This window comes from Arthrobacter psychrolactophilus (genome assembly GCF_003219795.1).
GTDB classification, from domain to species: Bacteria; Actinomycetota; Actinomycetes; order Actinomycetales; family Micrococcaceae; genus Specibacter; species Specibacter psychrolactophilus.
Map to the genome: position 1 here is coordinate 57,672 of NZ_QJVC01000009.1, position 52,847 is coordinate 110,518.

Below are 52,847 nucleotides of genomic sequence, written 5' to 3' on the forward strand. Positions count from 1 at the left end.
CTCACGCTGCGCCTCCAGCACGGTACCAAGTTCCACGAGGGTGTTGGGGCCCAGCGTGGTGGGGCGGCGGTGGTCCAGGCCATTATCTAGCGTGATGAGCGCAAAGGTGCCAGCGCTGGGCGCACCATCCACCCGGGGCAGTGCAATATCCTGCACGTACGAGTGCGTCACCACTTCGTCGGGGAACAGGGCGGTGAGTTTGCTAAAGTCCTGGGCGCTCATGCTGCGCTCCCTTCGGTGGTTGCGGTAGCCGTTGAAGCGGTGAAGTGGGGGTTTTCCCAGATGACGGTGGCGCCCATGCCGAGGCCAATGCACATGGTGGTGATGCCGTACTGCACGGAGTGATCTTCCTCGAACTGGCGGGCCAGCTGCGTCATGAGGCGCACGCCTGAGGAAGCCAGGGGATGTCCGACGGCGATGGCCCCACCATAGCGGTTGACGCGGGGGTCGGTGTCGGCGATGCCGAAGTGGTCAAGGAAGGACAAGACCTGCACGGCAAACGCCTCGTTGATTTCAAAGAGGCCAATGTCTTCGATCGTGAGTCCGGCCAGGCGCAGCGCCTTTTCCGTGGCCGGTACGGGGCCGATGCCCATGACCTCGGGGGCTACACCGGCAAAGGCGTAGCTGACCAAGCGCATCTTGACGGGTAAACCCAACTCGGCGGCAGCGTCGGAAGAAGCCAAAAGTGCCGCCGTCGCGCCGTCGTTCAATCCAGCCGCATTACCGGCACTCACCCGGCCGTGGGCGCGGAAGGGGGTGCGCAGGGCCGCGAGGTCTTCCATGGTGGTGCCGGGACGGGGCGGCTCATCGACGGAGTTGAGTGTCCAGCCAGCGCCGGGCTTCAGGGTTGCGACGGGAACCAGATCGGCCTGAATCTGATCCTTGGCGTAGGCGGCGGCCAACTTATTCTGGCTGGCCACGGCGTAGGCGTCCGTGCGGTCCTTCGTGATGGCGGGGAAGCGATCGTGGAGGTTCTCGGCGGTGTTGCCCATGTTCAGGGCGGCAGGATCCACAATGCGCTCGGACATGAAGCGCGGGTTCGGGTCGGAGCCGGCTCCCATGGGGTGGTGTCCCATGTGCTCCACGCCTCCTGCGATCACGACGTCGTACGCGCCAACGCCGATACCCGACGCCGTGGTGGTGACCGCCGTCATGGCCCCGGCACACATGCGGTCAATCGCGAAGCCGGGAACCGACTGGGGGAGTCCGGCCAGGAGCGCTGCGGTGCGTCCGATCGTCAGGCCCTGATCGCCGGTCTGCGTGGTTGCCGCAATGGCGACCTCGTCGATGCGCTCCGCGGGCAGGGAGGGGTTTCGGCGCATGAGTTCGCGGATGCATTTGACCACGAGGTCATCGGCGCGGGTATTGGCATAGATGCCTTTTTCCCCGGCGCGGCCAAAGGGGGTACGAATGCCGTCTACGAAGACAACATCTCTGATTTGCCGATTCTGGCGCATGCCTTGCTCCTCGAGTGCAAACAACGGGTATCGATCAGCCCAAAGACCTTGGGGACCACTGTGTCACACATCATGTTACTTGCGAGTAACTTATAGGTCAAAACCCCCACCGACGCTGCATCACTTTATGGGCATTAAAGCCAAACGCTGCATCAGTTCACGGGAAATGATGCAGCGTTTGGGAAAAACCGCCGGAAAGTGGTGCGGCGTTGGGGGAGGTGGCGGAGGGCAGGCTAGACGGCTTGTTTGCTGCCCTTGGCCTCACGCGGCTCCAGCGGGGCTGGATGCAGGAGCGCCTCCGTCAGTAGGCCCGCACAGAGCTCCAGCTGCCAGGCTCTGGCGCCCAGTTCGCGCAACTGTTCCGTGACGCTCTCCAGGGTGATGATGGCCGGCGGGCGCCAGCACAGGCGGCGCAGGAAGTCCGGGGTGAGTATGTTCTCCGCCGGAATGTTCAGCGATTCGGACAGCTCGGCCAGGCTGGCGCGGGCCGTTGCCAAGCGTGCCGCGGCTTCAATGTCGCGCTCAAGCCACAGACGCGGCGCCGGAGGCGTGTTGCTGGAGACCTGCAGGGCAGGCAGATCGTCACTGTTCCTGGCCGTTTGAATCGCGTGCAGCCACTTGGGGGCGTCGCGCTTGGCGGCGCGCCCATGGAAGCCCGACAGGGCCAGCAACGCAGGAACCGTGGTGGGCATGCCCTTGGCTGCTGCGATGATGGCCGAATCCGGAATTAGGCGGGACGGGGCGATGTCGCGGTGCTCGGCGAGTTTCTCGCGGGTGTTCCAGAGTTCCCGAACGGCACCGAGCTGGACGCGTTTGCGCAGCGTATGCGAGCCCGAGGTACGGCGCCACGGATCAACGCGCGGCGCGGGGACGCCAGCATCGATCAGGTGCTGGAACTCTTGGGCCGCAAAGTCGAGCTTGCCGTCTTTCTCCAGAAGTGCCTGCAGCTCCTCCTGGAGATCCACCAGGACCTCAACATCGAGTGCCGCATAGCGCAGCCACGGCTCCGGCAGGGGGCGGGTGGACCAGTCGGCGGCCGAATGTTCCTTGGCCAGGTGGAAGCCCAATAGGGATTCCACGACGGCTCCGAGCCCGACGCGCGGCAATCCCGCCAGTCGGGCGGCGAGCTCTGTGTCAAAGAGTTTGTCCGGCCACATGCCAACTCCGGCCAGGCAGGGGAGATCCTGGCTGGCGGCGTGCAGGATCCACTCGACGCCGCGCAAAGCGTCATCGATGATCTTCAGGTCGTCAAAGGCTTCGGGGTCGATGAGCCACGTGCCAGCACCTTCGCGTCGGATCTGCACCAGCATGGCGCGCTGACCGTAACGGAAGCCCGAGGCGCGTTCGGTGTCGACGGCGGCAGGGCCGGTGCCAGCGGCCAGGGCGGCGGCGCAGCGCTTGAGCGCGGGTTCGCTGTCGACCACGAGAGGGATACCGTCGCGCGGGGTGTTGAGTTCCACAAGGTCGGGCAGTTCCCCCAGTTCTACGCGGACCCCGTCAATGACAACACTGGTCAGGGGTGAGGCGGCCACTTCGGAGCTGGTCGCACCGGACGTCTCGGAGCTTGCCGCCTCGGTGCCAGATGGCGCGCTGGCCTCATGGCGTTGACGCGTGGTAGACAATTTGGTCCTAGCACGGCTATGCGTGCTTGATTCTGGGTTGGTCATGATGCCCTTAGTCTACCGAATGGCCAAGATGCGCCCTAGCGACCGGTGTCGTGGCGTCGTCGGGGAAGGGGAGTCACGCCGTCGGACGCTGGTGGGAGGCCGGCAAACGTACACACAATATTGGCCCAGGCCTCTAAATGCGCATCGACCGAGGCGTCCGCGGGCGTCCAGGAGGCGCGCAATTCGATGTCCACCGTATCAGGGCGGGTAGCAAGAGCCCCGTAACTCTCGGAGAGAATCCGGGTGGCCGTCCCTCCGGAATTAGTGTAGCGAGCTCCCTGAGCCTCCAACGCCTCAACGAAGAGCGCCCACACCACATTGCCCAGCAGCGAGTCGTTGCCGATATCGTCCTCGAGCTGGGCCCGAATATAGCTCACGATGCGAAACTTGCCGCCCCAGAGCGCGGAGCCATGGGGATCGTGCAACAGGATAAAGCGGCCCGTGGCGAGTTCTTCACCGTCGACGGTCACCTCGGCGCCCAGGGCCACGCCATAGGGGGCAAGCTGGGCGGGTGCGGGCACCTCGGAGAGATTGAGCTCGCTTCGGGTGTGGGCGGAGCGCAGCGCGGCCAGGGCGCTTCGGAAGTCAGCCGGTAGCTGAGAGGGGTAGCTCACATTGGCAGATTATGACGCTCCGGCACGGATTCGCGGCAGGCGCGCCGCAATTATCGGTGCCAGGCACTACGGCAGGCATGACAGTCGATCCCCGAGCAGGGATCCGCTAAAGGCACAAAGGACCCCAACCTCGGTGAGGTGGGGCCCATGTGGACTAGCTCAGTTCGGCCTGCAGCGCCGCGACAAACGCCTCAACATCGGCCTCCGAGGTGTCAAAGGAGCACATCCAGCGCACCTCGCGGGCGGCCTCGTCCCAGTCGTAGAAACGGAACTTTTCCCGCAAACGCTCGGCCACACCCTCGGGCAGGATGGCAAAGACGCCGTTGGACTCGGTGGCCTGGGTGCACTGCACCTGTGGCAAAAGTTCGACGGCGGCACGCAACTTCGCTGCCATGGCGTTTGCGTGCCCGGCCGACTTCAGCCACAGATCATCACTGAGCAGCGCCAGAAGCTGGGCGGAGATGAAACGCATCTTCGAAGAAAGCTGCATATTGAGCTTGCGCAGGTAAATGAGCCCGTCGGCGGCCTCGGGGTTCAGGGCCACGATGGCCTCGCCAAAGATGATGCCGTTCTTCGTGCCGCCGAAGGACAGCACATCCACGCCGGCATCGGAGGTGAACTCACGCACGGGCACACCCAGGTGGGCGGCGGCATTGGCCAGGCGGGCGCCGTCCATGTGGACCTTCATGCCGAGGGAATGGGCGTGATCACAGATGGCCCGCACCTCTTCCGGCGTGTAACAGGTGCCCAACTCGGTGGTCTGGGTGATGGACACGGCCAGCGGCTGGGCGCGGTGCTCATCGCCAAAACCCCAGGCTTCCTTGTCGATCAGTTCGGGCGTGAGCTTGCCGTTGACGGTGGGAACCGAGAGCAGCTTCATGCCTCCCACCCGCTCCGGGGCCCCGTTTTCGTCCATGTTGATGTGGGCGGTCGCGGCACACACTACGGCACCCCAACGCGGCAGGAGCGACTGCAACGCCACCACATTCGCCCCTGTGCCATTGAAGACCGGGAATACGTCAACGTCCTTGCCGAACAGCGCGCTCATTTCCTCGCGCAGCCGCGCCGTGTACACATCTTCGCCGTAGGCCACCTGATGGCCGCCATTGGCCGAGGTGAGGGCTGCGAGCACCTCGGGGTGAACGCCTGAATAGTTATCCGAGGCAAAGCTGATGACGCTTGCGTCGTGAAGTTGGGTGGATTCGGTGCTGCCAATGCTCACAATGTGCCTTTGATGGTTGAATCGTCAATCGGGTCAAACTACTTACTACAGAATAATGCGGGAACCGTTGAGGCCGGGTGTCCCAAACAAGCCACTCACGGCCTGTGCCAGCGTGGCCACGTCGGTAAAGCCCGGGAAGGTCCGTTCCGGGGAGCGGGCACGCATCGTGTCGTCCACGAGTGCCTTCACGACAAGGACGACGGCGGCACTCGCCTCCGCGGCCTCCGCCCCCTCGCGCTGGGCTGCTTCTTGCGCAAAACCCTGGGCCACGGATTGGACCCATGTCTCGGCGGCTGCCTTGATGCTGGCGTAGTTGGCATTGCTCGCCGTCGGCGCCGTGACCGAGGTGGAGGAGACAATGGCCAGCCGGCCGCACGGGGAAGCGAGCAAATCCTGGTAGAAGGCGCGGCTCGTATTGCGCAGCGTGGTCAGCACCGAGGCGTGCAGGAAATCCCAGTCAGCATCGTTTTGGCTCGGGATATCTCCTCCGCCGCGCCAGCCACCCACCAGGTGGATGAGGCCATCCACCGGGCCATACTCTGCGTGAATCGCCTCCGTGAGTGCCGTGACGGCAGCCGCGTCCGTGAGGTCGCACACGAGGGGGACGGCACCGCCGGTGAGCTCTGCCGCCGCCCCGATGCGTCCGGCGTCGGACCCTACCGTGAGGACTCGCATACCGGCGCTGACAAGCGAGGTGGCCGTGGCGATGCCGGCGGCGCTGCTGCCGCCGGCAATCACCACGAGGGGCACGTGTGTGGAGGCTGTTGTCATGGTGCCTACAGTACTCACTTAAGCCGCGGTGGTGCCGGTGATGCCGGCTGTGGAGTCGATAACGGTGCGCATCTTCTTCTCGAGGGCTTCGAAGAACATGGAGAGCGGGAATTCGTCGTCCATGACCTGGTCGGTGATCTCGCGCAGGGGTGCCGTGAGCGGCAGCGCCTCGGGACCCTTGGCCCACGTCGAGGCGGGGTTCGGGGTTACGGTGGCCGAGACGAGCTCGTAGGCGGCGAGCCAGTGCGCCAGCTTGGGGCGGTCGATCGAGCGCCAGTACAGCTCCTCGATCTGCGCTCCCAGGGCGATGACGACGTCGGGCACCTGGTCCCAGTCAATCGTCAGCTTGGTGTCAGTCCAGTGCAGGACGTGGTGCTGGTGCAGCCAGGCAAAGAGCAGCTGCCCGCCGAGGCCGTCGTAGTTGCGCACCCGCGGGCCCGTGATGGCGAAGCGGAAGATCCGGTCGAAGATGACCGCGTACTGGACCAGCTTGGCCTGCTTGCGCGCCTCGGGGGAGGCCTTCTCATCATGTTCGACGGCGACCGATTCACGGTAAGCAGTCAGATCGCAGCGCAGTTCCTCGAGCGAATACAGGAAGAACGGCATGCGCTGCTTGATCATGAACGGGTCAAAGGGCAGATCGCCGCGCATGTGGGTGCGGTCGTGGATCAAATCCCACATGACAAAGGTTTCCGTGGTGAGGGCCTGGTTGTCGAGCATTTCCAGGGCGTCGGCCGGCAGTTCGAGGCGCGTGACGGCCATGGCTTCGCGCAGCACGCGACGGAAGCGGGCGGCCTCGCGATCCTGGAAGATGGCGCCCCACGTGAAGGTGGGCGTTTCGCGCACGGAGACGCTTTCCGGGAACAGCACGGCGGAGTTGGTGTCGTAGCCGGCCGTGAAGTCGATGAAGCGCAACGGGACGAAGAGCTTGTTGGAGTAGTCTCCGGCTTCCAGCTCACCGATGAACTCGGGCCAGATGACATCGACCAGGACGGCTTCAACGTGGCGTGAGGTGGAGCCGTTCTGGGTGTACATGGGGAAGACTACGAGGTGGCCCAGGCCGTTGATCCGTTGGTCCTGCGGGTTGAAGGCCATGAGCGAATCAAGGAAGTCGGGAATACCCAATCCGGCATCGACCCAGCGCGTGAAATCACGCACGAGCAGTTCCAGGTAGCGCCCGTCATGCGGGAAGTACGGGGCCAGCTCCGTCACGGAGGCCTTGATGACCTCGATCTGGGCTGCTGCGTGTGCGTGATCGCTGGCCTCAGCCACGGAGCCGTCCTTGGCCTGGACGGCGGCCAGCTCCGTAGCTGCCTGCTTGAGGGAGCACCACGCGGGGTGCTGTGCCAGTGAGCTGTAGTCGAAGTCATGATGGAGAACTGTGTCTTCAAGTGTGTCGTTCATAGCGTCCCGTCCTTGTCGCGTGGCGGACACCCTAAGCTGGCGCCCGTATCGATTTTTTCGAGCGTAGCAAAGGAACAGGAAAACTAATCTCAAATACCGCTGAGCATAAGAGACTGTAATGCTAGGGGGCTTTAAGGTGCCTCGGGCGACAGCTCCACGGGGCCTTCGCGCAGCGTCAAGGCTACCGAGTTAATGCAGAAGCGCTCATCGGTAGGAGTGTCGTAACCCTCGCCCTCAAAGAGGTGACCCAGATGCGAGTCACAGGAGGCGCACCTGACCTCCACGCGCTTCATGCCAAGGCTGTTGTCGTGCAGGTACCGCACCGAATCATCGGCCAGCGGGGCAAAGAAGGACGGCCAGCCGCAATGGGAGGCAAACTTCTCCCGCGAGGTGAACAATTCCGCCCCGCAGGCACGGCAGGCGTAGACGCCTTCCTGGGTGGAGTCCCAGTACTCGCCCGTGAAGGGGCGCTCCGTTCCGGCCTGACGCAGCACCTGATATTCGGCGGGGCTGAGTTCCTCGCGCCATTGGGCATCGCTTTTTGTCACAGGGGTATTTTCATAAGTGCTCATACCTTGCTCAACGCTTAGGAGTCGCCAATAAATCCCGAACCCGAGTACAAATGCAAAACCGGAAGGCCCAGCTTGCGTTGTGCCTGATGCGCCCAGTCCTGTCGGAAGGTGTCGGCGACGGCATGGGGGCGGGTGACGACAACAGCCTGTCGCGCCCCCAGTTCGGTGACCTTCGCAACGAGGGAGGCGACGGCGTCGCCCTCGGCAACGGTTCCCGAGATCTTCCTGCCCGTGGTGGAGAGGGTAGTCAGGGACGCCGCGAGGATCTCGTCTGCCTCGGCCCTGACGGATTCGGCGCTGGGTTTTTCGCGCAGCTCTCGCATCACGCCGGGCAGATCCAGCATGGTCAGCTGATCCACCACGTCCACGAAGAGGTTGCGCTTGGTGTCGGCAGGAACCAGCAACACCAGCTCAATGTCGTCCTCGGGGCTGTAGAGATCGGAGATGTTCTCGACGTCGACAGCGGTCAGTGGTTCTTCGGTCAGGATGATGATCGTCTCACTCATTGCACCAGCATAGGCTCACATTCTTCAGAAGCAAGAGGACGCTCGAGGGTGGGATACGGAAAGTTGCCCGGCCTGCGGTGTGCCGGACTTCGCGGCCGCGCACCGATACGTCAGAATAGGGGCATGGCTACCTCGGAAACGCAGTCAAGTACATGGCTCAAATGGGGTGCCCTGGGCGCCGGAGCGGCAGGGGTTGGTGCGCTCGCGGTCGTGACCGCCACCTCGGGTCTCGCCGCCTACTTTGCCCGGCGCGTGGTGACGCCGGAAAAGCACCGCGCCGACGATCTCTCCATCCTGGCCGTTATCACCGACGGCCCCAAACTTCAGGTGGTGCTCGAGGCAACGCCCGACACCGTCATCGAGGGCACCTACGGGCTCTTCTTCGATGGGAATCGTGGGCATGCCATCATCGGCCCCATTATTTCCTATGTGCCCCGTGAAGGCAGCGTCACCCGTGAGGTCCTCGCCGTCCACAGCGGTGATCTCCGCACGGCCACGGCGGGCTGGTGGTCCGGGAACCTCTACTCGCATCCGGAGCAATTGGCCTTGGACTACGAGGACGTTACCCTCGAGCTGCCCGACGGCCCCGCCCCGGCCTGGTTGCTTCCCGCTCCGGATCCGGGTCATACCTGGGCCATCATGGTCCATGGGCGAGGGGCAACCCGCAGTGAGGGTCTGCGCGCCATGCCCACCGCCCACGCCTTGGGCATGAATGCGCTGCTGATCTCTTATAGGAACGACGGCGAGGCCCCCAAAACTGCCGACGGCAGGTATGGCCTCGGGGTCACCGAGTGGGCCGACGTTGAGGTGGCCATCGACTATGCTCGGTCCCGCGGCGCCAAGGACGTGGTGCTCTTTGGCTATTCCATGGGTGGTGCCATCAGTCTGCAGACGGCCGACCTCGCCCGGAATCGAAAGTATGTTCTAGCGATGATTCTTGATGCCCCCGTCATCAATTGGATCGATGTTCTGGCGCATCAGGCCGCGCTGAACCGTATTCCGAATTACATTGGGCGCTATGCCCAGCTCATGCTCAGCCACCCCTTGGGCCGGCGTATCACGGGGTTGGCCGCTCCGGTGAACCTCAAGAGTATGGACTGGGTGAGCAGGGCCATTGAGCTCCGGACGCCGTCGCTCATTTTGCACAGCATCGACGATGACTTTGTCCCCTTTGAGCCCACAGCCGAGCTGGCCAAGCGCAATCCGGAGATGGTGACCTTCATTCCCTTCAGTAAGGCTCGGCACACGAAGGAATGGAATGTGGAGCCGGCCCGGTGGGAGAACTCCATTGAGGAGTGGCTCCGTCCACGCCTGGGTCGGTACGGTCTTCCTCGAGACTAAGGCTCGCCCCTCAGTCTCCGCTTCCAGACGTTGACCCGCCAGATCACGCCCTTCACCGGGCGGAGAGGGCGTGATGTGGCGACTCAACACGGAGGGTGGCACGTTCGACGCCGAGAATGACCCTGGTGCGCCCGCCTCACCTCGTGACGCATCGTCTAAGACTCGCCCCGCACAAGGTTAGTGCTTCGCGGTGCCGATGGCCGCCGTCGTCCCTTTGGTCAAAGTCAGAAGATCGGCAGGGGAGAGCTCCACATCAAAGCCGCGCCGCCCGCCCGAGACAAATATCGTCTCGCACATCAGGGCAGACTCATCCAGCACCGTGGGGGAGAGCTGGCGCTGACCCAGGGGCGAGATACCGCCGAGGACATAACCCGTGCGGCGCTGAGCGGCCGCGGGATCGGCCATGGCGGCCTTCTTCTGCCCACGCGCGGAGGCCAATGCCTTTAGATCCAGGGTGCCGTTGACAGGAACGATCGCCACCGTCAACGTTCCGGCGACGTCGGCCATGAGGGTCTTGAAGACCCGCTCCGGGGAGACACCAAGAACCGTGGCGGCCTCCATACCGTAATTCGTGGTGGCGGGATCGTGCTCATAACTATGCGGGGTGAAGGCAATGCCCGCGGCCGTCAGCGCCACAGTTGCCGGAGTGCCTGTTCCTGAAGTCTTTTTCGCCATAGAACAATTATGGCAGTGACGCGATGACGGCTCCGGCCAGCACAATGCCCCACCGTCTGAGTCGTACTGGCTCTCAGGGGCGGGGCACTGTGGTGAAGCAAACTTAGACGGCCGGGCGGACGCCGCCAGCAATCTTACGCTTGACGCGTCCGAGCATGGCGGACATGCCGCGCATCCGCAGGGGAGAGATGGCCCGGGTCAATCCCAATTGCTCGGGCATATCGTCGGGAACAGCCAAGATCTCCTCAGCGGTCAAGCCGTCGAGACCCTCGAACAACACCGAGGCAAAGCCACGGGTTGTCGGAGCCTCCGGGGGAGCCTGGAAGAACAAGCGAATAACCTCGCCCGTCTCTGTCTTCTCGGCCTCAACGGTCAAGAAGAGCGGCGACTGACATTCAACAACCTGCTCCAACAATTCCGGATGATTCGCCAATCGCTCCGGTAAGGGAGGGAGAGAGCGTGAGAATTCCAGAAGCAGCGTCAAACGATCGCGTTCTTCGAGTTCCTTGAAATCATTAACGATTTCGGCCAATGCTGTCGGGAGTGCTGGTGAAGTGGTCATCGGCTAAAGCGTACTTTTCTTTCGTAGGAGATGGGAAACCGGCGCCTTAGGAGGTGGGGAGCTCGCCACGGTCAGCGCCAACAGCGATCGGCACACGCACGGCATTGCCCCACTCGGTCCAAGAACCATCGTAGTTCCGCACGTTCTCGAAGCCCAGCAAGTACTTCAGGGCAAACCACGTGTGGCTCGAGCGCTCGCCGATACGGCAGTAAGCAATGACCTCATCCCCTGCAACCAGGCCGGCTTCATCCAGGTAGAGGGCTTCGAGTTCTTCACGCGAGCGGTACGTTCCGTCGCTGTCTGCAGCGCGAGCCCAAGGGATAGAGGCTGCCGTAGGGATGTGACCGCCACGGAGGGTTCCTTCCTGAGGGTAAGCAGGCATGTGAGTGCGCTCGCCGGTGTACTCCTCGGTGGAACGCACGTCGATCAACGGCTTGCCTAGGTGGGCGAGCACATCGTCCTTGTAGGCGCGGATGGGGGCGTCATCGCGCTCCACGACCGGGTAGTCGGCTGCCGGGGTGACGGCGGTGGCGTCGGTGGTGAATTCACGACCCTCGGCAATCCACTTGTCACGGCCGCCGTCGAGCAGGCGAACATCTTCGTGGCCGAACAAGGTGAAGACCCAGAGCGCGTAGGCGGCCCACCAGTTGGACTTGTCGCCGTAAACCACCACGGTGGTATCGCGAGAGATGCCTTTCGCTGCGGCGAGCAGAGCGAAAGCCTTGCCGTCGATGTAGTCGCGCGTGACGTCGTCGTTCAGGTCAGTGTGCCAGTCAATCTTGACCGCACCGGGGATGTGGCCGGTTTCGTACAGGAGGACGTCTTCGTCGGACTCAACCACGACGAGGTTGCCGTTGGAAGCCGCGCCGTCGGCGAGGGCTGCGGCGAGCCATTCGGTGGAGACGAGACGCTCGGGATGGGCGTAAGCGGCAAATTTTTCATTAGTTTCAACTGCTACAGGCATGATGCCCCTTCTACATAGATCGCTGGTGCCAGACTATCCCGGCCGGTGGTGCTCCTTACAGTAACCAGCGGTCAAGTCAGAAACTTCCTTCGCGTTAACGAAACGCAATATGCGATGGGTATTCTTGTATCCGTGAGTCGTGAGGGTATTTTCCCGAGGCTCGGCTAAAAATTCTTCACGATCGGAACATTCCTTGGTACAAGTTGAGCAACTTTCCACGCGCCGCCCTGCAGTCTCGGTGGAAGAACTGTTGAAGGGGTTTGTTCCGTCCCCGCGATTTGGCGAGGTTTCCTTCAATACCTACCGCCCCGATCCGAGCCAGCCGTCGCAGTCTGAGGCGGTCACGCTGCTGCAGGAGTTCGCTGCCGGAACGAAGGCTAGGCCTGTCAGTGGCTTGCGAAAACTCTTTGGTGGCAAGTCCAAGGCGGCCGATTCACGCGCAGGGATTTACCTTGACGGTGGCTTCGGTGTGGGTAAGACGCACCTGCTGTCCTCGCTGTGGCACCAGGTTGAGGGCCCCAAGGCCATCGGAACGTTCGTTGAATACACCAACCTTGTGGGTGCGTTGTCGTTCCGGAAGACCGTTGAGGCCTTGAGCACCTACAAGCTGGTGTGCATCGACGAGTTCGAGCTCGACGATCCCGGAGACACCGTGCTGATGTCTCGTTTGATGCGTGAACTGGCCGACGCCGGAGTTAAGTTAGCGGCAACGTCCAACACCCTGCCTGGTTCCTTGGGCGACGGACGCTTTGCGGCGGTGGACTTCAAGCGTGAAATCCAGGTGCTTGCGGATCAGTTCGAGATTTTGCATATCGACGGGGAGGACTTCCGCCACCGCGGCCTTCCGACGCCTCCGGAGCCCGTTGCCAATAGTGACCTCGACTCTCGCATGCGCCATGACTTCGCCGGCCGCACGGTGGCAGTTGATGATTTCGCAACCTTGGTGGATCACCTCGCAGGAGTTCACCCCTCGCGTTACCGTCAGCTGCTCTCCGACATCGATGCTGTGGTGTGGCGCAATGTGCACACCATCACGGAGCAGTCGGTGGCGCTGCGATTTGTGGTGCTCGCGGACCGTTTGTACGACAAGGACGTGCCGATCCTGGCCAGTGGAGTGCCGTTGGATCAGCTCTTTACCCCGGAAATGATGGCCGGTGGCTACCAGAAGAAGTACTTCCGTGCCGTGTCGCGTTTGACGGCTCTGGCCCGTGAAGCTCAGGAAGCAAGCACGGCAGTTCCTGTTGGCTAAGAGTTTGTTAGCTTAAAGCGAGAAAGCGTCGGTGCCGTCTCTCGACGGGGCCGACGCTCTCTTTTGACGCCTTGATTAGGGGCGAAGGGTTGAGCCGCTCTTAGGCTTGCTGCTGGCCATCTACGAAATCACTAGCGGCCTTCTGCACACCATCAACCTGATCAGCGAACTTGCCGCCGGTCTTGTCGTCAACAAAATCGCCGGCCTTTTCGATGCCGTCCTTGACCTGATCGCCGTGGCTTCCGAGCAACTCTTCGGCCTTGCCCTTAATATCGTCAAAAATAGACAAGTGGCACCTCCCTTCGTTCCTGGGGCTCTTGGCGCCCCAACTTTTTCCAGCTTAGTGCGCTGCCTCACGATGTCAACGTTTTGCGCTCAAAGCGATAAGTGAATTTTGAATGTTGGCGGAATTCCGTGGAAGATTTCTTTCTACCGACTCGTTCGAGTGTGCCATTATGGAACTTGCCACAAGGCACCCGGACGAGGTGCGCCGTACCCGGTCAGCGACAAGACGGCGTCGAGGAGTGTTTTCTATGGCATGGCTAGTTTTAGTCATCTCGGGAATGTTAGAAGCGGTCTGGGCGACCGCACTGGGCAAGAGTGAAGGTTTCTCCAAGCTTGCCCCAAGCATTGTTTTTGTCGTCTCCCTCTTGGCTAGCATGGCCGGTCTGGCGTGGGCTATGCGGACGCTGCCCGTCGGGACCTCATACGCTGTCTGGGTGGGCATTGGCGCAACGCTCACCGTTGCCTACGCCATGGCCACCGGATCGGAAGCCATCTCGGTCATTAAAGTCCTACTCTTGCTGGGCCTGATTGGCTGCATCATCGGGCTCAAACTCGCTCACTAGGACTGTTTCACGTTCCTTGCTGAACCACAGGCGGATTCTCTGGGAGAAACAGTCCCAAGGAATCCGCCTTTGCGTTGTCCACCTTGGTGCGATGACGGTCAAGACCTCAGCCACGAAAGTTACCGATCCATGCCGCTTGCAATCAATGTGCTGGCCCCATCGGCGCAAGCTGGCCGACATTGAAGGCTTCGCCCGCGCCCTCTGGGGGCGTCCGATGAGATGCCGGGAGATATTCTGACGAGCGAGGCAGCCCACTCGATTGGTGCCGAACTCATTCGGATTTTCAAGGGTGGCTCATTTGAGGGCGCCTCCACGGGATGCTAACCGCAACTGCACCCCATGCCCTGTGGGTTCTTTTCTGCGTTCTCGTGGCAGGCGTTGCGGTACGTTTGCGGTACGCCGCCTGATTTGCTCCCAGATTTAGGGCACGAAAAAGCCCCTCTGATCAGCGTTTGCGCTGGTCAGAGGGGCTTTTCTCTTGGTGGGCGATACTGGGTTCGAACCAGCGACCTCTCCGGTGTGAACGGAACGCGCTACCACTGCGCCAATCGCCCAAGAATCACACACGCGTGTGTGCCTAAATGTGCCTCAAACATTAGCTCAAAGGTTCGCGTGGTCATAATTTCTATTTTCGAATCATACGAAAGTTTCGCCTGAGGATTGCCGCCAGCGGCAGGGGAGGGTCCGACGTCGTGCCTTTGAGGCTGTTTCAGAGGAAACTATTCCATAATGTGACGAGGGCCTCACAAAGAGTTTTTGCCAAAAACACCAAAATCGGCCTTGAAATGACATGGATGTAATTCGAATGATGTGGCCAAAAACCCCGCCAATTCAAGGAACTTGGGGGCAGGGGAGTGGGGGTCGATGCGACAGGGAACCCTCGATTTGGTGTTTGGGATTGTGCTCGGGTAATGTTTTCACCGCAGCAACACGGACTGCCGAAGCGGAAACGCTGAAGCGAGAAAATGAAGCTCAAGTGGTCGTAGCTCAGCTGGTAGAGCACCACCTTGCCAAGGTGGATGTCGCGAGTTCGAATCTCGTCGACCACTCGTATGACACCGTTCAGTTCTCACGGTGGGGTGGCCGAGAGGCGAGGCAACGGACTGCAAATCCGTGCACACGGGTTCGAATCCCGTTCCCACCTCCATTTGGCTGAATCAAGGTATTTTGCTGTATAGTTCAGCGGGATGCATTGGGCGATTGGCGCAGCGGTAGCGCGCTTCCCTGACACGGAAGAGGTCACTGGTTCGATCCCAGTATCGCCCACGAATGAACTGCCAGGTTCATTTGAAGTTGTAACACATGTGGTCGTAGCTCAGCTGGTAGAGCACCACCTTGCCAAGGTGGATGTCGCGAGTTCGAATCTCGTCGACCACTCGGAGAAAGCGGTGAAATGCCGGGATCTTATGGATTCCGGCATTTTCCTGCGGCTCTTTATAAAAGTAAATATGGGCGATTGGCGCAGTGGTAGCGCGCTTCCCTGACACGGAAGAGGTCGCTGGTTCGAACCCAGTATCGCCCACGAATGAGCTACCAGGTTCATTTGAAAATAGTTATACATGTGGTCGTAGCTCAGCTGGTAGAGCACCACCTTGCCAAGGTGGATGTCGCGAGTTCGAATCTCGTCGACCACTCCAAGTAAACAAAAAGCCGGAGCCCTCACGGGTTCCGGCTTTTTGTTTTCCAGCACCTTTTTGGCTCTACGGCCGAGGAGCTGGAACAAACTTATCCACAGTGCGTGGCCCGGCTGCTGCGTACTGTCACACGGGAGTGGAATAGTAGAAGCATGACAGCACCAGCATTGGCACACAGCACAGAATTGGGGCGTATGTACGCCCGTTCCCTGCAGGAACCGCCCAAGGTTCCCTCCATCACCACCGTGATCGGCCAACAGTCGGCTTCTCTTGATGGCTGGATTGGTTACATGGCCGCAACGGCCGTGGCAAAGCACCCCGATCTGGGCTCGGCCGTAGGCAACCCTGGCCAATTGCGGACCGTGGTTCGAGACAGCTCCAACGCCGCCGAACAGTTCCGTGATGCCGCGGCCGCGCGTGGCGACCGCGTCCACAACTATTGCGAGCAGGTGGCGCTGCGCGCTCTGGACCGCCCACACCAGATCGCTGAGGCGCTGGATGCGCTCTCTGAGAACGGCGAGGGAAACTTCGCCCTGCGTTTTGATGCGTGGTGGGAGGAATTCCAGGTCAAGCCGCTCGCTCCCGAGGTCACCGTGTGGAATGAAAGCGTCGGTTACGCGGGAACGCTTGACCTTGTAGCCACCATTGGTGGAAAACTCTGCATCATCGATTACAAGACCAAGGGCACCGACCGCAACGGCCAGGTCAAGAGCCTGGACGCCAAGGTTGTTATGCAACTTGTCGCCGGCATGAAGGCGGAGGAAGCCATCGTCGATGAAGTGGCAGGACTCTGGGAGCCCTGGAAGTACGGTCAGGACCCGGTTTTGCTCGGAGTGGCTATCGGTGAAACCGAGGTTCGCACGCTCCGTGCCAACCCTGAAGTCCTCAAGGCTCACTGGTTTAAGTTCGCCTCGTTGCGCCGTGTGTGGCAAACGTCATTAGATGCCGCCTCCGCTGGGACCCCTTTGCTCGATATTGCGCCGCCCGGGCGTTAGCAGCCAACTAGACTGGACGAGCTAGCAGTTTGCGATCACATTCGGGTCGCGTCAATACCAAAGTGAGGTGCCCCATCATGGCTATCCTGAGCATTCGCATCATCGGCGACCCTGTCCTGAGAACCGTCTCCGAAGAGGTGACAGAATTCGGGCCCGAACTGGCCAAGCTCATCGATGATATGCACCAGACCATGGTGGACGTCCGCGGAGCTGGCTTGGCGGCACCGCAGATTGGCGTGAACAAACGTATTTTTACGTATTCCGTTGACGGCCACGAAGGTCACGTCATCAACCCCGTCCTAGTCGCCAGCGACGACATTGGCGTGGGGGAGCCGGAAGGCTGCCTGTCCGTCCCCGGACTGGGATTCACGGTTGAGCGTCACCGCTGGGTGCGTATCACGGGCGTAGACAAAAACGGCAAGCCCCTCGATATGGAAGCCACCGGCATGCTGGCCAAGTGCTTCCAACACGAGACCGACCATCTGGATGGAAAATTGTACGTAGATCGACTCGACGGCGAAGACCGCAAGGACGCCTTCCGCGCCATTCGCCAGGCTAACTACCAGGACGTCACGGCAGAGACCGTGGCCAAGCGCGCCCGCACGGTTGGCTCCGCATTTGGTGCAGGCGCCGCCCAATGAGAGTACTTTTCGCCGGAACACCAGCAGTTGCATTGCCTTCATTGGAGGCCCTGCGCGCCGCAGGACACGAGATCGTCGCCGTCCTCACCCGCCCCGACGCGCCGCTAGGACGCAAGCGGGTCATGACGCCGTCGCCCGTGGCCGCCCGCGCCGTCGAACTTGGCCTGCCCATCATTAAGGCTGACAAGATCGACTCCGAAGCTGCCGCCGCCATCACCGCGGCCGCCCCCGAGGTTGCCGCGATCGTGGCGTACGGTGCCTTGATTCCGCCCGTCGCCCTCGCTATCCCGGCGCACGGCTGGATTAATCTCCACTTCTCGCTCCTGCCGGCCTGGCGTGGCGCCGCACCCGTGCAGCACTCCGTCATTAACGGTGACGAAGTCACGGGCGCCTCCACCTTCTTGCTCGAGAAGGGGCTCGACACGGGCCCCGTTTACGGGACCATGACCGAGGTCATTCAGCCCACCGATACCAGCGCAGTACTGTTGGAACGGCTTTCACACAGTGGCGCGGTCCTTCTGGCACAGACCATCGACGGCATCGGTGCCGGGATGGTCAGCGGCGTGGAGCAGCAAGGGGTCATTTCCTTGGCGCCGAAATTGACGCTGGAAGACGGGCATGTGGCCTGGAGCGATCCCGCGCTGGCCATCAACCGCAGGATTCGTGGCGTGACCACGGAACCTGGGGCTTGGACCACCTTGGCCGGTCAGCGCTTCAAATTGGGTCCCGTGCGTTTGCGCCCCGAGGTCACCGATCTCGCCCCCGCACAGCTGCGGATTGAGGCGAAATCCGTGATGGTGGGCACCGGGTCCCACGCCGTGGAACTTATTGATGTACAGCCTTCTGGCAAGAAACTTATGAAAGCAACGGACTGGGCACGAGGCCTAGCCAACAAGGAAGATGTGGTGTTTGAATGACCAGCGAGCAAGGCGGACGTTCGAGCCACCGCAACAACCAGCAAGGCGCAGGCCAGGGCGGCGTTCGACGTCGTGATGAGGCAGGGCGCGAGCGTAACCGCAGCACCTCCCGCAACCGCACCGAAACCGCTCCGGGCCAGCGCACCAGGATCGCCGATCCGGCACGCCTGGTAGCGTTCGAAGTGCTGCGTGCCGTCTCGGCCGATGACGCTTACGCCAACCTGGTTCTGCCGACGCGTATCCGCCGCCATGGTCTCGACCGCCGTGATGCTGGCTTCGCCACGGAATTGACCTACGGTGCCCTGCGTGCTCAGGGAACCTACGACGCGATCCTGGCCAAGTGCGTTGATCGCCCGCTCAGCGAGCTCGACCCGGCCATCCTTGACGCCCTGCGCATTGGTGCTCACCAGCTCATGGCCATGCGTGTGCCGACCCACGCCGCCCTGGATCAGACCGTTGGTTTGGCTCGCGCCGTCATCGGTGCCGGCCCCTCTGGCCTGGTCAACGCCGTGCTGCGCAAGGTGGCCGCCAAGGACTTGCCCGAATGGCTCGCGGAACTCACCGACGGGCTCAGCGACGACGTCAAGATCGCCTCGATCGAGCACTCCCACCCGGAGTGGATTGTGCGGGCGCTGCGCCAGGCACTCGTGGCTCATGGTCGCGATGTCTCCGAGATTACGGCCCTGTTGGAGGCCGACAATGCCGCCCCCGTGGTGAACCTCGTGGCCCTTCCGGGGCTGGGTGACCTTTCCGAGGCGTTCGACGCCGGATTTACCCCGGGCGAACTCGTCGCCGACTCGGCACTGTCCTCCGGTGGCGACCTCAGCCGCCTCGACAGTGTTCGTGATGGCTCGGTGCGTGTTCAGGACGCGGGGTCACAGCTCGTGGCCCGGGCCCTGGCCGCCGTCGAGATTAGCTCTGAACTGGCCGACGGCGAAGAGCGCTGGCTGGACATGTGTGCCGGCCCCGGCGGTAAGGCCGCTCTGCTGGCTGCCCTGGCTGCCGAAAAGGGCGCCTGGATTCTGGCCAATGAACCCTCGGCTCACCGCGCGAAGCTGGTTTCTCAGGCCCTCGTGGCTGTTCCGGAAGACACCTGGACCGTCCGCACCGGCGACGGTCGCGACATTGGTGCCGAGCACCCGGGAGCCTTCGATCGTATTCTTGTCGACGCTCCCTGCACGGGCCTGGGCGCACTCCGTCGTCGTCCCGAGTCCCGCTGGCGCCGTAAGCTCTCGGATGTCTCCGAGCTCGGCCCGCTGCAGCGCGAGCTGCTCACCTCGGCGCTTGATGCCGTCAAGCCCGGCGGCGTCGTGGCCTATGTGACATGCTCACCACATGTGGCCGAGACGGTTGCCGTGGTGGAGGACGCCATGCGCAAGCGCACCGACCTTGAACTGCTTGACGCCGGAGCCGCCCTTGACGCCGTGAGCCTCAATGGAAACTTGGGCGCCGGCAACCCGGACTCACCCATTCCGGCACACCAGAAAATGGCACAGCTATGGCCTCACCTCCACAGCAGCGACGCCATGTTCTTGGCCCTGATTCGTAAGAACTAATCCACAGTAACTGATGTGATCCGCCAGGCTGGGCACACCCCCACGGGTGCGTCCAGCCTGACCCGCAACCAGAGAGGTTCCTTCATGACCAACCCCACGTGCTGCATCAACCCCAGCATTCTGTCTGCCGACTTCGTCAACCTTGAAGCGGAACTGGCGAAGATCGCCAATGCCGATGCCGTTCACGTTGACGTCATGGACAACCATTTCGTCCCTAATCTGACTCTGGGTTTCCCCGTGGTGGAACGTATTCAGCAGGTCAGCCCCGTGCCGCTAGACGCGCACCTGATGATTTCCGACGTCGACCGCTGGGCGCCGCAGTATGCCGATGCCGGCTTGGCTTCGGTGACCTTCCATGTTGAGGCGTCCAACGCTCCCATCAAGCTGGCCAGGGAATTGCGCGCCAGGGGTTCTAAGGCCGGCATGGCCCTGCGCCCCGCAACGCCCATCGAGCCCTACCTGGATCTGTTGCCGGAACTGGACATGCTGTTGATCATGACCGTGGAACCCGGCTTTGGTGGCCAGGCTTTCTTGGACGTCATGCTGCCCAAGATCCGGCGCGCCCGCCAGGCCGTGGACGGCAGTGGCGTCAATGTGGCCATTCAGGTCGACGGCGGCATCACGGAGGAAACCATCACCCGTGCGGCAGAAGCTGGAGCGAACATTTTCGTTGCCGGGTCCGCTGTCTACGGCATGCCCTCACCCGAGGAAGCCATCAACGCCCTGCGCGCCAAGGGTCAGCTCGCCTTCGGCTAACCCGCCACATTTTCATCTGTGTGGCAGCAGATACCGTGGAAAGCGGTTTCTGAGCGCATTTTCGGCAATAACTGCAACACAGATTGATAGGTGGGGAATGAATTGACCAGTCCCCGCCTTACACAATATGTAAAGAATAACTACGTCGCCCTCAGGGTGTCGTACTATTGAAATCGCTCGCACCTGCGGGCAAAGAACTTATGTAGTATCACGTGCTCCGGGGTCGGTGTAATTCCGAACCGGCGGTTATAGTCCGCGACCCGAGCGCTGCACGCTGGCAACAGCGGGTGGCGCGCGGTTGATCTGGTGAAATTCCGGAACCGACAGTTAAAGTCTGGATGGGAGAAGCACGAACAGTCTTGGCCGTCAGGTCAGGGGCGCAGCAGCGGATCATCCGCCTGCCATGTGACCCTGCCCGAGCCCTGCTGTACGTTACCCCCGGAGCCATCGCGGTCTCGAAAGGTAAGGTACACAATGGACTTTCTGCGATGGCTCTTTGACGCCAAACTTGAATTCGCCGGTGGCGGATTCCTTCTTTGGCGTGAAGTCATAGGCAATTTATTTGGGCTCGCCAGCGCCCTCGGCGGTATGCGCCGTAAAATTTGGGCATGGCCCGTCGGCATCATCGGCAACGCGTTACTCTTCACCGTCTTCATGGGCTCGGTCTTCGGCTCGGCCGACCATGTGAATCTCCTAGGCCAGGCTGGCCGCCAAATCATGTTCATCGCCGTCTCCATCTTCGGGTGGTACCGCTGGAATCAAAGCCGTCACCAGAAGAACGACGGCGGAACTCACGTCGGCGAGGCCGTCGAGCCCCGCTGGGCTGGAGCCCGCGTACGCTGGCTCCTGGTTGCTGCCATGGTTGGCGGAACTGCCATCCTCACCCCGATCTTCCGTGCCTTGGGTTCCTATGAACCAGTCTGGGCCGATGCCTGGATCTTCATGGGTTCATTGCTCGCCACCTATGGCATGGCCAAGGGCTGGGTTGAGTTCTGGTTGATCTGGGTTGCCGTTGACCTGGTGGGTGTTCCCCTGCTGCTGAGCGCAGGATATTTCGCCTCGGCCTTCATGTATATCTTCTACGGTGCCTTTACTCTGGTCGGATTCTTCGTATGGTGGAGGGTGCGGCGCACCTCCGATGCTCAGGCCCGCCAAGTATCGGTAGACTCCACGTTCCCTGACATCACTGTGAGCAATAGAAAGGCCAACTCATGAATTTCGGCAATTTGAACCATGGATCCTTCACCCACGATCCCTACAATTCTGAGTCTGAGCACTTCACAGCCGCCGAAATTTTGGGGATGGAAACGGCCCTGTCCGCAGCACGCCAGGGTGTTCGCGGCTCGAATCCGTTGGTGGGGGCGGCCATCATCGACGCCGATGGAACCTTCCTCGCGATTGGTTATCACCGCGGTGCTGGAACCCCGCACGCCGAGGCCGACGTCATCAATCGTCTTCTGGGGACCGGCGTTAAGCGAGACCTTTCGGCTGCAACTCTCATTGTGACGTTGGAACCCTGCAGTCACACGGGCCGCACCGGTCCGTGTACCCAGGCGATTCTGGATGCCGGCATTGGCAATGTGGTGTTCGCTGTCCGCGATCCGCATCTGCCAGCCGCCGGTGGTGCCGAGATCTTGCACAATGAGGGCATCAACGTCCGCATGGGCCTCTTGGCTGCCGAGGCGGAGGACCTCAACCGGCAGTGGTTCGTTGCCGTTCGGGAACAACGCCCCTTCATCACTGCCCGGCTCGCACAGACCGTCGACGGCAGGATTGCCGCGGTCGATGGAACCAGCCAGTGGATCACCTCGGAGGAATCCCGCCAGGATTCCCACGAACTCCGCGCCCGCGTTGACGCCATCGTGGTAGGCACAGGGACCGTCATGGCCGATAACCCGCGCCTGACGGCTCGTGCGGCCGATGGCAGCGACGCGGCCCAGCAGCCCATCCGCGTCGTCATGGGATTGCGTGAGATTCCCCAGGACGCCGCCGTTCGTGGTGTTGCGGGAACCCCCAACATCCCCGAGCGATTGGGCCAGGATGACTTCCTCGCGCTGCACACCCACGATCCGGCCGACGTTGTCCGGGAACTGCACCAACGCGGTGTTGGCCACCTCATGATCGAGGGCGGCGCGAAGATCAACGCGGCCTTCCTCGCCCAGGGACTTGTCGACGAACTCGTGGTCTACCTTGCACCGATGCTCCTAGGCGCCGGAATCCCCGCCCTGACCGACCTTGGCATTGGCACACTCGCCGATGCGCAGCGCTGGGAATGGGACGCCACCACAACCGGCCCTGTTGAATTGCTGGGCCCCGATCTGAAATTGACGCTGATGCCGGCTAAAGCCTCCAGTGTAGAGAGTAGCTAGAGATGTTTACAGGAATTATTGAGGGTCGCGGCACGGTTGTGCGGATCGATCAGCAACCGGAAACCGACAGTGCGGTTCTTGTTGTTGCCGCTGGTTCCGTCCTTGACGGGATGGATCTGGGCGGCTCGCTTGCCATCAACGGGGTCTGCCTCACGGCCATTTCCCTCGGCGAGGGCAATATCGAGGTCGACGTCATGGGCGAAACCCTGCTGCGCACCACCACCGGTGCCTTGCGCGCTGGCGATGCCGTGAACCTGGAACGCTGCGTTGTGGCTGGTGGTCGCCTGGACGGTCACGTGGTCCAGGGGCATGTTGACGGCGTTGGCGCCCTGTTGGAGCGCGAAAACCAAGGAAAATGGGATCGGCTGCGCTTCTCCGTTCCCCGCGAGCTCTCCCCCTACATCGCCGAAAAGGGCTCCATCGCCATCGACGGCGTGTCCCTCACGGTGACGGCCGTCAGCCCGGCTAGCGAGGACGAGCAGTGGTTTGAGGTGGGATTGATCCCCGTGACCTTGGCCAAGACCGGCCTCGGCGACAAAACGGTCGGCGGCGCCGTCAACCTCGAGGTCGACGTGCTCGCCAAGTACGCCCAGCGTCTGCTCGAATTCAGCACCCTGGCTCAGGGTGGCCAGGCATGAGCGGGGAAGGGTCCCTCCTGGACCCGGTAGCCCTCGCCATTGCCGCCATCGCCCGCGGAGAGGCCGTACTGGTGGTCGACGATGAGGATCGCGAAAACGAAGGTGACATCATCTTCGCGGCCCAACACAGCACCCCCGCGCTGATGGGCTGGACCATCCGCCACAGCTCCGGCGTCATCTGCGTTCCTCTGGGCGACGCCGACGCCGATCGCCTGGCCCTGCCGCACATGGTCACCGACAACCAGGACGCCAAGGGCACCGCCTACACCGTGAGCTGCGATGCTGCCGTGGGTGTCAGCACCGGAATTAGCGCCACGGACAGGTCCTTGACGGTCAACGTCCTGGCAGATCCACAGTCCATGCCCGACGCCGTCACCCGGCCCGGGCATATTTTCCCCCTTCGCGCTGTGGCTGGGGGAGTGCGCCAGCGCCCCGGCCATACGGAAGCGGCCGTTGAGCTGTGCGCCCTCGCCGGGTGCGCCCCCGTGGGTGTCATTGCCGAGGTAGTGGACGACAGCGGTGAAATGGTCCGGCTGCACGGCCTGCGGGAATTTGCCAATCTCCACGGCGTGCCGTTGATTTCCATCGCCGATCTCGTCGAGTACGTTTCATCCGGTGCGGGAGCCTCGCAATGAGCACCCTCGGGGGTCCCGTCACCGGCGGTCCCGTGGTGCAACTGCCCACCCGCTTCGGCACCTTTCAGGCACAAGCCTGGATCGATGAGGACTCTGGCGCCGAACATCTCACTCTCACCGCCGTTGCCGAGGCGAGCACCATCACCGGGGGAGATGCGACGCTCACTGATGAATCCGCCGCCGCACCTCTGGTCCGGCTGCACTCGGAATGTCTCACGGGCGACGTCTTTGGCTCCTATCGTTGCGACTGCGGAGAACAGCTGGACTATGCTCTGGAGATGATCCATCGTCGGGGCGGAACCCTGGTGTATCTGCGAGGCCAGGAAGGTCGCGGGATCGGGTTGGCCAACAAGATGCGTGCCTACAGCCTGCAGGAGGCCGGGGCCGACACCGTCGAAGCCAACGAGCAGCTGGGTCTTCCCGTGGACGCCCGCGACTATTCGGCGGCGGCCGGAATCCTGCATTCCATGGGACTGAACCGCATCGCCCTGTTGAGCAACAATCCGCTCAAGCAAGAGGAACTCTCCCGGCACGGCATCGAGGTAGCGCGTATTGTCGCGACCGAGGTCCCGGCCCGCAGCGAGAATCTGCGGTACCTGAAAACCAAGCGGGACCGCATGCGTCACGCACTATCCATTTCTAACCCCACCACCTCACACCTCACGGAAGGACCCACCTCATGAGCGGTCACGGAGCACCAGTTATCGGATTCAACGCGGAAGAAAAGTCACAGACCGGCGCCCTGAAGCTGGCTATTGTCGCGGCCAGCTGGCACACGGAGATCATGGACGGACTGCTAGATGGTGCCCTGCGGGGAGCCGCCGACGCCGGGATTGAAAACCCCACCGTGGTGCGCGTGCCAGGAAGTTTTGAACTGCCCGTCGCCGCGGCACGCCTTGCCGCCAGCTATGACGCCGTCGTGGCTCTTGGCGTGGTCATCCGCGGTGGCACACCGCACTTTGACTACGTGTGCCAGGCCGCCACGATGGGGTTGACCGATGTCAGTGTTCGTACCGGTGTGCCCGTGGGCTTTGGCGTCCTGACCTGCGACACCGAACAGCAGGGCCTGGATCGTGCCGGATTGCCGGGCTCCAGCGAGGACAAAGGCCACGAAGCCGTGACGGCCGCGCTGGCCACCGCTGTGACCCTCGCCGCGCTGGGCGTTTAATTCTCGGCGCGTGTTCACATCGTGGACACGCGCCGTCTCAAAATCCGCGTTCGTCGCGTGAAGCAAGTAAGGTGGAACCCGTGAAGACCTTCGAATCCCTTTTTGACGAGCTCAGTGAGAAAGCCGCAGCCCGGCCCGCTGGCTCCCGTACCGTCGCCGAAATTGAATCCGGTGTCCACGGTATTGGCAAGAAAGTGGTTGAGGAAGCCGCCGAGGTGTGGATGGCCGCCGAGTATGAATCGGATGAAGCCTGCGCCGAGGAGATTTCCCAGCTGTTCTACCACCTGCAGGTCATGATGATCGCTAAAGGTTTGACCCTTCAGGACGTTTACAAGCATCTGTAGCCACATGCCGTGGCTGTTTGAACCAACCCTGAAATGGCACTGCCAACCAGTGCCGAAACCTTTAGTTTGACCAATCTGAAAGACTTTTATCATGTTGCGTGTAGCCGTCCCTAACAAGGGTGCCCTGTCCGAAGCAGCCTCAGCGATGTTGGCGGAGGCTGGTTACCGCCAGCGCCGCGATTCACGCGAGCTTGTCATGGTTGACCCGGAGAACAACGTTGAGTTCTTCTTCCTGCGTCCCCGTGACATCGCCGTTTACGTTGGTGCCGGAACCCTGGACGTGGGCATCACCGGCCGCGACCTTCTCATGGATGCCCAGGTTGACGCCGAGGAGCTCCTGCCCTTGGGCTTCGCCAAGTCCACCTTCCGCTTTGCCGGTCCCATCGGTGACTTCAGCAGCGCCGCCCAGCTTGAGGGCAAGCGTCTGGCCACCAGCTATGACGGCCTGTTGCGTGAATACCTGGCCGAACTGGGCATCAACGCCCAGGTGGTTCGCCTTGACGGTGCCGTCGAATCCTCCGTACGTCTGGGAGTCGCCGACGCGATTGCCGACGTCGTGGAAACCGGCAGCACCCTCAAGGCCGCCGGCATGGAGATCTTCGGTGAGCCCATCCTGAGCTCGGAAGCGTTGTTGATTGGTCGCCGCGGCGTCACGCCTCCTCCCGGTGTTGAGGTTTTGATCCGCCGCCTCCATAGCGTTCTTGTGGCTCGTCAGTACGTTCTCTTGGACTACGACGTGCCTAAGACGCTCATGGAAAAGGCCACGGCCCTGACCCCCGGGCTCGAGTCCCCCACGGTGTCCCCGTTGCGCGACACCGACTGGGTTGCTGTCCGTTCCATGGTTGAAGCCAAGGACACGAACCGCATTATGGATGAGCTGTACGACCTCGGCGCCCGCGCCATCCTGGTCAGCAGCATCCACGCCTGCCGCATCTAATTTTCCGTCAGCGCCGCTAACTTAAACCAGAAGGTAGATGCCATGAGTGTTGCCATCAGAGTTATCCCCTGCCTGGACGTAGACGCTGGACGAGTCGTCAAGGGCGTTAAGTTCCAAAACCTTCGCGACGCCGGAGATCCCGTGGAACTGGCCAAGCGCTACGACCTCGCCGGAGCCGACGAGCTGACGTTCCTGGATGTCACGGCGTCCTCGGGTAACCGTGAGACGACCTTTGACGTGGTCTCCCGCGCCGCCGAGCAAATCTTCATCCCACTGACCGTTGGTGGGGGAGTCCGCGAGGTGTCCGACGTCGACAAGCTGCTGCGCTATGGGGCCGATAAGGCCTCCATTAATACGGCAGCCATTGCCCGTCCTGGTGTTATTGACGAGATCACGCACCGCTTTGGTTCGCAGGTCTTGGTCCTGAGCGTTGACGCGCGCCGCACACAGGGTGGCAGCACGCCGTCGGGCTTTGAGGTCACGACGCATGGGGGCCGCAAGGGCACCGGGATGGATGCCATCGAATGGGCCAAGGAGGCTGCCGATCGTGGTGTGGGCGAAATCCTGCTCAACTCGATCGACGCCGACGGCACGAAGGAAGGCTTCGACCTCGAACTGATCCGCCTGGTGCGGGCGGCCGTCCACATCCCGATCATCGCCTCGGGCGGGGCCGGCAAGCCCGAGCACTTCCCGCCCGCGGTTGCCGCTGGCGCAAATGCCGTGCTGGCCGCTTCAGTGTTCCACTTTGGTCCGGACAGTGCCATCGCGGACGTCAAGAAGGCTATTCGCGACGCCGGTTACGAAGTCCGCTAGCGACCAGCAAGTCAGTTTAATTTCATACAGTAGGTGCCTGAACCCGATAGTGCGTGGGGTTCAGGCACCTACGACGTTAACGGGTGAGAGTGGCGAGCGGGAGGTCGCCGCCCACACCGCAGGGCTGTGGCGCTCTCGGTTCTTCAAAGACTTAGCGAGAGCATGCGAAAAGCGCTGAGCTTAGAGTCCAACTTCTGCGGTTTGGAGCAGCGCGACGGCGTCCGGCTGGCCCTCGAAGGAGACGAGCGCATGGCTTGTGCGGCCGTTGGCGTGCATGAGCAGTTCCCCGGGGTCGCCCACGATGGCGACGGAAACAGGTGCGCGCTTAGCCACATGGCGGGGTCCGGCGGGGTTGACCAGGACAATGCCAAGATCCACGCCGCGGTACAAAATTGCCGCGCGCTTGACCAGATCGTTCCAGAGAACCTCGGAGTACGCAGCGTCCAGGGTGCGCGGTGCCCAGCGGTCGGAGGCGCGGCGAATGTCCTCGGTATGGATGAAAAATTCAATGAGGTTTGCGCTGTGGTCGATGGCCTTCAGCGCAAAGGGTGACAACTTGGGCGGGCCGGCCCGGAATTTCTCGACCAGGGCGGCGTAGCTCTCGGGTGTGCTGGACTCGGCGGCCAGTTTCGCGGTGGCCTTTTCGGTGGCTTTCTTCCATGGTTTGAGCACCATGCCGAGGCCCGCGCGCGGGTTGTGTTCGCGCAGGAATAAATGTGCGGCTAGTTCTTGGGTTCGCCACCCGTCGCACAAGGTGTCAGCGCCGGGACCGGCTGCCAGCAGGGTCTCGGCGAGGACTTCACGGGAAGGTTCTACAAATCGCATCACTTGTGAAATTAGCATGTATTCGCCATCAAGGCACCTAGAACCGCCGCAGGAGAATTGACACCTTAGTCACTGTGTTGCGAAAGGACTCGAGATTTCCTCTCGGCACATGGACCGGATGGCAATTGAGTACTCATCTGGCACTAGAATTGGTGGCGATGCCACAAAGCCTAGAACCCCAGTCAACTCCGGCCGAAGCCGCCGGTCAGTCGCCCCTTGCCTTGCCTGCCGAGATTGCAACGAAGCTCAAGCATGATGGTGCGGGCCTCGTTGCAGCCATCATCCAGCAGTTCGACAGTAAAGAAGTCTTGATGCTTGGCTGGATGGATGATGAGGCCCTGAACCGGACCCTCTCCACGGGCCGTGTGACCTTTTACTCACGCTCACGCCAGGAATATTGGTGCAAGGGCGATACCTCCGGTCATTTCCAGTTCGTGAAGTCTGTTGCCCTTGACTGCGACGGAGACGCCCTGTTGATCACCGTCGATCAGGTTGGCGCAGCCTGCCACACCGGAACCACCACCTGCTTTGACGGCCGCGCACTGCCCGCCGTCGTGGGTCACCGGGACGCGTAGCCCGGTTCGACCCCTCTCTTCATTCACCGTCTGACTCAAGAAAGCCTTCATTCCATGCAAGATTTAGGTGTCATCAGCCCCTCGTTGACGGAATTTCGGGAATTGGCCCGGACACGTCGGGTCGTCCCGGTTCATCTGAAAGTCCTCGCCGACGCGCAGACCCCCATCGGCCTGTACCGCTCCTTGGCCGCCGGCGCACCCGGCACGTTCTTGATGGAATCGGCGGCCGCAGGCGGCGTCTGGTCGCGCTACTCCTTCATCGGGGTGCGCTCCAGTGCCACCTTGACCTCGGACGACGGCGGGACCTTCTGGCAGGGTGAACCTCCCGCAGGCGTCCCCCTCGACGGCAACCCCGTGGCCGCCATGGAGGCCACCCTGAAGTTACTGGCGACCGAGCGCCTGCCCGGCCTGCCGCCGTTCACCTCGGGCCTGGTGGGTTTTGTCGGTTGGGAAGCTGTCCGCCATTGGGAGAAGCTGCCCACGCCTCCGCTGGATGATCTTCAGCTGCCCGAGGTCGCCTTGAACCTCGTGGCCGATATGGCTGTCCACGACAACAACGAAGGCACCGTGCTGCTGATCGCCAACGCCATCAATGCCAATGGCACAGATGAGAACGTTGACGATGCCTGGCACGACGCGGTGGCTCGCGTGCGCGCCATGGTGGATCAATTGCGTCTTCCGGTAGCCCAGCCCATGTCTGTCCTTGATGTCCCGGCGGCCAGCTTTGCCGAAAGCGTCCAGGAACGCTGGGATCGTCAGGAATACCTCAAGGCCCTGGATCGGGCCAAGGTCGCCATCGTCGACGGCGAAGTGTTCCAGGTTGTGGTCTCGCGCCGTTTCGAAATGGTCTGCGAAGCCTCCGCGCTGGATGTTTACCGCGTGCTGCGCAACACCAACCCCAGCCCGTACATGTACCTGTACAGCTTCGAGGACGCACAGGGTCAGCCCTACTCCATCGTGGGCTCCTCACCCGAGGCCCTCGTCAGCCTGCTGGGCAACGAGGTCATCACCCACCCCATCGCCGGTTCCCGTCCGCGCGGCGGCACCACGGAGGAAGACATTTGGCTTGCCAAGGATCTTCTGGCCGATGAGAAGGAACGCTCCGAGCACCTCATGCTCGTTGACCTCTCTCGCAACGACCTCTCCAAGGTCTGCCAGCCTGGCACGGTCGACGTCACCCAGTTCATGGAGGTGGAGCGCTTTAGCCACATCATGCACCTCGTCTCCACTGTGGTGGGAACGCTGAGCCCCGACAAGAGCGCCTACGACGTCTTGGCCGCGACCTTCCCGGCGGGAACTCTCTCGGGTGCGCCCAAGCCGCGTGCCCTGAGCCTGCTGGACGAACTTGAACCACACCGCCGCGGCATTTACGGGGGAGTCGTGGGCTACATGGACTTCGCCGGCGACATGGACATGGCCATCGCCATCCGTTCGGCACTTCTGCGCAACGGCAAAGCCTACGTGCAAGCCGGTGGCGGCATCGTGGCCGATTCGGTCAACGAGACTGAAGCCGAAGAAACTGTCAACAAGGCTGCCGCACCCCTGCGGGCAGTTTACGCGGCCGCCTCGCTGAGGGACCTCGAGGAAAGCGCAGCACCAACAGCATGAGTGAAGCATTGCCCCACACCACCGCCAAGCGCGTGCCGTTCTGGCAGCGCAAGGCCTCTCTAATTCTGCTCATGATCCTGGCCGCCTTAGCCGTCTTTGGTACCACCACACAGACCTGGATTCATGTCGGCATCGCCCAGGGTGAGGTGGCTCAGTCCGATCTCAATATCCCGGGCAACAAGGCCGCCGTCGCCGTCTCAGCCCTGGCCCTGGTGGCCCTGGCGGGATCCTTGGCAACCACCATCGCCGGGAAAATTGCGCGGATCGTCACCGGCTGCATCGTCTTCGCTAGCGCGGTCGGAATTATCGCCGTCGTGCTGGGAATTGTGCTGGATCCGTCGGCGGCGGCCATGACCGAGGTTGGTGCGGCCACCGGCGTCGAGGGTGTGCCTTCCGATGCCACGACCACCATTTTCCCCATCCTGGCCATTGTGGCCGCCATCGTGCTGGCCCTCGTCACGCTCTTGGCTCTGTGGGCCGGGCGAGGATGGAGCGTCCGCACCAAGTACGACGCGGCGAAGGCATCAGGGGCGAAGGAATCGGAGGGTCCGATCGACGAGATTGACCACTGGGACCGCCTCAGTCGGGGCGAAGACCCCACAGAGTAGTTCCGGCACGCGTCCACAGAGTGCGCACCTTTGCGCTTCACGGGGCAAGTGATGGCAGAATGTATTTTTAGTATCCGCATTAAATAGGGAGATTTACCAATGAGCAACAAGTCGGCTGCATCAGTATCCGTACAGGAACCCGTTGACCACAGCGTTGAGATCGGTCACGGCAACAGCCCGGCAGCGTGGGCCTTGGTAGGAACCACGCTCATCGGCGCGCTCATTAGCTGCATCGCCTTCGTCATGGGCTCGGAGGCCACCGTGCTGTTCATCGTCGGTGTTGGCGTCATGGTCGTCGGCCTGATCCTTGGCCCCGTACTGCGTGCAGCAGGTTACGGCGTTGGCGGAAGCAAGCTGAAGAACACCGGCCACTAGCAGTGAGTGTTTTGATGGAGATCATCGACGGCGTCCGGGAGGACATGCAGGCGCGTCAGGCGCGTGTGAGCCTCGCCGAGCTGCAGGAGCAGGTCAAGCAGGTGCCCCCCGCTCTTGATGCCTGGGCTGCCCTGGGTGGCCCCTCGGCCGAGCGTCCCGATCTGAAGGTCATCTCCGAGGTCAAGCGCAAGAGCCCCTCCAAGGGTGATCTTGCTGGTATCAGCGACCCCGCAGCGTTGGCAGTTCTTTACCGCGACGGCGGAGCCTCCATCATCAGTGTCCTCACCGAGGAACGCCGCTTTGGCGGTTCTTTGGCTGACTTGGACGCCGTGAAGGCTGCCGTGGACATTCCTGTATTGCGTAAGGATTTCACCTGCGATGAATACATGATCTGGGAAGCCCGTGCCCATGGCGCTGACCTGGTGCTGTTGATCGTGGCCGCACTCAGCGACGAGGAACTGCGCAGCTATCTGGCGCTGACCCACGAGCTGGGGATGAACGCCGTCGTGGAGACCCACACCGCCGAAGAAATCGAACGGGCTGTGGCCGTCGACGCCAAGATCATTGGCATCAACGTCCGTAACCTGAAGACCCTCGACGTGGACCGCAGCGTCTTTGCCGCCTTGGCTGGCAAGATTCCGGCGGGTGCCATCGTGGTGGCCGAATCCGGTGTTCGCGACGCGAGCGATGTGACGCACTACAGCGAGAACGGCGCCCACGCCATCCTGGTGGGCGAGGCACTCGTGAAGGATTCCACACCGAGCGAGCGAATCGCCGAATTCAAGGCTGCGGGAGCACTGGCCATTAGCGCACGCTGACCAGGCCTTCTCGCTTAGAAGATGTTTTATCAGGGAGGGCTTGTCCGGCATCGGGCAGGCCTTTCCGTCCATTATTTTCAAGAAAAGATTTTTACTGTTACACCGCGACGTAGGGGCAGATCCCTGCCGGTCGCGATCGCCATTTGCTCAATAAGCGCATGATTATTCTTAGAACAGGACGGTGGAACTGATGGCTCACGTGCCAGCAGCTTCGTCTCAGGATCCCGCCGATATGGTGGATCCGGCAACAGCATTCCTGCAGGGCTCAACCCCGGCAGACGCTTCCCAGGGGCCGTCCTTGCGGCATGCTCCCGGGCCGTACTTTGGCAGCTACGGCGGCCGTTGGATGCCTGAATCTCTCATCGCAGCCTTGGATGAGATCGAGGAAACTTTTGAAAAAGCAAAGGTTGACCCTGAATTCTTGGCAGAAATCGCCGATCTCAATAAGAACTACTCCGGCCGGCCCTCCCTGCTGACCGAGGCCAAGCGCTTCAGCGCCCACGCCGGAGGAGCACGGGTGTTCCTCAAGCGCGAAGACCTCAACCACACGGGTTCGCACAAAATCAACAACGTTCTGGGCCAGGCCTTGTTGGCCAAGCGCATGGGCAAGACACGCATCATCGCCGAAACCGGCGCCGGTCAGCACGGCGTGGCCAGTGCCACCGCGGCCGCCCTGCTGGGCCTGGAATGTGTCGTGTACATGGGTGCCGAGGACTGCCGCCGTCAGGCGTTGAACGTTGCCCGCATGCAGCTGCTCGGCGCTACGGTCGTTCCGGTCACGAACGGTTCGCAGACGCTCAAGGACGCCATCAATGACGCCTTGCGTGACTGGGTCGCCAATGTGGAGAATACCCACTACGTCCTTGGCACGGTCTCGGGTGCCCACCCGTTCCCGGCGATGGTCCGCTTCTTCCACGAGGTCATCGGCGAGGAGGCTCGCGGTCAGATCATTGACCAGATCGGTCGCCTGCCCGATGCCGTGTGTGCCTGTATCGGTGGCGGCTCCAACGCTATCGGCCTGTTCCACGGCTTCCTCGACGATGCCGCCGTCAAGATCTACGGCTTTGAGGCAGCCGGCGACGGTGTTGACACCGGACGCCACGCAGCCACCATCACGCTGGGTCGCCCCGGCGTTTTGCACGGCGCTCGCTCCTACCTGATGCAGGACGAAGATGGCCAGACCATCGAGTCACACTCCATCTCGGCCGGTCTGGATTACCCCGGCGTTGGCCCCGAGCATGCTTACCTGGCCGATCTGGGCCGAGTCAGCTACGAGGCCATCACCGACGTTGAAGCCATGGATGCCTTCAAGTTGCTGTGCCGCACGGAAGGCATCATTCCCGCGATTGAGTCCTCACATGCTCTTGCCGGTGCCTTGAAGGTCGGCCAGCGACTCACCGCCGACGCCGTAAACCCGGAAGATGTGGTTGTCATTGTCAACCTCTCCGGCCGTGGCGATAAGGACGTTCAGACGGCGGCCGATTGGTTCGGTTTGCTCGATGAAGACGGCAACGTCAAGGGCACCATGCTCTCCACCCGCAGCGCCAAGGGTGCAGCTCACGGCGCTGGTGCGGCAACAGCAGACACCATGGATATGAATGCAGAGGATGCTAGCAATGAGTGAGACCAACTTCAGCAACGACGCGTCCGAGGCCATCGTGAGCAAGTCCGCCGCCGCCGTCGAGCGGGCACGCAAGGCAGGCCGTAAGGCCCTCATCGCCTACCTGCCCGCCAGCTTCCCGGACAAGCAGACCTCGATCGACGCGGCCATCGCTTTGGCGCGCAACGGTGCCGATATCATCGAGATCGGTATCCCGTACTCCGACCCGGTCATGGATGGCTCCGTCATTCAGGCCGCCACCACCCAGGCCCTGGAAAATGGCTTCCACGTTGCAGACGTCTTCGACGTTGTCGCTGCCATTACAGCCGAAACCGACGCCGCCGTCCTAGTCATGACGTACTGGAACCCCGTCATGCGCATGGGCGTCGACGAATTTTCCCGACGCCTCGCCGAAGCCGGAGGAGCAGGGCTCATTACCCCCGACCTCGTCCCGGATGAGGCCGCCGAATGGATGTCCGCATCGGATAAGTACGGACTGGACCGCGTGTTCCTCGTCGCTCCGTCCTCGACGCCGGAACGTGTGGCCATGACGGTCAAGGCAACCCGTGGTTTCGTGTACGCCGTCTCCATCATGGGTGTCACGGGCGCTCGTACCGAAGTTTCCAGCGCCGCCGAGGCCGTGGTTGCAGCAGCCCATGCTGCAGGAGCCGAACGTGCCTGTGTTGGTCTGGGTGTATCCAAGGCCTCCCATGTGCGTGAAATCGCCGCCTACGCCGATGGTGTCATCGTAGGCACCGCCCTCGTGGCAGCCCTGCGCGACGGTGGAGTACCCGCCGTGGCCGCCCTGGCAAAGGAACTCAGCACGGGTTTTGACCTCCCCACCGCCGAGACGGTTTCTGCATGATCGCCGCCTTGGCGCCCGCGACCCTCGCCACCGCCATCCCCGCACCCGTGTGGTCGGGCGTTGACCTGGGCCCCTTGCGCATTCACGCCTATGCCTTGTGCATCCTGGCCGGTATCGTCGCTGCCCTGTGGCTGACGGATCGTCGCTGGAAGAAGCGTGGCGGCCCCGAAGGCTCGCTGTGGGATATCGCCATCTGGGCCATCCCCTTCGGCATCATCGGCGGCCGGCTCTACCATGTGGTCTCCTCACCGGATGCCTACTTCGGCCCCGGCTTTGACGGCACGGGCGACCTCTCGCTCATCCCGCAGATCTGGTTGGGCGGCCTGGGTATTTGGGGTGCCGTGGTTCTCGGCGTGATCGGTGCCTGGATCGGTTGCCGCCGCGCGAACGTGAAGATCTCTGCGTTCATCGACGCTGCGGCCCCGGGCATCCTCTTGGCTCAAGCCTTGGGTCGTTGGGGCAATTACTTCAACCAGGAACTCTTCGGTGGACCCACCACCTTGCCGTGGGGCTTGAGCGTTTCACCCGAGTTTGTCCCGGCCGGTTACAGCCCCGACACACTCTTCCACCCCACGTTCTTGTACGAGTGCTTGTGGAACCTTGCCGGTGTCGCGGTCTTGTTGCTTGTGGATCGAAAGTTCCGCCTGCGCAGCGGCCGGCTGTTCCTGCTCTACGCCATGATTTACACGGCCGGACGCGTATGGATTGAAATGCTCCGCATCGATTCCGCCGAGCAGGTCACGATCCTGGGCATCTCGGCACGACTGAACGTCTGGACCAGCATCGTGGTCTTCCTGGCCGCCTTGATCTTGTTCCTGATCTTGACCGTGGTGCGCCGCGGGAAGGATCAGGAATCGGTCTTCCTCGCCGGTCGAGAGCCCGCTGTGGCCGTCAACCCTGTCAAGAACGACGGCGGGACCGACTCCTCGGCCCCCGCCACCAACACGGTGGAAACGTCACGAGACGACGAATCGGGCGAGAACAGCTAGCCATCAAGAACTAGCTGCCGGCGCTGAGCCGTCAGCCATTCGCTCAAGGGCGGTCCGGGATTTCCTGGGCCGCCCTTTTTGCTGCCCAAAGTTAATCATCCAAAGTGCTCCTTGCGGCCACATTACGCGCGATCCCGCACGTTTCCGAAAATGCCCAGCAGCCAAATAGTACTGATCGTGCAGAAAGTGTCAGATACTAAGATCTGCATATTTCCTGCGTGCACACGGCTATATAGTAAAAACGCCGCACGGGAAGTTGTGACCCAAGGATCACCGTGCAATTGTGCAACTGCCCTACGCTTCACCAGCGGCCGGCAGGGCACCAAGTAACAGCAAGACATCACTACCGTTGAGGAAGATCCGCTTTCCCAACGCATCGGGCCAGCGTCGTCCCCACGAATCGCTCTAACAAGGGGAAGGACTTACACGTCGTGACACAGACTCAAGCACGTGACTCCCATCAGCCATCGGCAGTATCGCCGTTCACCCGCTTTGCCGGCATGCCGGAGCAGGCGGGGCTTTACCGCCCGGAGTCCGAAAAGGACGCCTGTGGTTTGGCTATCGTCGCCACCATGCGCGGCATTCCGGAACACGACATTGTGCAGAAGGCTCTCATCGCCCTGCGCAACCTCGAACACCGCGGCGCCGTCGGAGCTGACGAAGGCACCGGCGATGGCGCCGGTATTTTGATTCAGGTCCCTGACGAGTTCTTCCGCGCCGTCGTTGGCTTTGAACTGCCCGCGCAGGGGAACTACGCAGTAGGAACCGCCTTCTTGCCGGTGGAAGCGCATGAGCGCGCTGCCGCCGTCGCCGGTATGGAAGAGCTTGCCGAGCGCGAAGGACTGCGCGTTTTGGGATGGCGTGAAGTTCCCGTCGTCAGCGACTCGGTCGGTGCCGCTTCTGTGGCCTGCATGCCGTACTTCAGCCAGCTCTTTCTCGCCCTGGCACAGGAACCCGCACAGCCCTTGGATGCCCGCAGCGCCAACGTGCTGGACGGCAAGGCCTTCCGCCTGCGCAAGCTGGCACAGCAGAAGTTCGGCGTGTACTTCCCGTCGTTCTCCTCCAAGACCATTGTTTACAAGGGCATGCTCACCACGGCCCAGCTCGAGCCGTTCTACCCGGACCTCTCCGACGCGCGCTTCGCCACGAAGCTTGCCATTGTGCATTCTCGCTTCTCCACGAACACCTTCCCGTCCTGGCCGCTGGCCCAGCCGTTCCGCACGATTGCTCACAACGGTGAAATCAACACCGTCAAGGGCAACCGGAACTGGATGCGCGCCCGCCAGTCCACCATGGCTCACCCCTTGCTGGGTGAGACCCCGGAGGAACTGTTCCCGATCTGCACCCCCGGTGCATCAGACTCCGCCTCCTTCGATGAGGTTGCCGAGTTGCTCTGGCTCTCCGGCCGTCCCATCACCGAAGCCGTCATGATGATGATCCCCGAGGCCTGGGAAAACCACGCCACGATGGATCCGGCCCGCAAGGCCTTCTACGAATACCACTCACTCATGATGGAACCGTGGGACGGCCCCGCGGCCGTCTCCTTCACCGACGGCAACCTGGTCGGTGCCACCTTGGACCGTAATGGTCTGCGCCCGGCCCGCTTCTGGGTCACCGACGATGGTCTGGTTGTCCTCGCCTCCGAGGTTGGCGTGCTGGAATTAGATCCGGCAACCATCGTACAAAAGGGCCGAGTTTCTCCCGGCACCATGTTCCTGGTCGACACCGACAAGGGCGAGCTCATCAGCGATGAGACCGTCAAGGCTGAGGTTGCCGCGGCTCACCCGTACGAGACCTGGGCCAAGGAAAACACCATCCAGCTGGCTGATCTGCCTGAGCGGGAACACGTCGTTCACACGAGTTCCTCGGTGCTGCATCGTCAGCGCACCTTCGGCTACACCACCGAAGAACTTAAGATCATGCTGGGCCCCATGGCGAAGACCGGTGCCGAGCCTCTGGGCGCCATGGGAACCGACACTCCTGTCGCCGTGCTCTCCGAGCGCCCGCGCCTGCTCTTTGACTACTTTGTGCAGCAGTTCGCTCAGGTGACCAACCCGCCGCTGGATGCTATCCGCGAAGAGCTCGTCACCTCGCTACACACCACGATTGGCCCCCAGGGCAATCTGCTCTCCCGTAACAAGGTCACGGCGCCGCAGCTGGCGCTGACCTTCCCCGTGATCAACAACGACGATCTGGCCAAGATCGCCAACATGGAATCACCCCTGGCAGCCGATGGCTCCGGTGGCGAGCGAATCTCCATGAAGGTTCGCGGCCTCTACAAGGTCGACGGCGGTGAGGTGGCCCTGCGTGCCCGACTCTCCGAGATCGGTGAGCAGGTTTCCGGTGCTATCAACCGCGGCGTGCAGTACATTGTGCTCTCCGATAGGGATTCCTCGGCGGTATGGGCTCCCATCCCGTCGCTGCTGCTCCTGAGCGCCGTGCACCACCACCTGCTGCGCAGCGCCAATCGCACCAAGGTTTCCCTCGTGGTTGAGGCCGGCGACGTCCGCGAAGTTCACCACGTGGCAGTCCTCGTCGGTTACGGCGCAGCCGCCGTCAACCCGTACCTGGCCATGGAATCCGTTGAGGAACTCATCCGCAACGAAGACGTCGTCGGGGTTACCCCCGAAGAAGGTGTCCATAACCTGATCAAGGGTCTGGGCAAGGGCGTCTTGAAGATCATGTCCAAGATGGGCATCTCCACGGTAGCTTCCTACTGTGGCGCACAGACCTTCGAAGCACTTGGACTGTCCGAGGAACTCATCGGCGAGTACTTCACGGGCACCGTGACTCAGCTCGGTGGTGTCGGCCTTGATGTAATCGCCAAGGAAGTTTCGGCACGCCATATCCTGGCTTACCCCGTTGACGGCGTGGATGTTCCGCACCGCCCGCTTCTGGGTGGCGGCGAATACCAGTGGCGTCGCGATGGCGAGCCGCACCTGTTCAACCCGGACACGGTCTTCCGTCTGCAGCACGCAACACGGGAACGCCGCTACGACATCTTCAAGAAGTACACGCAGGGCGTCGATGAGCAGGCTAACAAGCTCATGACCTTCCGCGGCCTGCTCACCTTCAAGGATGGCCAGCGTCCGCCCGTGCCACTGGACGAGGTCGAGTCGGTCAGCAGTATCGTCAAGCGCTTCTCCACCGGTGCCATGAGCTACGGCTCCATCTCGCAGGAGGCGCACCAGACGCTCGCGATCGCCATGAACCGTTTGGGCGCCAAGTCCAATACGGGTGAAGGTGGCGAGGACGTTGACCGTCTCCTGGATCCGGAGCGTCGCAGTGCCATCAAGCAGGTGGCCTCGGGCCGCTTCGGTGTCACGAGCCTCTACCTGACGAACGCCCAAGACATCCAGATCAAGATGGCGCAGGGTGCTAAGCCCGGCGAGGGTGGCCAGCTCATGGCTAAGAAGGTGTACCCGTGGATCGCGGAAACGCGTCACTCCACTCCTGGCGTCGGACTGATTTCCCCGCCGCCGCACCACGATATTTACTCGATCGAGGACCTGGCGCAGCTGATTTACGATTGCAAGCGCGCCAACCCGAGCGCCCGCGTGCACGTCAAGCTGGTCTCCGAGATGGGGATTGGCACCGTGGCCTCCGGCGTGACCAAGGCCAAGGCCGACGTCGTGCTGGTATCCGGTCATGACGGCGGCACCGGCGCTAGCCCGCTGAACTCGCTCAAGCATGCTGGCATGCCGTGGGAATTGGGTCTTGCTGAAACGCAGCAGACGCTGCGCCTGAACGGCCTGCGCGAACGTGTGGTGGTGCAGGTTGACGGTCAGCTCAAGACGGGCCGCGACGTCATCATCGCAGCCCTCCTGGGTGCCGAGGAATACGGCTTTGCGACGGCACCTCTGGTGGTTTCCGGCTGTGTCATGATGCGCGTCTGCCACCTTGATACCTGCCCCGTCGGTGTCGCTACACAGAACCCCGAGCTGCGCCAGCGCTTCACCGGCAAGCCCGAATTCGTGGTCAACTTCTTCGAATTCCTCGCTGAGGAAGTCCGCGAACTCTTGGCTGAACTTGGTTTCCGTAGCCTCGAAGAAGCCATTGGGCAGTCCAATGTGCTCGACATCAAGGCTGCGCTGAACCACTGGAAGACCGAGGGCCTAGACCTCAGCCCCATCCTCTCCGACGCCGGTGTGCCCGCAAGCGCCCCCGTCCGTCACCTCAAGGACCAGAACCACGAGCTGGAAAAGCACTTTGACCAGCAGCTGATCACCATGAGCGCCGAGGCACTCACCGATCGTGCTCCGGTCAAGATCAGCGTGCCCGTCATCAACACGGACCGTTCGGTGGGAACCCTGCTGGGCCACCACGTCACCAAGACCTTCGGCATTGACGTGCTGGGCCCGGACACGATCGATGTGACCCTGACCGGTCAGGCCGGTCAGTCGCTCGGTGCCTTCCTGCCGGCCGGTGTGACGCTGCGTTTGCTCGGCGACGCCAACGACTATGTTGGCAAGGGCCTGTCCGGCGGACGCATTACGGTCCGCCCGGATCGCAGCAGCCCCTTCGTGGCCGCTGAGAACGTCATTGCCGGTAACGTCATTGGGTACGGTGCCACAAGCGGTGAAATGTTCCTGCGCGGTACGGTAGGGGAGCGCTTCCTGGTCCGTAACTCCGGCGCAACGGCCGTGGTTGAAGGCATTGGCGATCACGGTTGCGAGTACATGACCGGTGGCCGCACCTTGATCCTGGGTGCCACGGGACGTAACTTCGGCGCCGGCATGTCTGGCGGTACGGCGTACGTTTTGGACCTGGATCCCAACCGTGTCAACAAGGTGTCGCTGGATTCAGGTGAGCTGCAGTTGCTCGAGCTCAACGACGCAGATCAGGATCTGGTCCGCACGCTCCTGCAGCGCCATATGGATGAAACCGAATCCGAGACGGCAGCCGCTTTGCTCGTCGACTTCCCCGCAACCGTAGCCCGCATCACCAAGGTGCTCCCGCGCGATTACGCAGCAGTATTGGAAACCCGTTCGGCAGCAGCCGAGCGGGGCGAAGACCCGGATGGCGCAACTGTCTGGCAGAAAATTTTGGAGGTCACCGGTGGCTGATCCGCACGGTTTCTTGAACAATCGGGAACGCATCACTCAGACCCGTCGCCCCGTCCCGGTCCGCATCATGGACTGGAAGGAAGTGTATGAGGCGCAGGAAAAAGGCGTCCTGAAGTCACAGGCTGGACGCTGCATGGACTGCGGTGTGCCGTTCTGCCACCAGGGTTGCCCGCTCGGTAACCTCATTCCGGAATGGAACGATCTGACCTGGCGCGGTAAGGGCCAGGAAGCCATCGAGCGCCTCCACTCCACGAACAACTTCCCCGAATGGACCGGACGGCTCTGCCCGGCTCCCTGCGAGTCCGCCTGTGTTTTGGGCATCAACCAGCCGGCCGTGACCATCAAGCAGGTGGAGGTCTCGATCATCGATGAGGCCTTCGACCAGGACTGGGTACACCCGCTGCCCCCGGCCCGGCTCACAGGTAAGACGGTCGCCGTCGTGGGTTCTGGTCCGGCAGGGCTGGCAGCTGCCCAGCAGCTGACGCGAACCGGCCACACGGTTGCTGTGTACGAGCGTGATGATCGGATCGGTGGCCTCTTGCGCTATGGCATCCCGGACTTCAAGCTCGAAAAGGAAAGTGTTGACCGCCGCGTCGAGCAGATGACCGCCGAGGGCACCCGATTCCGTACCGGCATCGAGGTTGGCAAGGACATCGGATGGGATGAGCTGCGCCGTCGCTACGATGCTGTTGTGGTCTGCACGGGAGCAACTGTTCCGCGCGATCTGCCGATCCCGGGCCGTGCCCTCACTGGCGTGCATTTCGCCATGGACTACCTGGTGCAGGGCAACAAGGCAGTGGCCGGCGATGTGCTCGAGGGCCAGATCGATGCCCGCGGCAAGCACGTGGTGATCCTCGGTGGTGGTGACACGGGTGCTGACTGCCTCGGCACGGCACACCGTCAGCAGGCTGCTTCGGTGACGACTCTGGCGATTGGTAACCAGCCGCCGGCAGAGCGTTCCGCTGAGCAGCCGTGGCCGACCTTCCCGAACTTGTTCGAGGTTGCCAGCGCCCATGAGGAAGGCGGGGAGCGCAGTTACCTGGCGTCCACCGTTGAATTCTTGGGTGAAAATGGTGTCCTGACCGGGCTCAAGATTGCCGAAACCGATTTTGTGGGTGGCCGTCGTGTGCCGAAGGAAGGCACCGAACGCATCATCGCCGCCGACCTCGTGTTCCTAGCGTTGGGCTTCACCGGTCCCGAAACGGCCGAATTGACACACCAGCTGCCTGTGAACCTCGACTCGCGTTCGAACGTCAAGCGCGATGGCTACTACATGTCCAGCCGCGAAGGCGTCTTCGTTGCCGGTGATGCCGGACGCGGACAGTCCTTGATTGTTTGGGCAATTGCAGAGGGTCGCGCCGCCGCCGCAGCCGTCGATAAGCACCTGATGGGGGAGACCTTCCTGCCCGCTCCCGTCTCACCCAGTGATTCGGCTATCCGCGTCTAGGTACAAAAGCGATAGGCTGTCATTAGGCACCATAGATTTCTGCTGAAACCACACACAAGGTAGGTACATTGAGACGCGCAAAAATTGTTGCGACTTTCGGGCCGGCAATCGCCAGCTATGAAAACACACTTGCGGTACTGGAGGCGGGCGTAAACGTAGCCCGCATGAACATGAGCCACGGCGATTACTCCGTGCACCAGAACACGTACGACAACGTACGTAAGGCAGCCGAGGCACTCGGCAAGCCTGTTGCCATCATGGCTGACCTGCAGGGCCCCAAGATCCGTTTGGGTCGCTTTGCTAACGGTGAGGGCTACGCCCTGGCCGTTGGTGATGTCTTCACGATCACCACCGAAGATGTCCCCGGCACCAAGGATATTTGCTCCACCACGTTGAAGTCCCTCACCGAGGACGTCAGTGTTGGCGACATCATGCTCATCGACGATGGCAAGGTGTCCGTTCGGGCTACTGCCGTCGACGAGGTCAAGGTTGTCACCGAAGTTATCGTTCCGGGCAAGGTTTCCAACAACAAGGGCATCAACCTGCCTGGCGTTGCTGTGAATGTTCCTGCCTTGAGCGAAAAGGATGAGGACGATCTGCGCTGGGCCCTGGCCTGCGGCGTAGACCTCGTGGCCCTCTCGTTCGTGCGTGACGCCGCTGACATCAGCCGCGTTCACGAGATCATGGACGAAGAAGGCCGACGCGTTCCCGTCATCGCCAAGATCGAGAAGCCCCAGGCAGTTGCCAACCTCGAAGCCATCGTTGACGCCTTTGACGCCATCATGGTTGCCCGTGGCGACTTGGGTGTTGAGCTTCCGCTGGAAGACGTCCCGTTGGTTCAGAAGCAGTGTGTTGAAATGGCACGCCGCTGGGCCAAGCCCGTCATCGTGGCCACTCAGGTTCTGGAATCCATGATTGAGAACCCGCGCCCCACCCGCGCAGAGGCTTCTGACTGTGCAAACGCAGTGCTCGACGGCGCGGATGCAGTCATGCTCTCCGGCGAGACCAGCGTTGGTGCGTTCCCGATCGAGACCGTCAAGGTCATGGCCCGCATCATCGAGGCTGCTGAAGCAGAAGCCGGCATGAAGCTGATCCCGAAGCTCGGTTCCGAGCCGAAGACCCGTGGCGGCGTCATCACGGCAGCTGCTGTGCAGATCGCTAAGCAGCTCGATGCTAAGTACATCGCGACGTTCACGCAGTCCGGTGACTCGGCCTACCGCCTGTCCCGCCTGCGCCCGTCCAAGCCGGTTCTGGCGTTCACGCCCGTTGAGAGCGTTCGTAACCAGCTGGCTCTGGCCTGGGGCATCGAGCCCGTTTTGGTTCCCATGGTTTCCCACACGGACGCCATGACCGAACAGGTCGACACCACGCTGTTGGAGAAGGGCCTTGTCAACGAAGGGGACCTGGTTGTTATCGCAGCCGGTTCCCCTCCCGGACAGGCTGGTTCCACGAACTTGGTCAAGGTCCACAAGGTCGGCGACCTCGCCGACCTGGGCAAGGCCGCCAATGGCGACCGCACCACGCGTGAAAAGATCGGCCCCTGGCCGGTTGGCTAGCCTTGGCTAGTTGAGCTTTACTGGCCCGTAGGAGTGGACATCCACTCCTACGGGTCAGTTGTTTAACCACAGGTTTCCTTGGCGCAAGATGATAAAAGCCCGACGGCGGCACCCACCTAAGGTGAGTGCCGCCGTCGAGCTTTAACTGGCTCGAGGTGAGCCAAGGTCTGATGGAGAGTTAGTTGACCTGGTTGATGATGGTCTCGGCGACCTCGCGCATGCTCAGTCGACGGTCCATAGAGGTCTTCTGGATCCATCGGAAGGCCTCGGGCTCGGTGAGGCCCATCTTGGTGGTCAGGAGGCTCTTAGCGCGCTCTACAAGCTTGCGCGTGGCGAACTGCTCCTGGAGGTCGGACACCTCGTTCTCGAGCGCCTTGATTTCCTCGTGGCGGGAGAGGGCGATCTCCAGAGCCGGGATGAGGTCGGCGGGGGTGAAGGGCTTGACGACGTAAGCCATGGCGCCGGCGTCACGTGCGCGCTCGACGAGTTCCTTCTGGCTGAAGGCGGTCAAGAGCACCACGGGGGCGATGCGGGCCTTGACGATGATCTCAGCGGCCGTGATGCCGTCCATGACGGGCATCTTGACGTCCATGAGGACCAGATCAGGCTTGAGCTCCTTGGCGAGCTCCACGGCCTTCTCACCGTTGTCGGCTTCGCCCACGACGTCATAGCCTTCGCCGCGCAGGATTTCCATGATGTCCAAGCGGATCAGGGTCTCATCCTCGGCAACGATGACACGGCGTGCGGGGGTAGTTGACTCCGTTTGTTCTGACACAAGAAACTCCTAAGTAGAGGTGATTTACACCACAATTTGCCAATATTTGCCCCTAAGAGGGCTTTTGTTTCACAAAACAGCCTATCTCCATGTAGAGTAGTTGCGCGCACTGGTTCGGAAGTGATTCTGAAACAGAGACGTGATCTTCGTGACAGTGATCATTTGAACACTTTCATAAAGGCCCAAGTGGCGGAACGGCAGACGCGCTGCACTCAAAATGCAGTATCGAAAGGTGTGTGGGTTCGAATCCCACCTTGGGCACGCTAAACCCCCTGTTTACAGGGGGTTTTCGTGTTTAAGTGTTGACACGATGTTGACAAAAGGTCTTCCTCGGTTACAAACGCCCCGAAATTATTTAACAAACAATTAACATTCAATTTGGCCGATTGTTGCCCTGAGGGTCCCGTTATGCGGCGACATGATACTTCGACGCCGATTCAGCTGTTTGTTATTGGCAGCTTCCTTCTAGATATTCGAGGATTTTCCCTTACACCTAGTTCATGGTGCGCCGAAGAGTCAGCGACGTGAGTTGGGGCGGCAAACCAGTCCAGAACGCGAAGATTTCTTCCGCGTGCAGCTGTGCCGGTAATCAATGCTGGCGCCTGCGATTCCACCCTGCGCCACCAGGCCCAGAAAGAGCATGAGTGTCGTATTCAGCTCATGAACCAGGCTGCTGATCAGGCCACGCGAATGATACGTCCCTTGATTCCCAGGGCCTTGGTGGGAAGGCATGCATGGTTCTCGCCAGGTGAGAGGTGCGTCAAGGATCTGACGAATTGATCTTGGAGGGCCCGCTCAAACAGTCAGCTAGACGTTGGGTGGACTCATGTGCATGCGATGGCGACTACCTACGGCCGTCCAGTCTGAAGTGTTGGGACATTGAACAATGGCGTCTGGCGATCCCTCATCGGACTGGGCACGGCGGTTGGGGGAGGGCAAGTTTTTTCTTGGAAGGACAGAGTGTTAGGGAAACTCATCCCCTAACACTCTGCAGAGGCCTTCTTAGTCCCAGAAGATGTCTTCGGCTTGGCCGTCTTCGGAGAAGAGGTGCACTTCGATGATTTTGCCATCGCGGATAGTGAGTAGATCGATGCCACTCATGTCCATTGAGCCTCGAGTGTGCGTGCCGGTAAATTGAACCGGCACGGCAACAAGTTCGCCGTTGACCATCGGCGCTCCGGTGACGGTGAGCTGGAAACTACCTTCGCTGACTTCCATCATTCCGCCCAGCAACGCGCCAACACCTTCGATGCCCGTGTGCTCACCGGAAAACCTGTTGGCGCCGGGTTGGTGCCAAACCACCTTAGAATCCAGTAGGCCCATGGCAGCGGCTACATCACCGCGTCCAAGGGCGTCAAAGTACGTGGTGGCTATGGCCGCCGGGGTTAGTTCCATCATTGTTTTCTCCCTCGTTTATTTGCGAACATTCTCATGATTACATTTGGTAACCTGTTACCTCAACGTAACTAAAGGAGATTGTCAATGACACGTCCAGAATGGAACGTTATGGTTGCGACTTGTCCGTCAAGGACGTCGTTGGCGCGGATCGCGAATAAGTGGACAGCGATGATTGTCATCGCTCTGAGCGGTGGCCCGCTTCGTTTTGGATATATTCGACAAGCAGCTCAGGGGATTAGCGGCAAGGTCTTGACAGACACTTTGCGTGACCTTGAACGTGATGGCATTGTGTCGCGAACGGCCTTTGATGAAATGCCCCCGAGGGTGGAATATGCGCTGACTGAACTTGGGCAGACTCTGCAGGAGCCACTGACCGCGCTGGGGAGATGGGCCGAGGCTCATATTGAGGAGGTTGAGTGTTCTCGCGACTCCTATGATGCCAGCCGACAACTGCCGAATTCGCCTCTTTGAGATGAATAGCTAGGAGCTACTAGAAAGGTGGGCAGGGGATTCCCGCTCACCAGCGATTGCTGTCAGCGCCGTGACCTGTGAGCGGGATCATCCATTTGGGGCAATCACCATTCGCTCACCATAGACCAACCTTGAGCGGGATAGTGAGTCACCTCAAACCCAGGCAGTCTGCAATCAGGCGTGTGCCATGAGGGCGGACTGCGTTGAAAGCTCCGCTCGCGTAGTGTTGACGGATGCGATCTAAACACGGAATGTTCAGCTGGAAAATGACGCGCTTCCTCTTCTCCATCGGTAGTTTTGTTGCCATGGCTGGAATTGTCCGAATCGCGACAGCGGTCTCGTGGGGGTACATCTGGGTTGTACTGCTCGGGCTTGCTCTCGTGGCACTGTCCACCCGTGGTCCATGGGATAGCGAAGGAAGCGGCCGTAATCGGTCAGTTTTGGGTTTTCGGGTTCGCCCGTAGCAAGTCCGTAGCGACGCACTGACTTCCAATCAAGGGGTTAGCATCGATAGCCCGCGGGGGAACCTGCCACGGGCGGGGCAGTGGATGGCAACAAAAGCATGTTGAGGCCGGATCCTCATAACGTAATATCAGCACCGGCGGGGGCGGGCGCCAGCTGGTAGGTTCGATCAATGAAGTTGTTCCGGTACGTATATGTGGCCACTTTCCTTTTTGCTGTGGCGATCGTGTTCATCGTGGACCTGCCTATGTGGGTGAAGCTTGCTGTTCTTACCTGGACTGCGGTCCCAGCTCTAGTTCACGAGTACCAGTTAAGGAAGCGATCCGCTGCTGCTGCGGAGCGGGCTAATCACTCCTCGAATGCCCTGCCGGATCAGATGCTGCACGCTTACAAAGAAAGTTCCTAGGCAGCGGCCACCAGTCAGAAAAGGAACGGCTACCGGGACAACACCGGACGGATGATGGCGTAGATTGGGCTGGCTACTATTTTGTGACAGCAACAGCAGCATCTCCGCTGAGTATTCTCTAATTCGTTATGTGGGATGAAGGCCGGACGCCATTAGCCCAACATCGCTTCACCCGTAAGCCGAACGGTATGTGGGACGCTGTTCTCTGTTCCAGGGCTAGAGTGAGATCGCCTGCGTCCAGCGTTCGGCAGCCGGACAAACTTAAGGCCTTGAAGAATAAGGGTGTTGTACATGTTGGTAGTGATTCGTGGAAATTCAGGCTCAGGAAAAAGCACGATCGCGCGCCTGTTGCAGTCCAAGCTCGGCAAGCTTACAGCGGTGCTTCAACAAGACCACTTCCGCAAAGTCATTTACCATGAGCGAGAGCAGGAAAGCCTGGCTCACGCAGACCTCCTCGAAATTGCGGCAACACATTGTCTAAACCGTGGTCACAACGTAATTCTGGAGGGGATCTTTAACGCCTCCAGATACGGTGGGATGTTAGAGCGCGTGGCAGCGCATTCTGATGACGCCCGATTTTATTCTTTCGCTCTCTCTTTTGAAGAGACTGTGAATCGACATTCAACGAGGCCTCAAGCCACTGAATTCAGTGCCAAAGATATGCGCGGTTGGTACCATGGCTGGCAACCTCTACCGTTCGTATCAGAGATGCGAATTGTTGCTGATGAGACCCCTGAGCAAATAGTCGAACGCATATTTCAGCATTCCACCCGCTAAAAGAGGTCTTAATCTACAGGCGCCCGTAGGCGCAACCTCCTGCGGGACAGTCGGCTCCACTGTGTGGCTAGGTGAACGAGCCGTTTCAAGATGCGGAATTCATTCCACGTTGTTGGCTCGGGCGTATGCTTCCACTTCGGCGAAAACTCGTTCGTCCTGGATACCGATCGTAAGAGCGCTGCGGCTGTCATTCCAGATGACATCAATGTCGATACCGTTGACGTTCCACATCTTCCGCAAGCCTTTCTGGCCGTGCCAGGGAATGGTGGGCTCGCCGTGGAGGTCTGTCAGTTGACTGAGAATGGCGTCGAAGCACGGGGTTGCTTGGGGGTCTGGCGGTGCTGAATCAGCGCGACAACGTCGAGACGAAACCCGTCCTCGTTCGCGGTGGCGTGCCCCGGCTCGTAGATGCCGTCGTAGACGCAGCGCCCGAGGTGCTCGACGAACGAACCGAAGATCCGACGGTCAAGCGGAGCAACCACAGCGGAGCGGTCAATGGCGATTCTGGCGGTGTTCATACGGTTGTGTTTCCTATCCTGTGCAACGTTTTTGATGTGATTTGGAGTGCGGGTGAATATGCTGCCCGTCTAGTAGCGCGTTGAGCGGCTCAGTAGATCGCCAAACACACGGTTTGCCCGGTCGACACAATCTCGTTGCCTCACAACTCATACTTGACGAATAGTACATCGATGTACATACTAATTTTGTACATCGATGAACAAAATTTACTCGTTGCTCGAAAATTGCTGATCGAAGACAGCCCCAACCTACGGATTCACCGAAGAGCCGCATGGAACGATGCCACGAAAATGACGGGGATGCAGTGGCAGTGGCGGAACGGATTCGCAATCAGGAATGTGGTTGTCCCTGCGGCTCTGTCATCGGGGCTTTCTTTAGGGAACGTCAGGCAAGAAAGGAAAACGAGTGTCGGTAACAATGGGAGATGTTGCACGGTTGGCGGGGGTCTCGACCAAGAGCGTCTCAAACTACTACAACGGCTATCGATATATGCGGGAGGATACCCGACAGCGCATCGAAGCTGCCATCAGCGAGCTGGACTACCGAATGAACCTATCCGCAAGAAACCTGCGATCAGGGAAGACGGGAATGATCATGCTCGCAATCCCCGAACTCGACCAGTCATATTTGGCCGAGCTTGCCCAGGCTGTCGTCCATAAGGCTGAAGAGCTAGGACTGGGCGTGCTGATCGAGACCACAGGTGGTCGTCGAGAACGCGAAATTGAGGTCCTCGAAGGTTCGCGGGGGAGAAACGTAGATGGCGTCATTTACGAGCCCGTAGCCCTTGGAGAAGAGGACATAAGAAAGCATCATGGAGGATTTCCTATCGTGCTTATGGGAGAGAAAGTACTCGACGGACCTTTCGATCACGTGACTATGCCTGATGAGGCTGGAACGCGCACCGCCGTATCGCACCTCGTTGATATTGGATGCCGAAATATAGCTCTGATCGGGCTTAGCACGACGGAGGAAAGCCCGGGGCAGGCCCTGCGCCGAAAGGGATACATCGACGCACTCACGGCCAGCGGGCTCGAAGTGCGGGAACAGATCATGATGGAGACCAAACGATGGCACCGAGCGGATGGTGCTGCCGCCATGAACCGGCTCCTCGAATCTAAAGAACATGTCGACGCCGTTTTCGCAATGAACGACTCCCTTGCATTGGGAGCGATGTGGGCCGCCGACCAGCGCGGCGTACTCATTCCCCAGGAGATTGCGTTCGTGGGTTTCGACGACACCGAGGACGCCACATACTCGATCCCTTCCCTGACCACCGTGTCGCCTGGAAGAGACGCCCTTGCCCGGGCCGCCGTCACCGCCCTCCATCGTCGAATATCCGATCCGGATTACGTACCAGGTCAAGCTCCAATCGTTACGGACTATGAATTGATCAAGCGCAGGTCCACCACCCGGTGACGTCCCTATGACCACTTATTTGACTGAGCACCCCCCCCAGTAATCACAGCAATCACAGCAGGAGAACCAATGCCATCCATCGAGCCCATCAACCTAAAGCACGTCCGTCTGCTCGAAGGCATGTTCAGCCACTCACAGAACGCGAATATTACCTACTTGCTACGACTTAACCCAGACCGCCTACTCGCACCATACCGGCGTGAGGCTGGCCTGCCGGAGCTGTCGCCAAGCTATGGAAACTGGGAAAACAGTGGACTGGACGGGCATACAGCTGGCCATTATCTGTCGGCTGCGGCGATGCTTTACGCGGCCACAGGTGAGCCTCGGCTGCTGGATCGGCTGACATACATGATCGACGGTCTCTCCGATTGCCAACGCACCATCGGATCGGGCTACCTCGGCGGCATTCCTGATGGCCACACATTCTGGGAAGATGTGAAAAACGGCGTAGTTGGATCGGATTCCTTCTCTCTCGGCGGCCGATGGGTGCCCTGGTATAACCTACACAAGCTCTTCGTAGGGCTGCTCGACGCTTCCCGGTACGCCGGCAACAATCGAGCGATGGAGACCCTCGTTGCACTTGCCGACTGGTGGCTCGATGCTGCCCAATTGATCGACGACGGCCACTTCGAGAGGATGCTCGACACCGAGTTCGGTGGCATGAACGAGGTGTTCGCCGACCTTGCCGTGGAAACAGGGCGCTCAGAGTACCTCTCTATGGCGAAGCGATTCACCCATCATGCTTTAGCCGATCCGCTTACCCGACACGAGGACCGTCTCACCGGGCTGCATGCCAACACTCAGATTCCTAAGGTCATTGGCTACGAGGCAGTGGCAGCGCTCACAGGCGATGAACACCTCGCGAACGCCGCCGACGAATTCTGGCGCATCGTTGTGGATACAAGAAGCGTGGTCATCGGCGGTAACAGCGTGCGGGAGCACTTCCATAGCACATCAGATTTCACACCAATGATCATCGAACGTGAAGGACCCGAGACCTGTAACAGCTACAACATGTTACGACTCAGCGCCCGGCTCTACTCACGGAGCGGGGACAACAAATATCTCGACTACTACGAGCGCACTCTCTTCAACCACATTCTCGCGTCCCAACACCCCGAACATGGTGGGTTTGTCTATTTCACCCCTCTCCGCCCCGGTCATTACCGTGTCTATTCCGATGCGGAGGAAAACTTCTGGTGCTGCGTTGGTACAGGAATGGAAAGTCACTCCAAACTCGGCGACATGATCTTCGCTCGGAACGGGGAAGACCTCGAGGTGAACCTATTCATCGCTTCTGAGATCCGCTTGCCCGAACGCAATATCACGGTGCGACAAGAGACTAACTTTCCGTTCGACGACACGACCAGGATCACGTTCACGGGTATGGACCAGGCACAGACCTTCACGCTGAGCATCCGCGTACCGGGTTGGACAACGGGTCCTGTGAGCGTGAGCCTCAATGGTGTCACAGAATCGGTCGAGGAGCGGGGGGGACGGCTGCACCTAAACCGTACTTGGTCGGAGGGGGACACCGTAGAGGTGCGCTTTTCGATGGCAGCCCGTCTCGAGCATTTGCCCGGCCGGACGGACTGGGGCGCCATACTCTACGGGCCAGTTGTGCTCGCGGCGCGCTCCGGAACGGAGCACCTTGTGGGGCTCGTAGCCGACGGCAGCAGGATGGGGCATGTCTCATCCGGTCCTCTTGTGCCTCTGGCCGCAACGCCGGTACTCCCCACTCATGACTCAGAAGATTTGACTGTCAATCTACGGGTGATGGACCGGAACACACTGCGGTTCGCCGTGTCTGACTCCGAGGGGCAAGAGCTGGAGCTCGAGCCGTTCTTTACCTTGCACGATTCCCGATATGTCGTCTATTGGCCCCTGACCTCCGGCGTTTCCGTCGCGGAGCGTCGGCGCGAACTGCTCGAGCTCGATGAGGAGTTACTGGGCGTCGACTCCCGCACTCTCGACCAGGTGATTCTCGGTGAGCAGCAACCAGAGTCAGATCATGGCTTCACCGGTACCGCAACGAGAGCGGGCCTGTCCGACGGAATTCACTGGCGTGAGACGAGCAGCGAGTTCACGCTGACCATGAGGAACCGCGATGGATTGGGACGGCTTCTACGCGTTTCCCGGCTCGACTCCAGCCCTTCGCACGGGTTCGATCTATTAGTGGACGGTGCCCTCATTTTATCCGTCACGAAGCCCGACGGAGCCGGAGCGGTGGGAGTATTGATCGACGAAGACTACGAAATACCGGCTGCATTGTCCGTCGGGAAAGATGAACTTATTGTGCGGATAGTGGCCCCAGAAGGTGTGAGATCCGGGCGCATCCACGCCCTTCGACTGCTGGCCGCCGAAAACGAGGGCTAGAACGTCTATTTGTCATTAGCTGAATGCAACGGATGAGGTAGTGGGTTCCCGCAAAGGCTTTCACCCACGGGCGATGGACCGCCGTGCAGACGGGGACTGACGTTACACTCTTTCCTCGGAGTCCGTTCGGGACTTCCTCTGCGGTTCGTCGCTCGACGTAGGGTTTGTTTTTCTCATCGAATCTCGTATTTGGTTCTATGCTGAGGACCATGTTGTCTATCTGGTGCAGGTCGATACGAGTCACCTCAACGTGACCAAATAACCTGGCCGGCAAACTGAACCAGACCTAGATATGTGTTTTCTGCCGTGGTCGGTAAGTTTACTTCCGGAAGGAATCGAACCAAATTCAATCCCTAAATCGGTTCGTTGACAGTGTCAACACATTTCCTTCCGGATTGGCTCCTACTGGGCCGTACTGGCGCGGTGATTTGCGATTTCACTTTTGTTTCCGGGGGTGAAAGTCTGTTTCGAATCCCACCTTGGGCACGATCTAAAGAAGACCTCTTGGAAATTGAACTGATCCTCAAAAGTTGGACTGGCTAATTTAGTTCGTTACTTTCGGGGGAGCAGTTCAATTCGGGGATGTCAAGGGCCATGAGTTTCTGCCCACCAGCGGTCAGGTTATCTGCCCACTGGTGGCCAGCAAAAATGCCCGGATAT

The 52,847-nt window shown here is 60.9% G+C and carries 49 protein-coding genes, 8 tRNA genes, 1 pseudogene and 2 riboswitches (1 of these 60 only partly in view); of the genes and pseudogenes, 39 read left to right on the forward strand and 19 right to left on the reverse strand.

What is annotated here, in order from left to right; all coding sequences use genetic code 11:
- From CVS30_RS10580 to CVS30_RS10620, 9 genes are all read right to left on the reverse strand, one after another.
- Nucleotides 1-222, reverse strand: partial view of a 3-hydroxyacyl-CoA dehydrogenase NAD-binding domain-containing protein gene (locus tag CVS30_RS10580; RefSeq protein WP_110485307.1) — the 5' end (the start) only. It extends 1,923 nt beyond the left edge of the window; 222 of the gene's 2,145 nt are visible here — the first part of the coding sequence; its start codon is at nucleotides 220-222; its stop codon lies off the left edge, out of view.
- On the reverse strand, nucleotides 219-1,457 hold the full coding sequence (locus CVS30_RS10585; protein ID WP_110485308.1) for a thiolase family protein: 1,239 nt from the start codon (nucleotides 1,455-1,457) through the stop codon (nucleotides 219-221). Before CVS30_RS10585 ends, CVS30_RS10580 begins: the two co-directional genes overlap by 4 nt.
- A gap of 233 nt (nucleotides 1,458-1,690) precedes the next feature.
- The gene (locus CVS30_RS10590) at nucleotides 1,691-3,079 is read right to left on the reverse strand and encodes an HRDC domain-containing protein (RefSeq protein WP_370800830.1); all 1,389 of its coding nucleotides are present in this window, start codon (nucleotides 3,077-3,079) and stop codon (nucleotides 1,691-1,693) included.
- Between the two features lie 80 nt (nucleotides 3,080-3,159).
- Nucleotides 3,160-3,738 carry a DUF3000 domain-containing protein gene (locus CVS30_RS10595; RefSeq protein ID WP_110485310.1) on the reverse strand — a complete coding sequence of 193 codons (579 nt, stop codon included), beginning with the start codon at nucleotides 3,736-3,738 and terminating at the stop codon, nucleotides 3,160-3,162.
- Nucleotides 3,739-3,892: 154 nt separating this feature from the next.
- A complete protein-coding gene (locus tag CVS30_RS10600; protein ID WP_370800833.1) occupies nucleotides 3,893-4,960 on the reverse strand; it encodes a threonine aldolase family protein in 1,068 nt (355 codons plus the stop codon).
- 45 nt (nucleotides 4,961-5,005) lie between these two features.
- Nucleotides 5,006-5,731 (reverse strand): SDR family oxidoreductase, encoded by a 726-nt coding sequence (locus CVS30_RS10605; protein ID WP_110485312.1) that lies wholly within the window; start codon nucleotides 5,729-5,731, stop codon nucleotides 5,006-5,008.
- Between the two features lie 18 nt (nucleotides 5,732-5,749).
- Nucleotides 5,750-7,135, reverse strand: coding sequence for a DUF6421 family protein (locus CVS30_RS10610; protein WP_220033909.1), 1,386 nt, complete (start codon nucleotides 7,133-7,135; stop codon nucleotides 5,750-5,752).
- A 131-nt stretch (nucleotides 7,136-7,266) separates the two neighbouring features.
- Nucleotides 7,267-7,707, reverse strand: a complete 441-nt coding sequence (gene msrB / locus CVS30_RS10615) for a peptide-methionine (R)-S-oxide reductase MsrB (RefSeq protein WP_110485313.1) — start codon at nucleotides 7,705-7,707, stop codon at nucleotides 7,267-7,269.
- Nucleotides 7,708-7,721: 14 nt separating this feature from the next.
- Nucleotides 7,722-8,213: a hypothetical protein gene (locus tag CVS30_RS10620; protein WP_110485314.1), complete on the reverse strand. Its 492-nt coding sequence runs from the start codon at nucleotides 8,211-8,213 to the stop codon at nucleotides 7,722-7,724.
- 123 nt (nucleotides 8,214-8,336) lie between these two features.
- On the opposite strand from CVS30_RS10620, the gene CVS30_RS10625 reads away from it, so the two are divergent.
- A complete protein-coding gene (locus tag CVS30_RS10625) occupies nucleotides 8,337-9,554 on the forward strand; it encodes an alpha/beta fold hydrolase (protein ID WP_110485315.1) in 1,218 nt (405 codons plus the stop codon).
- 177 nt (nucleotides 9,555-9,731) lie between these two features.
- Here CVS30_RS10625 and ybaK read toward each other — a convergent pair whose 3' ends face one another.
- The 3 genes from ybaK to CVS30_RS10640 all read right to left on the reverse strand — a co-directional run bounded on the left by ybaK (nucleotide 9,732) and on the right by CVS30_RS10640 (nucleotide 11,755).
- Complete coding sequence (ybaK, locus tag CVS30_RS10630; RefSeq protein ID WP_110485316.1) at nucleotides 9,732-10,229, reverse strand: Cys-tRNA(Pro) deacylase; 498 nt, start codon at nucleotides 10,227-10,229, stop codon at nucleotides 9,732-9,734.
- Between the two features lie 103 nt (nucleotides 10,230-10,332).
- On the reverse strand, nucleotides 10,333-10,791 hold the full coding sequence (locus CVS30_RS10635; protein WP_110485317.1) for a SufE family protein: 459 nt from the start codon (nucleotides 10,789-10,791) through the stop codon (nucleotides 10,333-10,335).
- Nucleotides 10,792-10,837: 46 nt separating this feature from the next.
- Nucleotides 10,838-11,755, reverse strand: a complete 918-nt coding sequence (locus CVS30_RS10640; RefSeq protein ID WP_110485318.1) for a sulfurtransferase — start codon at nucleotides 11,753-11,755, stop codon at nucleotides 10,838-10,840.
- Between the two features lie 193 nt (nucleotides 11,756-11,948).
- Here CVS30_RS10640 and zapE point away from each other — a divergent pair, with 193 nt between their 5' ends.
- Entirely contained in the window at nucleotides 11,949-13,004 is a 1,056-nt protein-coding gene (gene zapE / locus CVS30_RS10645) for a cell division protein ZapE (RefSeq protein ID WP_110485319.1), read from the forward strand.
- 100 nt (nucleotides 13,005-13,104) lie between these two features.
- On the opposite strand, the gene CVS30_RS10650 is transcribed toward zapE, so the two are convergent.
- Complete coding sequence (locus CVS30_RS10650) at nucleotides 13,105-13,293, reverse strand: antitoxin (RefSeq protein WP_110485320.1); 189 nt, start codon at nucleotides 13,291-13,293, stop codon at nucleotides 13,105-13,107.
- A 170-nt stretch (nucleotides 13,294-13,463) separates the two neighbouring features.
- Nucleotides 13,464-13,525, forward strand: a riboswitch (guanidine-III (ykkC-III) riboswitch).
- Between the two features lie 12 nt (nucleotides 13,526-13,537).
- Here CVS30_RS10650 and CVS30_RS10655 point away from each other — a divergent pair.
- A complete protein-coding gene (locus tag CVS30_RS10655) occupies nucleotides 13,538-13,852 on the forward strand; it encodes a DMT family transporter (protein WP_110485321.1) in 315 nt (104 codons plus the stop codon).
- 479 nt (nucleotides 13,853-14,331) lie between these two features.
- Here CVS30_RS10655 and CVS30_RS10660 read toward each other — a convergent pair.
- Nucleotides 14,332-14,406, reverse strand: a tRNA-Val gene (locus CVS30_RS10660).
- A gap of 422 nt (nucleotides 14,407-14,828) precedes the next feature.
- Here CVS30_RS10660 and CVS30_RS10665 point away from each other — a divergent pair.
- The 20 genes from CVS30_RS10665 (at nucleotide 14,829) to hisF (ending at nucleotide 27,255) form a co-directional block, all read left to right on the forward strand.
- Nucleotides 14,829-14,901: transfer RNA gene (locus tag CVS30_RS10665), tRNA-Gly, on the forward strand.
- Nucleotides 14,902-14,925: 24 nt separating this feature from the next.
- Nucleotides 14,926-14,999: transfer RNA gene (locus CVS30_RS10670), tRNA-Cys, on the forward strand.
- 47 nt (nucleotides 15,000-15,046) lie between these two features.
- Nucleotides 15,047-15,118: transfer RNA gene (locus tag CVS30_RS10675), tRNA-Val, on the forward strand.
- 38 nt (nucleotides 15,119-15,156) lie between these two features.
- Nucleotides 15,157-15,229, forward strand: a tRNA-Gly gene (locus tag CVS30_RS10680).
- A 73-nt stretch (nucleotides 15,230-15,302) separates the two neighbouring features.
- Nucleotides 15,303-15,374 (forward strand) — tRNA-Val (locus tag CVS30_RS10685).
- A gap of 39 nt (nucleotides 15,375-15,413) precedes the next feature.
- Nucleotides 15,414-15,489 (forward strand) — tRNA-Gly (locus CVS30_RS10690).
- A 149-nt stretch (nucleotides 15,490-15,638) separates the two neighbouring features.
- Nucleotides 15,639-16,481: a PD-(D/E)XK nuclease family protein gene (locus CVS30_RS10695; RefSeq protein WP_110485322.1), complete on the forward strand. Its 843-nt coding sequence runs from the start codon at nucleotides 15,639-15,641 to the stop codon at nucleotides 16,479-16,481.
- Nucleotides 16,482-16,558: 77 nt separating this feature from the next.
- On the forward strand, nucleotides 16,559-17,122 hold the full coding sequence (def, locus tag CVS30_RS10700) for a peptide deformylase (RefSeq protein WP_110485323.1): 564 nt from the start codon (nucleotides 16,559-16,561) through the stop codon (nucleotides 17,120-17,122).
- Nucleotides 17,119-18,039 (forward strand): methionyl-tRNA formyltransferase, encoded by a 921-nt coding sequence (locus CVS30_RS10705; protein WP_110485324.1) that lies wholly within the window; start codon nucleotides 17,119-17,121, stop codon nucleotides 18,037-18,039. The genes def and CVS30_RS10705 overlap by 4 nt, the downstream gene beginning before the upstream one ends.
- Nucleotides 18,036-19,595: an RsmB/NOP family class I SAM-dependent RNA methyltransferase gene (locus tag CVS30_RS10710; RefSeq protein WP_110485325.1), complete on the forward strand. Its 1,560-nt coding sequence runs from the start codon at nucleotides 18,036-18,038 to the stop codon at nucleotides 19,593-19,595. The genes CVS30_RS10705 and CVS30_RS10710 overlap by 4 nt, the downstream gene beginning before the upstream one ends.
- A gap of 84 nt (nucleotides 19,596-19,679) precedes the next feature.
- The gene (gene rpe / locus CVS30_RS10715; protein ID WP_110485361.1) at nucleotides 19,680-20,351 is read left to right on the forward strand and encodes a ribulose-phosphate 3-epimerase; all 672 of its coding nucleotides are present in this window, start codon (nucleotides 19,680-19,682) and stop codon (nucleotides 20,349-20,351) included.
- Nucleotides 20,352-20,560: 209 nt separating this feature from the next.
- Nucleotides 20,561-20,705: riboswitch (FMN riboswitch) on the forward strand.
- A gap of 120 nt (nucleotides 20,706-20,825) precedes the next feature.
- Complete coding sequence (gene pnuC, locus CVS30_RS10720; RefSeq protein ID WP_110485326.1) at nucleotides 20,826-21,566, forward strand: nicotinamide riboside transporter PnuC; 741 nt, start codon at nucleotides 20,826-20,828, stop codon at nucleotides 21,564-21,566.
- Nucleotides 21,563-22,720: a bifunctional diaminohydroxyphosphoribosylaminopyrimidine deaminase/5-amino-6-(5-phosphoribosylamino)uracil reductase RibD gene (ribD, locus tag CVS30_RS10725; protein WP_110485327.1), complete on the forward strand. Its 1,158-nt coding sequence runs from the start codon at nucleotides 21,563-21,565 to the stop codon at nucleotides 22,718-22,720. The genes pnuC and ribD overlap by 4 nt, the downstream gene beginning before the upstream one ends.
- A 2-nt stretch (nucleotides 22,721-22,722) precedes the next feature.
- Complete coding sequence (locus CVS30_RS10730; protein WP_110485328.1) at nucleotides 22,723-23,358, forward strand: riboflavin synthase; 636 nt, start codon at nucleotides 22,723-22,725, stop codon at nucleotides 23,356-23,358.
- Complete coding sequence (ribB, locus tag CVS30_RS10735) at nucleotides 23,355-23,993, forward strand: 3,4-dihydroxy-2-butanone-4-phosphate synthase (RefSeq protein WP_110485329.1); 639 nt, start codon at nucleotides 23,355-23,357, stop codon at nucleotides 23,991-23,993. Before CVS30_RS10730 ends, ribB begins: the two co-directional genes overlap by 4 nt.
- On the forward strand, nucleotides 23,990-24,676 hold the full coding sequence (locus tag CVS30_RS10740) for a GTP cyclohydrolase II (RefSeq protein ID WP_110485330.1): 687 nt from the start codon (nucleotides 23,990-23,992) through the stop codon (nucleotides 24,674-24,676). The genes ribB and CVS30_RS10740 overlap by 4 nt, the downstream gene beginning before the upstream one ends.
- Nucleotides 24,673-25,161 carry a 6,7-dimethyl-8-ribityllumazine synthase gene (ribH, locus tag CVS30_RS10745; RefSeq protein WP_110485331.1) on the forward strand — a complete coding sequence of 163 codons (489 nt, stop codon included), beginning with the start codon at nucleotides 24,673-24,675 and terminating at the stop codon, nucleotides 25,159-25,161. Before CVS30_RS10740 ends, ribH begins: the two co-directional genes overlap by 4 nt.
- Before the next feature lie 80 nt (nucleotides 25,162-25,241).
- Nucleotides 25,242-25,505, forward strand: a complete 264-nt coding sequence (locus CVS30_RS10750; protein ID WP_110485332.1) for a phosphoribosyl-ATP diphosphatase — start codon at nucleotides 25,242-25,244, stop codon at nucleotides 25,503-25,505.
- 91 nt (nucleotides 25,506-25,596) lie between these two features.
- On the forward strand, nucleotides 25,597-26,442 hold the full coding sequence (hisG, locus tag CVS30_RS10755; protein ID WP_110485333.1) for an ATP phosphoribosyltransferase: 846 nt from the start codon (nucleotides 25,597-25,599) through the stop codon (nucleotides 26,440-26,442).
- Nucleotides 26,443-26,484: 42 nt separating this feature from the next.
- Nucleotides 26,485-27,255 (forward strand): imidazole glycerol phosphate synthase subunit HisF, encoded by a 771-nt coding sequence (hisF, locus tag CVS30_RS10760; RefSeq protein WP_110485334.1) that lies wholly within the window; start codon nucleotides 26,485-26,487, stop codon nucleotides 27,253-27,255.
- Between the two features lie 180 nt (nucleotides 27,256-27,435).
- Here hisF and CVS30_RS10765 read toward each other — a convergent pair whose 3' ends face one another.
- Nucleotides 27,436-28,080, reverse strand: a complete 645-nt coding sequence (locus CVS30_RS10765; RefSeq protein ID WP_110485335.1) for a TIGR03085 family metal-binding protein — start codon at nucleotides 28,078-28,080, stop codon at nucleotides 27,436-27,438.
- Between the two features lie 158 nt (nucleotides 28,081-28,238).
- Between CVS30_RS10765 and hisI the strand changes: the two genes are divergently transcribed.
- From hisI to pyk, 11 genes are all read left to right on the forward strand, one after another.
- Nucleotides 28,239-28,655: a phosphoribosyl-AMP cyclohydrolase gene (gene hisI, locus CVS30_RS10770; protein ID WP_110485336.1), complete on the forward strand. Its 417-nt coding sequence runs from the start codon at nucleotides 28,239-28,241 to the stop codon at nucleotides 28,653-28,655.
- A gap of 54 nt (nucleotides 28,656-28,709) precedes the next feature.
- A complete protein-coding gene (locus CVS30_RS10775) occupies nucleotides 28,710-30,263 on the forward strand; it encodes an anthranilate synthase component I (protein WP_110485337.1) in 1,554 nt (517 codons plus the stop codon).
- Entirely contained in the window at nucleotides 30,260-30,871 is a 612-nt protein-coding gene (locus CVS30_RS10780; protein WP_110485338.1) for a Trp biosynthesis-associated membrane protein, read from the forward strand. The genes CVS30_RS10775 and CVS30_RS10780 overlap by 4 nt, the downstream gene beginning before the upstream one ends.
- Nucleotides 30,872-30,970: 99 nt before the next feature.
- Complete coding sequence (locus CVS30_RS10785; RefSeq protein ID WP_110485339.1) at nucleotides 30,971-31,246, forward strand: HGxxPAAW family protein; 276 nt, start codon at nucleotides 30,971-30,973, stop codon at nucleotides 31,244-31,246.
- A 2-nt stretch (nucleotides 31,247-31,248) separates the two neighbouring features.
- Nucleotides 31,249-32,064 carry an indole-3-glycerol phosphate synthase TrpC gene (gene trpC, locus CVS30_RS10790; protein WP_181419771.1) on the forward strand — a complete coding sequence of 272 codons (816 nt, stop codon included), beginning with the start codon at nucleotides 31,249-31,251 and terminating at the stop codon, nucleotides 32,062-32,064.
- 232 nt (nucleotides 32,065-32,296) lie between these two features.
- Entirely contained in the window at nucleotides 32,297-33,688 is a 1,392-nt protein-coding gene (gene trpB, locus CVS30_RS10795) for a tryptophan synthase subunit beta (RefSeq protein ID WP_110485363.1), read from the forward strand.
- Nucleotides 33,681-34,529, forward strand: a complete 849-nt coding sequence (gene trpA, locus CVS30_RS10800; RefSeq protein WP_110485340.1) for a tryptophan synthase subunit alpha — start codon at nucleotides 33,681-33,683, stop codon at nucleotides 34,527-34,529. The genes trpB and trpA overlap by 8 nt, the downstream gene beginning before the upstream one ends.
- Entirely contained in the window at nucleotides 34,526-35,518 is a 993-nt protein-coding gene (gene lgt / locus CVS30_RS10805; protein WP_110485341.1) for a prolipoprotein diacylglyceryl transferase, read from the forward strand. Before trpA ends, lgt begins: the two co-directional genes overlap by 4 nt.
- 500 nt (nucleotides 35,519-36,018) lie before the next feature.
- Complete coding sequence (gene gltB / locus CVS30_RS10810) at nucleotides 36,019-40,584, forward strand: glutamate synthase large subunit (protein ID WP_110485364.1); 4,566 nt, start codon at nucleotides 36,019-36,021, stop codon at nucleotides 40,582-40,584.
- On the forward strand, nucleotides 40,577-42,031 hold the full coding sequence (locus tag CVS30_RS10815) for a glutamate synthase subunit beta (protein WP_110485342.1): 1,455 nt from the start codon (nucleotides 40,577-40,579) through the stop codon (nucleotides 42,029-42,031). Before gltB ends, CVS30_RS10815 begins: the two co-directional genes overlap by 8 nt.
- A 68-nt stretch (nucleotides 42,032-42,099) precedes the next feature.
- Nucleotides 42,100-43,587: a pyruvate kinase gene (gene pyk, locus CVS30_RS10820; protein ID WP_110485343.1), complete on the forward strand. Its 1,488-nt coding sequence runs from the start codon at nucleotides 42,100-42,102 to the stop codon at nucleotides 43,585-43,587.
- A 178-nt stretch (nucleotides 43,588-43,765) separates the two neighbouring features.
- On the opposite strand, the gene CVS30_RS10825 is transcribed toward pyk, so the two are convergent.
- Nucleotides 43,766-44,362 (reverse strand): ANTAR domain-containing response regulator, encoded by a 597-nt coding sequence (locus CVS30_RS10825; RefSeq protein WP_110485344.1) that lies wholly within the window; start codon nucleotides 44,360-44,362, stop codon nucleotides 43,766-43,768.
- A gap of 180 nt (nucleotides 44,363-44,542) precedes the next feature.
- On the opposite strand from CVS30_RS10825, the gene CVS30_RS10830 reads away from it, so the two are divergent.
- Nucleotides 44,543-44,623 (forward strand) — tRNA-Leu (locus tag CVS30_RS10830).
- A 741-nt stretch (nucleotides 44,624-45,364) separates the two neighbouring features.
- On the opposite strand, the gene CVS30_RS10835 is transcribed toward CVS30_RS10830, so the two are convergent.
- Nucleotides 45,365-45,760: a nuclear transport factor 2 family protein gene (locus tag CVS30_RS10835; protein WP_110485345.1), complete on the reverse strand. Its 396-nt coding sequence runs from the start codon at nucleotides 45,758-45,760 to the stop codon at nucleotides 45,365-45,367.
- Between the two features lie 84 nt (nucleotides 45,761-45,844).
- Here CVS30_RS10835 and CVS30_RS10840 point away from each other — a divergent pair, with 84 nt between their 5' ends.
- On the forward strand, nucleotides 45,845-46,231 hold the full coding sequence (locus tag CVS30_RS10840; protein ID WP_110485346.1) for a winged helix-turn-helix transcriptional regulator: 387 nt from the start codon (nucleotides 45,845-45,847) through the stop codon (nucleotides 46,229-46,231).
- A gap of 1,159 nt (nucleotides 46,232-47,390) precedes the next feature.
- Entirely contained in the window at nucleotides 47,391-47,876 is a 486-nt protein-coding gene (locus CVS30_RS10850; RefSeq protein ID WP_146233385.1) for a zeta toxin family protein, read from the forward strand.
- 99 nt (nucleotides 47,877-47,975) lie between these two features.
- On the opposite strand, the gene CVS30_RS18425 is transcribed toward CVS30_RS10850, so the two are convergent.
- On the reverse strand, nucleotides 47,976-48,107 hold the full coding sequence (locus tag CVS30_RS18425) for a hypothetical protein (RefSeq protein ID WP_281268083.1): 132 nt from the start codon (nucleotides 48,105-48,107) through the stop codon (nucleotides 47,976-47,978).
- Nucleotides 48,108-48,217: 110 nt separating this feature from the next.
- A pseudogene (locus CVS30_RS10855) lies at nucleotides 48,218-48,394 on the reverse strand (alpha-L-arabinofuranosidase); the annotation flags it as partial.
- A gap of 406 nt (nucleotides 48,395-48,800) precedes the next feature.
- Here CVS30_RS10855 and CVS30_RS10860 point away from each other — a divergent pair.
- Together CVS30_RS10860 and CVS30_RS10865 are read left to right on the forward strand one after the other, a co-directional pair.
- On the forward strand, nucleotides 48,801-49,811 hold the full coding sequence (locus CVS30_RS10860; RefSeq protein WP_146233386.1) for a LacI family DNA-binding transcriptional regulator: 1,011 nt from the start codon (nucleotides 48,801-48,803) through the stop codon (nucleotides 49,809-49,811).
- A 69-nt stretch (nucleotides 49,812-49,880) separates the two neighbouring features.
- Complete coding sequence (locus CVS30_RS10865) at nucleotides 49,881-52,187, forward strand: glycoside hydrolase family 127 protein (RefSeq protein ID WP_110485350.1); 2,307 nt, start codon at nucleotides 49,881-49,883, stop codon at nucleotides 52,185-52,187.
- The last annotated feature ends 660 nt before the right edge of the window (nucleotides 52,188-52,847 follow it).

What these genes read in the sequence shown, in the direction of transcription:
- CVS30_RS10585 (WP_110485308.1), bottom strand. Translation starts at nt 1,457, where the DNA reads ATGCGCCAGAATCGGCAAATCAGAGATGTTGTCTTCGTAGACGGCATT.
- CVS30_RS10605 (WP_110485312.1), bottom strand. Translation starts at nt 5,731, where the DNA reads ATGACAACAGCCTCCACACACGTGCCCCTCGTGGTGATTGCCGGCGGC.
- CVS30_RS10610 (WP_220033909.1), bottom strand. Translation starts at nt 7,135, where the DNA reads ATGAACGACACACTTGAAGACACAGTTCTCCATCATGACTTCGACTAC.
- msrB (WP_110485313.1), bottom strand. Translation starts at nt 7,707, where the DNA reads ATGAGCACTTATGAAAATACCCCTGTGACAAAAAGCGATGCCCAATGG.
- CVS30_RS10620 (WP_110485314.1), bottom strand. Translation starts at nt 8,213, where the DNA reads ATGAGTGAGACGATCATCATCCTGACCGAAGAACCACTGACCGCTGTC.
- CVS30_RS10625 (WP_110485315.1), top strand. Translation starts at nt 8,337, where the DNA reads ATGGCTACCTCGGAAACGCAGTCAAGTACATGGCTCAAATGGGGTGCC.
- ybaK (WP_110485316.1), bottom strand. Translation starts at nt 10,229, where the DNA reads ATGGCGAAAAAGACTTCAGGAACAGGCACTCCGGCAACTGTGGCGCTG.
- CVS30_RS10635 (WP_110485317.1), bottom strand. Translation starts at nt 10,791, where the DNA reads ATGACCACTTCACCAGCACTCCCGACAGCATTGGCCGAAATCGTTAAT.
- CVS30_RS10640 (WP_110485318.1), bottom strand. Translation starts at nt 11,755, where the DNA reads ATGCCTGTAGCAGTTGAAACTAATGAAAAATTTGCCGCTTACGCCCAT.
- CVS30_RS10655 (WP_110485321.1), top strand. Translation starts at nt 13,538, where the DNA reads ATGGCATGGCTAGTTTTAGTCATCTCGGGAATGTTAGAAGCGGTCTGG.
- CVS30_RS10695 (WP_110485322.1), top strand. Translation starts at nt 15,639, where the DNA reads ATGACAGCACCAGCATTGGCACACAGCACAGAATTGGGGCGTATGTAC.
- def (WP_110485323.1), top strand. Translation starts at nt 16,559, where the DNA reads ATGGCTATCCTGAGCATTCGCATCATCGGCGACCCTGTCCTGAGAACC.
- CVS30_RS10705 (WP_110485324.1), top strand. Translation starts at nt 17,119, where the DNA reads ATGAGAGTACTTTTCGCCGGAACACCAGCAGTTGCATTGCCTTCATTG.
- CVS30_RS10710 (WP_110485325.1), top strand. Translation starts at nt 18,036, where the DNA reads ATGACCAGCGAGCAAGGCGGACGTTCGAGCCACCGCAACAACCAGCAA.
- rpe (WP_110485361.1), top strand. Translation starts at nt 19,680, where the DNA reads ATGACCAACCCCACGTGCTGCATCAACCCCAGCATTCTGTCTGCCGAC.
- pnuC (WP_110485326.1), top strand. Translation starts at nt 20,826, where the DNA reads ATGGACTTTCTGCGATGGCTCTTTGACGCCAAACTTGAATTCGCCGGT.
- ribD (WP_110485327.1), top strand. Translation starts at nt 21,563, where the DNA reads ATGAATTTCGGCAATTTGAACCATGGATCCTTCACCCACGATCCCTAC.
- CVS30_RS10730 (WP_110485328.1), top strand. Translation starts at nt 22,723, where the DNA reads ATGTTTACAGGAATTATTGAGGGTCGCGGCACGGTTGTGCGGATCGAT.
- ribB (WP_110485329.1), top strand. Translation starts at nt 23,355, where the DNA reads ATGAGCGGGGAAGGGTCCCTCCTGGACCCGGTAGCCCTCGCCATTGCC.
- CVS30_RS10740 (WP_110485330.1), top strand. Translation starts at nt 23,990, where the DNA reads ATGAGCACCCTCGGGGGTCCCGTCACCGGCGGTCCCGTGGTGCAACTG.
- ribH (WP_110485331.1), top strand. Translation starts at nt 24,673, where the DNA reads ATGAGCGGTCACGGAGCACCAGTTATCGGATTCAACGCGGAAGAAAAG.
- hisG (WP_110485333.1), top strand. Translation starts at nt 25,597, where the DNA reads ATGTTGCGTGTAGCCGTCCCTAACAAGGGTGCCCTGTCCGAAGCAGCC.
- hisF (WP_110485334.1), top strand. Translation starts at nt 26,485, where the DNA reads ATGAGTGTTGCCATCAGAGTTATCCCCTGCCTGGACGTAGACGCTGGA.
- CVS30_RS10765 (WP_110485335.1), bottom strand. Translation starts at nt 28,080, where the DNA reads ATGCGATTTGTAGAACCTTCCCGTGAAGTCCTCGCCGAGACCCTGCTG.
- hisI (WP_110485336.1), top strand. Translation starts at nt 28,239, where the DNA reads ATGCCACAAAGCCTAGAACCCCAGTCAACTCCGGCCGAAGCCGCCGGT.
- CVS30_RS10775 (WP_110485337.1), top strand. Translation starts at nt 28,710, where the DNA reads ATGCAAGATTTAGGTGTCATCAGCCCCTCGTTGACGGAATTTCGGGAA.
- CVS30_RS10780 (WP_110485338.1), top strand. Translation starts at nt 30,260, where the DNA reads ATGAGTGAAGCATTGCCCCACACCACCGCCAAGCGCGTGCCGTTCTGG.
- CVS30_RS10785 (WP_110485339.1), top strand. Translation starts at nt 30,971, where the DNA reads ATGAGCAACAAGTCGGCTGCATCAGTATCCGTACAGGAACCCGTTGAC.
- trpB (WP_110485363.1), top strand. Translation starts at nt 32,297, where the DNA reads ATGGTGGATCCGGCAACAGCATTCCTGCAGGGCTCAACCCCGGCAGAC.
- trpA (WP_110485340.1), top strand. Translation starts at nt 33,681, where the DNA reads ATGAGTGAGACCAACTTCAGCAACGACGCGTCCGAGGCCATCGTGAGC.
- lgt (WP_110485341.1), top strand. Translation starts at nt 34,526, where the DNA reads ATGATCGCCGCCTTGGCGCCCGCGACCCTCGCCACCGCCATCCCCGCA.
- gltB (WP_110485364.1), top strand. Translation starts at nt 36,019, where the DNA reads ATGCCGGAGCAGGCGGGGCTTTACCGCCCGGAGTCCGAAAAGGACGCC.
- CVS30_RS10835 (WP_110485345.1), bottom strand. Translation starts at nt 45,760, where the DNA reads ATGATGGAACTAACCCCGGCGGCCATAGCCACCACGTACTTTGACGCC.
- CVS30_RS10840 (WP_110485346.1), top strand. Translation starts at nt 45,845, where the DNA reads ATGACACGTCCAGAATGGAACGTTATGGTTGCGACTTGTCCGTCAAGG.
- CVS30_RS10850 (WP_146233385.1), top strand. Translation starts at nt 47,391, where the DNA reads ATGTTGGTAGTGATTCGTGGAAATTCAGGCTCAGGAAAAAGCACGATC.
- CVS30_RS18425 (WP_281268083.1), bottom strand. Translation starts at nt 48,107, where the DNA reads ATGTGGAACGTCAACGGTATCGACATTGATGTCATCTGGAATGACAGC.
- CVS30_RS10865 (WP_110485350.1), top strand. Translation starts at nt 49,881, where the DNA reads ATGCCATCCATCGAGCCCATCAACCTAAAGCACGTCCGTCTGCTCGAA.